Here is a 56313-nt window from a genome sequence, read left to right on the forward strand (position 1 = left end):
GCTTCGTGCTGGGTGGGGTGGGCCTGGACGGCCCGCCCCGGATGCCGGGTTTGGGGTGGTATGTGAATCTGGGCGCGTGACCCAGGGATTCCGTGTGTCCCGCTGGCTCGCCGCAGCCGCGCTCGCCGCCGTGGCGCTCACCCCGGTGACCCCTGTCCGGGCCGCGCACGACGTCCCGGGCGAGAACGAGCTGGCCGGCAGCGCGGCCGGGGCCGGCCGCGAGCACCCCGGGCGGCCGGTGGCCGCCCCCGCGGACCCCGGCGCACGGGTGGTCTCCCGGCCGGTCCCGGTCCACCAGCCGTCCTCGGCGTCCACGTCCTCCTCGTCGTCCTCGGCTTCCTCGGCCTCCTCGCCCGCGGCCACCCCTTCCGGCCCGCTCCCGCCGCCCGTGGTCGCCGCCCCGTCCTCCCCGGTGCCGGTGGCCCTGGGCACCGAACCCAACGAGCGGGCCGCCGACCTGGCCGCCCACATGCTGCCGCTGGGCACCGGCTTCGCCCTGATGGGCCTGGGGCTCGGCTTCCTCGGCGTACGCCTGCGGCGCGACTGAGGCACGACCGGGCTGCGCGCCCGAGACGCGCCCGGGACACTTGCCCCTGAGGACATACTCGGTATACATACTGAGTATGTCCATTCGTCACGGCCTCCTCGCCCTGCTGGAACGGGGGCCCCGATACGGCTCCCAGCTCCGCACCGAATTCGAGTCCCGCACCGGCTCCACCTGGCCGCTCAACGTCGGGCAGGTCTACACGACCCTGGCCCGGCTGGAGCGGGACGGCCTCGTCGCCCCCGGCGGCGAGGACGAGGCCGGGCACACGCTCTACGCCATCACCGACACCGGCCGCACCGAGCTCGCCGCCTGGTACGAGCGCCCGGTGGACCGGACCAACCCGCCGCGCGACGAGCTCTCGATCAAGCTCGCCATGGCCGTGGGCGCCCCCGGGGTGGACGTCCGCGCCGTGATCCAGGCCCAGCGGCACGCCACCGTCCAGGCGATGCAGGACTACACCCGGCTCAAGGCCCAGGCCCTCGCCGCGATCGAGAGCGGCCGCTCCCAGGAGCGCGACGACGTCGCCTGGCTGCTGGTCCTGGAGCAGCTGATCTTCCAGACCGAGGCCGAGGCCCGCTGGCTCGACCACTGCGAGTCCCGGCTGGTCCGGCTCTCCGCCCAGGCCGGCCTGGCCACCGGCGCCTCCGGGACCACCGGCGCCTCCGGGGCCACCGGGACCGCCGGGGCCACCGGGACCGCCGGGACCGCCGGGGCCACCGGCCCCACCTCCGTGCCGCCCCGCGCCCGCACCACGCGCGGCTGACCGACCTCCCAGGGGATCCACATGCCCGACCAGCACCAGCCACCGCACCAGCCCGTGCTGCAACTGAAGCAGCTCACCCGCGTCCACGGCAGCGGCGCCACCGAGGTGCACGCCCTGCGCGGGATCGACCTCGCCGTGCACCCCGGCGAACTCGTCGCCGTCATGGGCCCCTCCGGCTCCGGCAAGTCCACCCTGCTCACCCTTGCCGGCGGCCTCGACACCCCCACCGACGGCCAGGTGATCGTGGAGGGCACCGACATCACCCGGGCGAGCCGCGGACAGCTCGCCGCCCTGCGCCGGCGCAGCATCGGCTACGTCTTCCAGGACTACAACCTCATACCGGCGCTCACCGCCGCCGAGAACGTGGCCCTGCCCCTCGAACTGGACGGCACCTCCGCCCGCCGTGCCCGTACCCAGGCCCTCGCCGCCCTGGAGGAGATGAACCTCCCCCAGCTCGCCGACCGCTTCCCCGACGAGATGTCGGGCGGCCAGCAGCAGCGCGTGGCCATCGCCCGGGCCCTGGTCGGGGACCGTCGCCTGGTGCTGGCCGACGAGCCCACCGGCGCGCTGGACTCCGAGACCGGCGAGTCCGTCCTCGCCCTGCTGCGCGCCCGGTGCGACGCGGGCGCCGCCGGGGTCCTGGTCACCCACGAGCCGCGGTTCGCGGCCTGGGCCGACCGCGTCGTGTTCCTGCGGGACGGCAGCGTCGTCGACGAGACCCTGCGCAGCCACCCCGACTCCCTGCTCTCCGGCCAGGTGGCCGACCGGTGACCTCCTGGTACCACCCCTGGATCGCGGCCCTGCGGATCGCCCGCCGCGACGCCTGGCGCGCCAAGGGCCGCAGCCTCCTCGTCCTCGCCATGATCGCCCTGCCGATCATGGGCGTCAGCGCCGCCGACCTCACGGCGCGCAGCGCCGAGCTCTCCAGCGAGCAGAACGCCCGCCGCCTCCTCGGCGCGGCCGATGCGAAGATCGAGGCGCCCGAGAGCGGCAAGGCGATCCTCCAGACCCCCGACGGCCGCAACTGGAAGCTCGCCGACCCCGCCGCCCGCCCGGGCCGCGGCGGTGACGCCACCGACCAGCAGGTCGTGCAGACCCTCCGGGCGGCCCTGCCGGCCGGCTCGGAGCTGGTCGAGCAGAGCGAGGGCCGGATCCGCGTCCGGACCGGGTACGGCCTGCTGGACGTGTCCGCCCGGGAGCTCGACGTCGCCCATCCGATGGTGCGGGACCTCGTCACGCTCGACCGCGGCGAACTGCCGCGCCGAGCGGGCGAGGTGATCGCCACCCAGGCCTTCCTGGAGGCCTCCGGACTCCACGTCGGCTCCCGCCTCACCCCGCGCGGGACCCAGCTCACGTACAAGATCGTCGGCGCCTACGAGCTGCCGGACGACCTCAAGGCCTCGGAGCTGCTGGCCCCGCCCGGCAGTCTGCTGGGTCCCCTGGACCGGGCCCTGCAGGGCGCCGGGATGCGCGGAGTGGTCGCGAGCGACTCCTGGTACGTCACCGTCGGCCGCGGTGGTTTCACGTGGAACATGGTCCAGCAGGCCAACACCAAGGGCGCCCTCGTGGTGTCCCGCGCCGTCCTGGTCCACCCGCCGGCCGACTCCGAGGTGCCCCTCTACCGCCAGGAGCCGCCGGACCGCTTCGGCACGCCGAAGGTGGAAGCGGTCGAGATGGCGATCCTCGCCACCGTCGTGGGCCTGACCATGCTGGAGATCTGCCTGCTGGCCGGACCCGCCTTCGCGGTCGGTGCCCGCCGCTCGCGCCGCCAGCTCGGCCTGGTCGGCGCCAACGGCGGTGACCGCCGGCACATCCGGGCCGTGGTGCTCTCCGGCGGCATCGTCATCGGTGCCGCGGCGGCCGTCGTCGGCATCGTGCTGGGCCTGGCCCTGACCCTGGGGCTGCAACCGGTGCTGGAGGACCAGCTCGGCAAGCGCTTCGGCCACTTCGAGGTCCGGCCGCTGGAACTGCTGGCCGTCGCGGGCCTGGCCGTCCTCACCGGGCTGCTGGCGGCGATCGCCCCGGCCGTCACCGCCTCCCGGCAGACCGTGCTGGCCGCGCTGACGGGACGTCGCGGTGTGCGCCGGGCCGGCCGGGTGCTGCCGGTGCTGGGCCTGCTCGCCCTGGCCGCGGGCATCGCGGTCGCCCTGTTCGCCTCGGTCTCCGACCAGGGCTTCATGGTCGTCGCCGGGGGCAGCGTCCTGGCCGAGCTGGGCATCGTCGCGCTCACCCCGGTGCTGGTCGGGCTGTTCGGGCGGGCCGGGCGCTGGCTGCCGCTGTCGCCGCGGCTGGCGCTGCGCGACGCGGTGCGCAACCGCGGGCGGACGGCTCCGGCCGTGGCCGCCGTCCTGGCCGCCGTCGCCGGGACCGTGGCGGTGGCGACGTACCAGCACAGCGTGGAAGCCCAGCAGCGGCACCAGTACGAGGCTCAACTGCCCGACGGCGTGGGCCGGCTCACCCTCGACGAGGCCGGCGGCTGGCGGGACATGCCGGCCGTGCGCGAGGCGCTCGGCCGGGACCTTCCGGTCGCGGTACGGGCCGATGTGGAACGGCTGCGGGTCGGGGCGCCGGACTGCGAGCCGTACACGCAGTCGAAGGGCTGCGGCCAGATCGAGGTCCTGGTCCCCAAGGACCAGAAGTGCCCGCTGTGGACCGCGGCCGGGTCGCAGAACCTCAGCCCGGAACGGGCCCGGGAGCTGGGCGCGGACTGGCGCTGCCAGCGCCGGTTCACCATGGGCGCGCTCGACACGGCCGTGGCCGACGACAAGCTGCTGACGGTCCTGGGCATCACCGATCCCGGCACCGTACGCGCGCTGAAGGAGGGGCAGGCCGTGTCCTTCGACCCGACCCAGGTCAAGGACGGCAAGGTCACGCTGCGCGTGGTCACCGACTTCGACAAGGCGGACGAGGCGCGCGAGCGCGACGAGGACCCGCCCGGGCAGGACAAGGTCTTCCCCGTCCACCAGGCCGCGCAGGGCGTCAACGCCTGGGGCATCCAGTTGCTGCTGCCGCCGGGCGCCGTCAAGGCGGCGGGCCTGGAGACCGCGCCGTGGGCCTCGTACTTCAGCCTCGACGGCACGGCGAGCAGCGAAGCGCGGCAGCGGCTGGACGGTGACATCGACCGGATCGGCGTGGCCGCCTCCGTCCACATCGAGGAGGGCTTCGTGCCCACGGACGGGATGATGACGCTGATCCTGTCCGTCTTCGCGGGTCTGGTCACCATCGGCGCGGCCGGTATCGCCACCGGGCTGGCCCAGGCCGACGCCGAGGCCGATCTGCGGACGCTGGCGGCGGTCGGCGCGGCCCCGTGGGTCCGACGGACCCTCAGCGGCTTCCAGTGCGGCGTGGTGGCCGCGATGGGCGTCGTGCTGGGCACGGCGGCCGGGGTGCTGCCCGCGATCGGGCTGCTGCTGGCCGAGCGGCGCATCCAGTGGCAGTTCTACGAGGAGACCCTCGCGCGCGGTTTCCTGATGCGTGACGAGCCGTTCGTCCCGATCGTCGTGCCCTGGGCGGCCCTTGCGGGCCTGCTCGTCCTCGTCCCGCTGGGCGCGGCCCTGCTGGCGGCACTGGTCACCCGTTCCGGCGGGGCCCTGGCCCGCCGGGCGGCGGGCTGAGCCGACCGGGAGCGGTTGGTGCCTCCGGACAGGGTGGATCACGCCTGTCCGGGGGCACACCGTGGAAAAGCAACGGTGTGCGAGAGAATGGCGGCATGGAGATGCCGAGGAGTGAACGGTCGCAGGACAGTCCCCCGCACGTCCTGATCGTGGGACAGGACGGACTGGCCGTCGGCGGCGCAGATGACGAGTCGCGCGAGGTCCCCGTGACGGAGATGGTCGAACAACCCGCGAAGGTCATGCGCATCGGCAGCATGATCAAGCAGCTTCTGGAAGAAGTCCGCGCTGCGCCTCTGGACGAGGCCAGCCGGGTCCGCCTGAAGGACATCCACGCCTCCTCGGTGAAGGAGCTGGAGGACGGCCTCGCCCCGGAGCTCGTCGAGGAACTGGAGCGGCTGTCGCTCCCGTTCACCGACGAGGCCATCCCCTCCGAGGCGGAACTGCGCATCGCGCAGGCACAGTTGGTCGGCTGGCTGGAGGGCCTGTTCCACGGCATCCAGACCGCCCTGTTCGCGCAGCAGATGGCCGCGCGGGCCCAGCTGGAGCAGATGCGCCGGGCCCTGCCGCCCGGTGCTCCGACCGACGACAAGGACGGCTCGCACGGCCCGGTCCGCTCCGGCCCGTACCTGTAGACCCGTCAGGCGGACCACGGCCCGGCCCACCTCACCGAGGTGTGCCGGGCCTTCGCACGTCCGGGCCCGTGGCAGGCCTCACCGCGGGTACCGGCCCGGGGCGGGGTGCGTACGGCACCGGTGCGGAACGCGGTCCCCGCATACTCGTGACCATGACCTACGACGCCATCGTCCTGGCGGGCGGCGCGGCCCAGCGGCTCGGCGGGGCCGACAAACCCGGCCTCAGCGTGGGCGGCCGGACCCTGCTCGACCGGGTGCTCGACTCCTGCGCGGACGCCGACCGGACGGTGGTCGTCGGCGGCCGGCGGGCCACCGCGCGGCCCGTGACCTGGGCGCAGGAGGACCCGCCCGGCGGAGGCCCGCTGGCCGCCCTGCACGCCGGCCTGCGCCGGACCACCGCCGAGCAGGTCGTGGTCCTCTCCGCCGACCTGCCGTTCCTGGACGCGCCGACCGTCCACGCCCTGCTGGCCGGGCCCGGCGCCGAGGGCACCCTGCTGCGCGATCCCGCCGGGCGCGACCAGCCCCTGGTGGCCGCCTACCGCGCCGAACCGCTGCGCCGTGAGCTGGCCCTGCTGGCCACCGAGCACGGCACCCTCTACGGCCTTCCCCTGCGCGCCCTGACCGCCGAGCTGGACCTGGCCCGCCTCGACGCGGCCCCGCTCGCCTCCTTCGACTGCGACACCTGGGACGATGTCGCCGCCGCCCGTGCCCGGATCAGGGAGCATGGGACCGTGCTGGACGAATGGATCACCACCGTCAAGAACGAGCTGGGCATCGACCTCGACGTCGACACCAAGGCCCTGCTCGACCTCGCCCGGGACGCCGCCCACGGCGTTGCCCGGCCCGCCGCGCCGCTGACCACCTTCCTGGTCGGCTATGCCGCGGCCCGCGCCGAGGCCACCGGCGCCGACCCGGCCGAGGCCGTCGCCGAAGCCTGCCGCAAAGCCGCCGGGCTGGCCCTGCGCTGGGCCGCGGAGGCCGAGCCGGGGCCCGGGACCACCTCCGAGGGGCGCCCGGCCGAGGGCGGGGGAGGCTCCGGATGACCGCCGCCTCCGATGCCGAACGGGCCGTCGAGGAAGCCCTCGCCCTCGTCGCCCGCGATCCCGGCGGCCGGGGCCGCGGGCCGTCCGCCGGTGGCGGCGCGGGCAGTGGCGTGGGCGGCCACGGCGGGACCGGGGCGGGGCACCGGGCGACGGCCTGGCCCCGGGCCCGGGAGACCGCGTCCCGCGCCGGGGCGGTCACCCGGCCGCGCACCCACCGGGTCGCCCTGTCCGAGGCCCTCGGCGAGGTGCTGGCCGCGCCCCTGGAGGCCCTGACCGACCTGCCGTCCTTCGACACCTCCGCCATGGACGGCTGGGCCGTCTCCGGGCCCGGTCCCTGGGCCGTCCGGCCCGGCTCCGGGGTGCTGGCCGGCTCCGACCGGCCCGAGCCGCTCACCGACGGCGAGGCGGTACGGATCGCGACCGGGGCCCGGATCCCGGGCGAGACCACCGCCGTGCTGCGCTCGGAGCACTCCCGCGAGGTCGGCGGGCAGCTCTACGCCGACCGGGACGTGCTCACCGGCCAGGACATCCGGCCCCGTGGGCAGGAGTGCCGCTCCGGCGACCTGTTGCTGCCCGCCGGCAGCGCCGTCACCCCCGCCGTGCTGGGCCTGGCCGCCGCCGCGGGCTACGACGAGCTGCTGACCCGGCCCCGCCCGCGTGTGGAGGTCCTGGTCCTGGGCGACGAGCTGCTGACCGAGGGCCGCCCGCACGACGGCCTGATCCGCGACGCGCTCTCCCCGATGCTCGGACCGTGGCTGGAGCGGATCGGCGCCGACGTCACCGCCACCCGGCGGCTCGGTGACGACCCCGACGGGGCCGAGGCCCTGCTGCGGGCCGTCACCGGCTCCGCCGCCGACCTCGTGATCACCACCGGCGGCACCGCCTCCGGCCCGGTCGACCACGTCCACCCCGTGCTGGAACGGGCCGGAGCCGAGCTCCTGGTCGACGGGGTCGCCGTCCGCCCCGGGCACCCGATGCTGCTGGCCCGCCTGGACGGCGGCACCCGGCACGTCGTCGGCCTCCCGGGCAATCCGCTGGCCGCCGTCTCGGGCCTGCTCACCCTCGCCGAGCCCCTGGTGCGCGGCCTGGCCGGACGGGCCCCGCGGCCCCGCTACGTCGCCCCGGTACGGGACACCGTCTCCGGGCACCCCTACGACACCCGGCTGGTGCCGGTGGTGCTCACCGCCGACCACGCCGTTCCGCTGCGCTACCAGGGGCCTGCGATGCTGCGCGGGATCGCCGCCGCCGACGCGCTGGCCGTCGTACCGCCGCACGGGGCGAAGGCCGGGCAGGAGCTGGAAATCCTGGATCTTCCGTGGGTCGCCGGGGGATGTTTCACGTGAAACTCCACGGCCAGGACGCGATGGCACGCCAGGCCGACGAGAAATTGGTCTCCCGCCGCGTCAAGCTGCCCAAGCGGGTGGTCGAGAAGCCGCTGCGGCAGGTCGCCAAGCGCCTGCTGCTGGCCCTGTCCGTGCTGCTGCTGACGGTCCTGATCGTCTGGCTCGACCGCGCGGGCTACCACGACAACGCCAACGAGACCGTCGACCTGCTCGACTGCTTCTACTACGCCACCGTGACCCTGTCGACGACCGGCTACGGCGACATCGTCCCGTACAGCGACAGCGCCCGGCTGGTCAACATCCTGCTGATCACCCCGCTGCGCGTGCTGTTCCTGATCATCCTGGTCGGTACCACGCTGGAGGTCCTGACCGAACGGACCCGCGAGGAGTGGCGGCTGAACCGCTGGAGGAAGAACTTGCGTGACCACACGGTCGTCATCGGCTTCGGCACCAAGGGCCGTTCGGCGCTCCAGACACTGCTGGCGACCGGTGTCGGCAAGGAGTCGGTGGTCATCGTGGACCCCAGCGCCAAGGTGATCGACATCGCCAACGCGGAGGGCTTCACCGGGGTGGTGGGGGATGCGACCCGTACGGACGTGCTGCTGCGCGCCGAACTCCAGAGGGCCCGTCAGATCGTCATCGCCACCCAGCGCGACGACACCGCGGTCCTCGTCACGCTGACGGCGCGCCAGCTCAACCGGGGCGCCAAGATCGTCGCGGCGGTGCGCGAGGAGGAGAACGCGCCGCTGCTGCGCCAGTCCGGTGCGGACGCCGTCATCACCAGCGCCAGCGCCGCCGGGCGGTTGCTGGGCCTGTCCGTGCTCAGCCCGGCGGCGGGCACGGTCATGGAGGACCTGATCCAGCAGGGCAGCGGCCTGGACCTGGTCGAACGCCCCGTCACCCGGGCCGAGGTGGGCAAGGGGGTGCGGGAGACCGAGGACCTGGCGGTGAGCGTGGTCCGCGGGCACCGGCTGCTCGCCTACGACGACCCGCACCTCGGCCCGCTCCAGCTGACGGACCGCCTGATCGTCATCGTCCGAGCGGCTCCTCCGTCCGAACCCGCCCCGACACGCGGCTCCATGGGCTGACCCGGCGTACTACTGTCCGGGCCATGCATGCGATCACCATCCCGCAGCCCGGCGGCCCCGAGGCCCTGGTCTGGGCCGACGTACCCGATCCGGTGCCCGGCGAGGGCGAGGTCCTCGTCGAGGTCACGGCCGCCGCCGTGAACCGTGCCGATGTGCTCCAGCGACAGGGCTTCTACGATCCGCCGCCCGGCACCTCCCCCTACCCGGGGCTGGAGTGCTCCGGGCGGATCGCCGCCGTCGGCCCGGGCGTCCCGGGCTGGGCGGTGGGCGACGAGGTGTGCGCGCTGCTGACCGGCGGCGGGTACGCGCAGAAGGTCGTTGTCCCGGCCGGGCAGGTGCTGCCGGTGCCCAAGGGCATGGACGTGGCGACGGCCGCGGCCCTGCCGGAGGTCGCCTGCACGGTCTGGTCGAACCTGTTCCTGGTGGCCCACGTGCGGCCCGGTGAGACCGTCCTGGTCCACGGCGGCTCCAGCGGCATCGGGACCATGGCGATCCAGCTCGCCAAGGCCGTCGGGGCGCGGGTCGCGGTCACCGCGGGCGGGCCGGAGAAGCTGGCGCGCTGTGCGGAGCTGGGCGCGGACATCCTCATCGACTACCGCGAGCAGGACTTCGTGGCGGAGCTGGGGGCGGCGACGGGCGGCGCGGGCGCGGACGTGATCCTGGACATCATCGGCGCCAAGTACCTGGCCCGGAACATCGAGGCGCTGGCCGTGAACGGACGGCTGGCGATCATCGGCCTCCAGGGCGGGGTCAAGGCCGAGGTGAACCTGGCCGCGCTGCTGGCGAAGCGGGCCGCCATCACGGCGACTACGCTGCGGGCCCGCCCGCTGGAGGAGAAGGCGGCCATCGTGGCGTCCGTGCGCGAGCACGTCTGGCCGCTGATCGAGTCGGGCCAGGTCCGCCCGGTGGTGCACGCCCGCTACCCGATGGCGCGGGCCGCCGACGCCCACCGGGTCATGGAGTCCAGCACCCACATCGGCAAACTCCTCCTGACCCCGGCCTCCTGACCACCACCCCGCCCGGAACCGGCCGCACCCCGGCCGCGACCGCTCCCAGGTGGGGCGGCCGCGGCCGGGGCCGGGTGGCGGCGCTGCGGGCTACAGCGAGCGCAGCAGGACCGCCGGGGACTCCACGCAGTCGGCGACGTAGCGCAGGAAGCCGCCGGCCGTGCCGCCGTCACAGACGCGGTGGTCGAAGGTCAGCGAGAGCTGGACCACCTGGCGGACCGCCAGCTCGCCCTGGTGGACCCACGGCTTGGGGACGATCCGGCCGACACCCAGCATGGCCGCCTCGGGGTGGTTGATGATCGGGGTGGACCCGTCCACCCCGAACACCCCGTAGTTGTTGAGGGTGAACGTGCCCCCGGTCAGATCGGCGGGCGCCAGCTTCCCGGCCCGGGCCACCTCGGTCAGCCGGGCGAACTCGGCGGTCAGCGCCTCCGGGTTCATGGTGTGGGCGTCCCGGACCACCGGGACCACCAGGCCCCGCTCGGTCTGCGCCGCGAAGCCCAGGTGCACCTCGGGCAGCCGGACGATCTCCTTCGCCGCGAGGTCCACGGTGGAGTTGAGCTCCGGGAACCGGGCCAGGGCGGCCGTGCAGATCCGGGCCAACAGCGCCAGCACCGAGATCTTCGGGCCGCCGGCCGCGTTCATCGCGGCCCGGGCCGCCATCAGCTCGGTGGCATCGGCGTCCACCCAGCACGTGGCGTCCGGGATCTCGCGCCGGCTGCGCGAGAGCTTCTCGGCGACGGCCCCGCGCAGTCCCTTGAGCGGGATCCGCTCCCCGGCCACGGCCGGGACGGCGGCCGGCGCGGCCACGGGCGCGGGCGCCCGCAGCGCGGCCTCGACGTCGGCCCGCAGGATCAGCCCGTCGGGCCCGCTGCCGGACAGCGCGCGCAGGTCGAGGCCGTTGTCCTTGGCCAGCTTGCGCACCAGCGGGGAGATCACCGGCACCGGGCCACCGGCCGGCACCGGCCGGGCCGCCGCGGCGGCCACCGGCGCGGGGGCCTGGACGGGCGCGGCCGCGGGCGCGGGGACCGGGGCGACCGGCGCGGCGGCGGGCACGGGGACCGGGGCGACCGGCGCGGCGGCAGGAGCGGCGGCCGGACGGATCCGGCGGCGCCGGGCCGGGCGGGAGTGGTCCGTGCCGTACCCGACCAGGACGTTGCCCGAACCGGACTCCGCCGGCTCGCCGCCACCGGCGGCGTCCCCGTCCCCCTCGGTGGCCGTACCGACCGCCACCGTCAGCAGCGGCGCGCCCACCGGAAGCTCGGTGCCCTCCTCGCCGAACCGGGCGGTGACCACACCGCCGTACGGACAGGGCACCTCCACCATGGCCTTGGCCGTCTCGACCTCGACCACCGGCTGGTCCACGGCGACCACGTCACCGACGGACACCAGCCAGCGCACGATCTCGGCCTCGGTCAGCCCCTCGCCGAGGTCGGGGAGCTTGAACTCCAGTACCTGAGGCATCAGTTCTCCCACTGAAGGCGGGCCACGGTGTCCAGGATCCGGTCCACGCCGGGCAGGTGGTGCTTCTCCAGCATCGGCGGCGGGTACGGGATGTCGAACCCGGTCACCCGCAGCACCGGCGCCTCCAGGTGGTGGAAGCAGCGCTCGGTGACCCGCGCGGCGATCTCCGCGCCCGGTCCGCCGAAGCCGTTGGCCTCGTGGACCACCACGGCGCGCCCGGTGCGGCGTACGGAGGCGATCACGGTCTCCTCGTCGAACGGCACCAGCGAGCGCAGGTCCACGACCTCCAGGTCCCAGCCCTCCTCACGGGCCGCCTCGGCGGCCTCCAGGCACACCGGCAGCGAGGGGCCGTAGGTGATCAGGGTCGCGCTGGTGCCCGCGCGCCGCACCAGGGCCTTGCCGATGCCCGGCACCGCGGCCGGGGCCGCCGCGTTCCACTCGGCCTTCGACCAGTAGAGCCGCTTGGGCTCCAGGAAGACCACCGGGTCGTCCGAGGCGATCGAGGCCCGCAGCAGGCCGTACGCGTCCTCGACCGTGGCCGGGGTCACCACGTGCAGGCCGGGGGTGGCCACGTAGTACGCCTCGGAGGAGTCGCTGTGGTGCTCCACACCGCCGATCCCACCGCCGTAGGGAACCCGGATGGTGATGGGCAGCGGCATCGCGCCCCGGGTGCGGTTGCGCATCCGGGAGACGTGCGAGATGAGCTGCTCGAAGGCCGGGTAGGCGAAGGCGTCGAACTGCATCTCGACGACCGGCCGCAGCCCGTACATCGCCATGCCGACGGCCGCGCCCAGGATGCCGGCCTCGGCCAGCGGGGTGTCCGTGCAGCGCTCCTCGCCGAACTCCTTGACCAGGCCGTCCGTGATCCGGAAGACCCCGCCGAGGGCACCGACGTCCTCGCCCATGACGTGGACCGTGGGGTCCTCGGCCATCGCGTCGCGCAGCGCGCGGCCCAGGGCCTGGGCCATCGTCGCCGGCTTCACCGCCACCGTGGTCATGCCTCCGCCTCCGCGTCCAGCTCGGCGCGCAGCATGGCGGCCTGCTCCCGCAGGCGCCCGGTCTGCTCGCTGTAGACGTGGGCGAACAGGTCCATCGGGTCCAGCACCGGGTCGGCGTTCATCCGCTCGCGCAGGGCCGCCGCCATCGTCTCGGCGGACTCCTTGGCGGCCTCGATGCCGGCCTCGTCCAGGATGCCGCGCGCGGTCAGCTCCCGCTCCAGCAGTTCCACGGGGTCGTGCTCCTTCCAGGCGGCCACCTCGTCGTCCTCCCGGTAGCGCGTGGCGTCGTCGGCGTTGGTGTGGGCGTCGATCCGGTAGGTGATCGCCTCGACCAGGGTCGGGCCGCCCCCCGTACGGGCGCGCTGGACCGCCTCGGCCAGCACCTCGTGGACGGCGGCCACGTCGTTGCCGTCGACCAGGCGGCCCGGCATGCCGTAGCCGACGGCCTTGTGCGCGAGGGTGGGCGCGGCGGTCTGCTTGGCCAGCGGTACGGAGATGGCGAAGCCGTTGTTCTGCACGAGGAAGACGACCGGGGCCTGCCAGACGGCGGCGAAGTTCAGCGCCTCGTGGAAGTCGCCCTCGCTGGTGCCGCCGTCGCCGACCATGGCGAGGGCCACCACGTCGTCCCCGCGCAGCCGGGCGGCGTGCGCCAGGCCCACGGCGTGCGGCAACTGGGTGGCCAGCGGGGTGCTCAGCGGGGCTATGCGGTGCTCGCGCGGGTCGTAGCCGGTGTGCCAGTCGCCCCGCAGCAGGGTCAGGGCCTGCACCGGGTCGAGCCCGCGGGCGACGGCCGCCAGGGTGTCGCGGTAGCTGGGGAAGAGCCAGTCCTGCTCGGCCAGGACCAGGGCCGCCGCCACCTCGCAGGCCTCCTGGCCCACGGTGGACGGGTAGACCGCGAGCCTGCCCTGCCGGGTCAGCGCGGTGGCCTGCGCGTTGTAGCGCCGGCCGCGCACCAGCTCGGCGTAGCACCGCCGCATCAGCTCCGGGTCCAGCTTCTCCGCGGCCGGGGTGCCCAGCACCCGGTGGGGCTCGGGGTCCGGCAGCAGCGGAGCGGCCTGCGTACGGGGCCTCCAGGAGGGAGGCGGGGTGGGACGGTAGGACGCACCGGCACCGGGCAGCTCTTGGACCGTCATGGCGGCGTACACCTCCTCGTGGGAAGCGGGCAGGGCGGGCGGCCGGGGCACCCCCGGCGGTGGCCGGACGGGCGGGACGCCTCACCTACCGATTGTTCGGTCGACCGCACATTTTGGCTACAGGCGGCTCCAGGCTGTGGACAAACTGGCGGCGGGGCCCTGGGATGGGTGCAGGACGTCCAGAAGAGGGAGGCCGGGGGCAATGGCGGATGAACAAATGGCCGGAGCGGGTTCCGCACCGGTCACCCCGGGCACGGCGGCCTGCCCGCCCGGCACCCCCGCGACCTCGGCGCCCCCGCGCCCCCTCGACCCGATCGACCGTTCGATCCTGCGGTTGCTCCAGACGGACGGCCGGGCCTCCATACGGTCGGTCGCCGAGCAGGTGCACGTCAGCCGGGCGAACGCGTACGCCCGGATCAACCGGCTGATCGACGACGGGGTGATCCGCGGCTTCACCGCCCGGGTCAACCACGAGCGCGCCGGCCAGGGCGCGTCCGCGTACATCACCCTGAAGATCGTCCAGAACTCCTGGCGGACCGTGCGCGAGAAGCTGCGCGAGCTGCCCGGCGCCGCGCACATCGCGCTGGTCAGCGGGGACTTCGACGTGCTGCTGCTGGTGCACACGCCCGACAACCGCACCCTGCGCGAGCTGGTCCTCACCCGCCTCCAGGCCATCCCGGAGGTGCTCTCCACCCACACCCTGCTGGTGTTCGAGGAAACGGATCTGCTCGACCCGGACACCCCGGACGGCCCCCGCCTCGCCGAGGACTGAGCCCACGGGCCGCCGCCGCACGCCCCGACAGGCCACCACGCGCCCCGGCGGGCCGCGTACGCCCCGCCGGGTCGCCGTACGCCCTTGCGGGCCGCCGTACGCCCCGCCGGGGCCGCTTCAGCGCGTCGTGCGCAGGCCGTCGAAGGCGAGCCGGACGACGGCCTCCGCGAGCTGGTCCCGGTCGGCCGCCGAGTGCGGCCGGTACCACTCCACCAGCGAGTTCACCATGCCGAACAGCAGCCGCGTGGCGAGCCGGGTGTCCACGTCCGCCCGCAGGTCGCCGTCGGCCGCCGCGGCGCCGAGCAGCTCGGCCACCCGGTGGTCGAACTCGCGGCGGCGCTCCAGCGCCCAGCGCTCGGTGCGCGTGTTGCCGCGCACCCGCAGCAGCAGCGTCACGTAGGGCAGTTCGGTGACCAGCACCTCCACCGTGCGGCGCATGACGTGCTCGACGCGCGCCACCGCGCGCCCCTGCGTGGCACCGGGCTCGTCGAGGATCGCGAACAAGCCGTCCAGAGCGCGGCTGACGGCCCGCTGGAGCAGTTCCTCCTTGCCCGCGACGTGGTGGTAGATCGAGGACTTGGAGATGCCCGCCGCCTTGGAGAGGTGCTCCATGGAGGTGCCGTCGTAGCCGCGCTCGTTGAAGACCTGGACGGCCACCGACAGCAGCGTCTCGGGGGTGTAGGTGTCCCGCCGTGCCGTGGTCATGAGACGCCGTTCTCCTCGTCGTCGCGGTAGCCGAGCCGGTACAGCGCCAGGGAGGGCGCGTAGCGGCCGCCCGGGCACCGCTCGTCGAGGTGGTGCAGGAGGTCGTAGGCCCAGTCGCGGCCGAGCCGCGCGTGCCATTCCGACGGACCGAGGGGGTAGTTCACGCCGAGTTTCATCGCGGTGTCGATGTCCTCGGCGGTGGCCACCCCGCGGGCGACCGCGTCGGCGGTCAGGTCGATCAGCATCGCGACGGTCCGGGCGACGATCATCCCCGGCACGTCACCGATGACGCTGACCTGCTTGCCGAGCTTCTGGAACAGGCCGACGGCCTCGGCCAGGGTGCGCGCGGAGACGTCCTCGGAGGCGGACAGCGCGATCCGGGTGGCGCCGCGGTAGTCCAGGGCCAGGTCGAAGTAGACGACGTCGGTGAACTCCACCGAGGTCCTGCCGTCGACGGGCACGAGCTGGCCCTCGCCCGGCAGCCCGATGTACGGACCGCCGGTCTCGACCTCGGTGACCGCGACCCCGGCCTCCTGCATCAGCTCCACCAGCGCGGCGGCCGGCCCCAGGTCCCCGACGACGGTGACCTTCTCCGGGGCCTCCTCGGGCGCGGCGGTACGCGGCTGCGGAGCGGTGGCGTCCGGGCCGTACGGGTACCAGCCGTGCCCCGACTTGCGGCCGAGCCGGCCCGACTGGACCAGGCGGCGCTGGGCGAGCGAGGGGGTGAACTTGGGGCTGTGGAAGAAGGACTCCCACACCGAGCGGGTGACGGCCTCGTTGACGTCCTGGCCGATCAGGTCGGTCAGCTCGAACGGGCCCATCCGGAAGCCGCCGCACTCGCGCAGCACCGCGTCGATGGTGGCGGGGTCCGCGCCCTGCTCCTCGTGGACCGCGAAGGCCTCGGCGTAGAAGGGGCGGGCGATGCGGTTGACGATGAACCCGGGGGTGTCCGCGCAGCGGACCGGGACCTTGCCCCAGGCCTGCATCGTGGCGTACGCGCGCTCGGCGGCGCCGGGGTCGGTGGCGAAGCCGCTGACCACCTCGACCAGCGGCAGCAGCGGCGCCGGGTTGAAGAAGTGCAGGCCGACGAACCGGCCCGGGTGCGCCAGGGCGCCGGCCAGCTCGGTGACGGAGAGGGAGGAGGTGTTCGTGGCCAGCAGGGCATCGGCCGGAACGACTCCTTCGAGTGCCGTGAACAGCGCGCGCTTGACGGCCACGTCCTCCACGACCGCTTCGATCACCAGCGCGGCCCCGGCGAGGTCGGCCAGCTCCGCGGCGGCGCCGAGCCGGCCCAGGGCGTCGTCCGCGGCCGCGCGGTCCAGGCGGTCCTTGGCGACCAGCCGCTCGATCCGGCCGGCCACCGCCCCGACGGCCTCCTGGGCCCGCCCGGGCAGGGCGTCGTGGAGCAGGACGGGGTGACCGGCGAGCAGGGCGACCTGGGCGATTCCCTGGCCCATGGTCCCGGCACCGACGACCGCCACGGTGCGGGAGCGCTCGATAGCTGTCATGTCCCCGATCCTCCCGCATGGGTTGTCCACAGGCTCGGTCGGCCCTCTTGTCCCGACCGATCGTTCGGTTACTCTAACTCCAGTCTGCTCCGCTTCGCCCGGCTCAACGAGGAGTTGGTCTTGATGGCCGCCGCCGACCTGTCCGCCACCCAGCTTTCCGAGAAGCACCGGCCCACCCTCGACCAGGCGCTGGAGGCCGTCCGCACCCGCGCCTACTGGTCCCCGCACCCCGAGCACCCCAAGGCCTACGGCGAGACCGCCCCGGCCGACGGCCTCGCGGCCTTCCAGGCCCTCAGCGGCACCCGCCTGGACCTCGATCAGCCCGGCACGGACGGCTGGACCGGTGGCGAGGTCTCCCCCTATGGCCCCGAGCTCGGCGTGGAGTACCCGCACGCCGACCCGGACGTGCTGCTGCCCGCCATGAAGGCCGGCATCGCCGCCTGGCGGGACGCCGGGCCCGAGACCCGCGCCCTGGTCTGCATCGAGATCCTGTCCCGGATCAGCGCCCGCACCCACGAGTTCGCGCACGCCGTCATGCACACCAGCGGCCAGGCGTTCATGATGGCGTTCCAGGCGGGCGGACCGCACGCGCAGGACCGCGGTCTGGAGGCCGTGGCCTACGCCTACGCGGAGCAGACCCGGGTCCCCGCCCAGGCGCACTGGTCCAAGCCGCAGGGCAAGAAGGACCCGCTGGAGCTGGGCAAGGCCTTCGTCGCCGCGCCGCGCGGCATCGCCCTGGTCATCGGCTGCAACACCTTCCCCACCTGGAACGGCTACCCGGGCCTGTTCGCCTCCCTCGCCACCGGGAACGCGGTGCTGGTCAAGCCGCACCCGCGGGCCGTGCTGCCGCTCGCCCTGACCGTGCAGGTGGCGCGCGAGGTGCTGGCCGAGACCGGCTTCGACCCCAACCTGGTCGCGCTGGCCACCGAGCGCCCGGGCGAGGGCATCGCCAAGACCCTGGCGGTCCGCCCCGAGATCAGGATCATCGACTACACCGGCTCCACCGAGTTCGGCGACTGGCTGGAGACCAACGCCCGCCAGGCCCAGGTCTACACGGAGAAGGCCGGCGTCAACACGGTCGTCGTGGACTCCACCGACAACTACAAGGGCATGCTGGCGAACCTCGCCTTCTCCCTGTCGCTCTACAGCGGCCAGATGTGCACCACCCCGCAGAACCTGCTGATCCCGCGTGACGGCATCGAGACCGACGCCGGCCACAAGTCGTACGACGAGGTCGTCGCCGACCTCGCCGCCTCGGTCGAGGGCCTGCTGGGCGACGACGCCCGGGCCAACGCCCTGCTGGGCGCGCTGGTCAACCCCGACGTCAAGGCCCGCCTGGAGGCGGCGGCCGCGCTCGGCGAGGTCGCACTGGCCTCGCGCGAAGTGGCCAACCCCGAGTTCCCGGACGCCGTGGTGCGCACCCCGGTCATGGTCAAGCTGGACGGGGCCAAGCCCGACGACTCCGCGCCGTACCTCTCCGAGTGCTTCGGCCCGGTCTCGTTCGCGGTGGCGGTCGACTCCACGGACGACGCACTGGAGCTGCTGCGGCGCACGGTCCGGGAGAAGGGCGCGATGACCGTCGGCGCGTACACCACCTCGGCCGACACCGAGCGGAAGGTCGAGGAGGTCTGCCTGGAGGAGTCCGCGCAGCTCTCGCTCAACCTCACCGGCGGGGTCTACGTGAACCAGACGGCGGCCTTCTCGGACTTCCACGGCTCGGGCGGCAACCCCGCGGCGAACGCGGCGCTGTGCGACGGGGCGTTCGTGGCCAACCGGTTCCGCATGGTGGAGATCCGCCGGCAGGCCTGACGGCCGCTGCCGGGTCGCCTAGGGCGTGGCCGGACCTCCCCAGTGGAAGAGGGTCATGGCCACGCTCGTGGCGAGGTTGTAGCTGGAGACCTGGGGCCGCATGGGCAGCGACACCAGGTGGTCGGCCCGCGCCCGCAGCTCGGCCGAGATGCCGTGCCGCTCGGAGCCGAAGGCGAGCAGGGCGTCGTCCGGGAGGGTGAGGGAGCGGATGTCCTCGCCCTCCGGGTCGAGGGCGTAGAGCGGCCCCGGCGGCAGGGCGTCGTCCTCCAGCCGGTCCACCGTGGTCGCCCAGTGCAGCCCGGCCCCGGCCCGGACCACGTTCGGGTGCCAGGGGTCGAGGTTGCCGCGGGTGACCACGCCGGTGGCGCCGAAGCCTGCGGCGAGGCGGACCACGGCGCCCACGTTGCCCAGGTTGCGGGGGTTGTCCAGGACCACCACGGGCGCGCGGCGGGGGAGCGCGGCCAGTGCCGCACGGGCCGTCCCGCGGTCCGGGCGCACGGCGAGCGCGGCCACCCCGGTGGGGTGGACCCGCGGCAGCAGCGCGCGCAGCTCGGCGGGCCGCAGCAGGCCGGCCACGGCCGGCGCGACGTCCGGCGCCAGCTCGGCGGCCAGGGCGTGCACGGCGGCCGGGTCGTCGGCCACGGCCAGGCGCACGTCGGCGCCGAAGCGGAGCGCGTGCTTGAGCGCGTGGAACCCGTCCAGCAGCACCAGGTCGTCCCGCTCCACGGCCGACCGCCACCGCCGTACCGTGGCATCGCCCGCGTCGCCCCGGTGGTCCCCGTCGGTCTCCCGGGGCCCGTCCGCCCCCCGCACATCGCTCATGCGACGAGCCTACGAGGTGCCTCCCGGCGCCGGCTCCACGGCCGCCGGCCCGCACCCGCCACCCGACGTCCCGGGCCCGCCACCGTCCGGCCCGCACCCGCCACCGTCCGGCCCGGCGCCCGCCGCCGTAGGCCGCTCCGCAGCGCCGTCGCCCGGGCGCCGAGCCACACCAGGAAAGCGGTCGGCAGGAAGACCGCGTCGGCCGCGATCATCGCCAGGGAGAAGAACGGCAGCCCCAGCAGCACCGCGATGCCCGCGTGCTCCAGGATCATCACCGCGAGCAGCGCGTTCTTCACCCGCCGGTTCAGCAGGGTGAACGGGAAGGCGACCTGCACCGCCACCGTCCCGTACGACAGCAGCATCACCAGCGTCCCGCTGCCCGCCAGCAGCGCGGACAGCCCGGGCCACGGCGTGAAGTAGTCCAGCCCCAGCGGGTAGTACAGCGCCGTGCCGTCCTGCCAGCGCGAGCCCTGGATCTTGTACCAGCCGGCCGTCGCGTAGATCAGGCAGACCTCGGCCATGATCACCAGCAGGGCCGCGTTGTGCACCAGGTTGGCCAGCACGTCCAGCAGCGCCCGGCCCGCGCCGTACGGGGCGCGGCGCTGCACCGTCCACCACAGCGCCTGGGCCGCCCACAACGCCCCGAAGGCCGCCGCCCAGCCCCCGCCCAGCTTCCCGGCCACCGCCCCGTACGCCAGGACCAGCCCCAGGACGGCCCACAGCAACGGCCCGGCCGGCCCGTCCGAGCCGGCGGGGCCGCGCCGCGCCGCCCGGCGGGCGTCCAGTGACCAGACCTGCGCGCACCGGGTGAGCACCAGGTAGAGGGCCATCAGGTGGATGACGTTGTCCCCGCCGTCGCCCATGAAGACGCTGCGGTTCTGCAACCCGAGCACGCCCACCATGAACAGCACCGACATGGTCCGCGCGTGCCAGCCCAGCAGCAGCAGCGCGGCGGAGAGCACGGCCACGGCGTGGACGGTCTCGAACCACACCGCCGAGTCCGACCACATCAGCACCGAGAAGGCGTCGTTCGTGGCGGTCAGCCGCCGCCCCAGCTCCCAGCTCCACGGGCCGTCCGGCCCGTACAGCTCGCGCCGGTGCGGGAACTCCCGCAGCAGGAAGAACAGCCAGGTCCCCGCGACCCCGATGCGCAGCACGGCGCTCTGGTACGGCCCCAGCGCCTGCCCGGTGACCCGGGCCAGGGCGCGCCCGACGGCGGCCCTCACACGGTCCACCACGGCAGCTCCCGGTAGTACGGCTGGGTGTCGGTGGTCTCGGTGCTCCACCGGGGCGCCGGCACGGCCCGGGTCACCGAGCGCAGCTGCACCCGTTGCAGGTGGCCGTCCCCGTACGTGCCGGCCAGCCGGGCCACCGCGATCCGCCGCAGGTAGGCCTCCGAGAGCGCGCCGCGCTCGCCGTGGGGCTTGTCGTCCTCGTCGTGCGCGGAGGTGTAGAAGTCCCAGGCCCGGCGCAGCTCGTTCTGCGCGGTGTGGCTGGGCAGCAGGTGGTGGCGGATCCGCTCGGCGTCCTCGGCGGACAGGTCCCGCCAGTCGGTGGTCACGCGCTCCCCGGCCCCCGTGCGGATCTGGGCGCGGACCTCGACGGCGATGTTCTGCTGGAGGGGGTTGGGGGCGAAGAGCTTCCAGTTCTGTTCGAACTCGGGGTAGACCCAGGCGTCGACCGTGGCGCCGTGCCGCTTGCTCAGCGTGTTCGACGGTGCGACGTGCAGGAACACCATCGCCAGGTGCCAGCAGGCGGCGACCGCCACGGCGCCCAGCGCCAGGGCGGCCACCAGGCGGTACGGAGTCGGCAGACCGGCGATGCCGGCCGGTGGCGGCACCGGTCGCGGTCCCGGGACCGGCCCCTCCCGCTCGTTCGAATCCATCCCGTCCCGCTCCTCGGCGTTCCACAGAGGTTGACACCCTACGGGCCGCCGTCTCACCATTGAAGAGTTCGAACCGAACGATCGGTCGGTCGGTCGGGTCGGACGGAGCGGAACCAGGACAGCGAGCCGAACCACTGGCAAGGGGGCCGGGATGGTGGCAGTGACCCCGGAGACGGGGCAGGACAGGGCCCTCGCGGCCGCCTTCGAGGCCGCGGTCGCGGCCGACGAGCGGGTGGAGCCCCGGGACTGGATGCCCGAGGAGTACCGGGCCTCGCTGGTCCGCCAGATGGCCCAGCACGCCCACTCCGAGATCATCGGCATGCAGCCCGAGGCCAACTGGATCACCCGGGCGCCCTCGCTGCGCCGCAAGGCCATCCTGATGGCCAAGGTCCAGGACGAGGCCGGGCACGGCCTGTACCTGTACAGCGCCGCCGAGACCCTCGGCACCAGCCGCGACGAGCTGCTCGACAAGCTCCACGACGGTCGGCAGAAGTACTCCTCGATCTTCAACTACCCCACCCTGACCTGGGCCGACGTCGGCGCCATCGGCTGGCTGGTGGACGGCGCCGCGATCACCAACCAGGTGCCGCTGTGCCGCTGCTCCTACGGGCCCTACGCCCGCGCGATGGTCCGCATCTGCAAGGAGGAGTCCTTCCACCAGCGCCAGGGCTACGAACTGCTGCTCGCCCTGTCCCAGGGCACCGAGGCGCAGCACGCCATGGCGCAGGACGCGGTGGACCGCTGGTGGTGGCCGTCGCTGATGATGTTCGGCCCGCCGGACGACGAGTCGGCGCACTCGGCGAAGTCCATGGCCTGGCGGATCAAGCGGCACAGCAACGACGAGCTGCGCCAGCGGTTCGTCGACATCGCCGTCCCGCAGGCGGAGGCCCTGGGCCTGACCCTGCCGGACCCGGACATCCGGTGGAACGAGGAGCGCGGGCACTACGACTTCGGCGCCATCGACTGGACGGAGTTCTGGGAGGTCCTCAAGGGCAACGGCCCCTGCAACGAGCAGCGGATCACCCAGCGCCGCCGCGCCCACGAGGAGGGCGCCTGGGTGCGCGAGGCGGCCGCCGCGCACGCCGCGAAGCAGACCCGGGCCGCGGCACAGGCCCACGAACAGGCAGAGGCACAGGCGCAGGAACAGGCCGGCGCCGCAGCACAGGCACCGCAGCACGAGGAGGCACGGGTATGACGCAGAACTGGCCCCTGTGGGAGGTGTTCGTGCGCTCGCGCCGCGGCCTCTCGCACACCCACGCCGGCAGCCTGCACGCCCCCGACGCGGAGATGGCCCTGCGCAACGCCCGCGACCTGTACACCCGGCGCAACGAGGGCGTGTCGATCTGGGTCGTGCCCTCGGCACAGATCACCGCGTCCTCGCCGGACGAGCGCGACCCGTTCTTCGCGCCCTCCGCCGACAAGCCCTACCGGCACCCCACGTTCTACGAGATCCCGGAGGGGGTGCGCCACCTGTGAGCACCACGACCGTGCCCGTGACCGCCGCCCTCGCCCTCGGCGACGACGCCCTGGTCCTCTCGCACCGCCTCGGCGAATGGGCGGGCCACGCGCCCGTCCTGGAGGAGGAGGTGGCGCTGGCCAACATCGCCCTGGACCTCCTGGGCCAGGCGCGCGTCCTGCTGTCGATGGTCGGCGACGAGGACGAGCTGGCCTTCCTGCGCGAGGAGCGGGCCTTCCGCAACCTCCAGCTCGTCGAGCAGCCCAACGGCGACTTCGCCCGCACCATCGTGCGTCAGCTGTACTTCTCCCTCCACCAGCACCTGCTGTGGACGGAACTGGCCGCCGGCGACGGCCCGTTCGCGCCCCTCGCGGCCAAGGCCGTCAAGGAGACCGCCTACCACGTCGACCACGCCACCCAGTGGACGCTGCGCCTCGGTGACGGCACCGAGGAGAGCGCCCGCCGCATGCGGGAGGCCCTGGACGCGCTGTGGAAGTACACCGGGGAGATGTTCCTGCCGGTGGAGGGCCTGGACGTGGACGGCGCCGCCCTGGAGCAGCGCTGGCTGGCCGAGCTGACCGCGATCCTGGAGCGGGCCGGCCTGAGCCTGCCCGAGGGGCCGCGCAGCGGCGCCTGGACCGCCGGGGCGGGCCGGCAGGGCCTGCACACCGAACCGTTCGGGCGGATGCTCGCCGAGATGCAGCACCTGCACCGCAGCCACCCGGGGGCGTCATGGTGACCGGCCTGTCCCTGACCGGGACCCGGCTGGAGCAGGAGCTCGCCGCGCTGGCGGGTTCCGTGCCCGACCCCGAGCTGCCCGTGCTCACCCTGGCCGAGCTGGGCGTGCTGCGCGGGGTGCGGATGCGCGAGGACGGCGGCGTGGACGTCGACCTCACCCCCACCTACACCGGCTGCCCCGCGATCGAGGCGATGTCCGCCGACATCGAGCGGGTGCTGACCGGCCACGGCATACCGCGGGTGACCGTGCGTACGGTCCTGTCCCCGGCCTGGTCCACGGACGACATCAGCGCCGAGGGGCGCCGCAAGCTGGCCGAGTTCGGCATCGCCCCGCCCCGGCCGCACGCGGCCGGCGGCCCGGTGCCGGTGGCCCTGTCGGTGCGTTGCCCGCACTGCGGCTCCACCGACACCGAGCTGCTCAGCCGCTTCTCCTCCACCGCCTGCAAGGCGCTGCGCCACTGCGTCGCCTGCCGGGAACCGTTCGACCACTTCAAGGAGCTGTAGATGGCCGCAGCCCGCCACGGCGCGTTCCACCCGCTGACGGTGGCGGCCGTCGACCGGCTCACCGACGACTCGGTCGCGCTCACCCTCGCCGTCCCGCCCGAGCTGCGCGAGCAGTACCGGCACGGCGCCGGCCAGCACCTCACGCTGCGCCGGAGCACCGACGGGGGCACCGAGGTCCGCCGCACCTACTCGATCTGCTCGCCCGCGCCCCGGCCGGACGGCCCCGGCCCGGACCGCCTCCAGGTCGGCGTACGGCTGGTGGAGGGCGGCGAGTTCTCCACCTGGGCCCACAAGGAGATCGCCGTCGGGGACCTCCTCGACGTGATGGTCCCGGCCGGCCGCTTCGTGCTCGACCCCGCCACCGCCGCCCCCGCCGCGCACTACGCCGCGATCGTCGGCGGCAGCGGCATCACCCCGGTGCTGTCCATCGCCGCGACCCTGCTCGGGATGCGTCCCGACGCCCGGTTCTGCCTGGTGCGCAGCGACCGGACGGCGGCCTCCACGATGTTCCTGGAGGAGGTTGCCGACCTCAAGGACCGCTACCCGGACCGGTTCCAGCTCGTCACGGTCCTGTCCCGGGAGGAGCAGGAGGCCGGGCTGCCCTCGGGCCGGCTGGACCAGGAGCGGCTGACGGCCCTGCTGCCCGCGCTGCTGCCGGTCGCGGAGGTGGCCGGCTGGTTCCTGTGCGGGCCGTACGGGCTGGTGCAGGGCGCCGAGCGGGCCCTGCGCGGCCTGGGCGTCGAGCGCGGCCGGATCCACGAGGAGATCTTCCACGTCGAGGACACCGCCGCCCCCGCCCCGGCCCCCGCGGCCCGGCCCGCACCGACGCACAGCCGGGTCACCGCCCGCCTGGACGGCCGCTCGGGCACCTGGCCGGTCCAGGACGGCGAGTCCCTGCTGGACGCGGTGCTCCGCGGCCGCGCCGACGCCCCGTACGCCTGCAAGGGCGGCGTCTGCGGCACCTGCCGGGCCTTCGTGGTCGGCGGCGAGGTGCGCATGGAGCGCAACTTCGCGCTGGAGGCGGAGGAGACGGAGGCCGGCTTCGTCCTGGCCTGCCAGTCCCACCCGGTCACCGAGGAGGTCGAACTCGACTTCGACCGCTAGACCGCCCCTTCCGGAGACGCCCCTTCCGGCCTAGCCCGCCACCCGGGCCACCGCCCCCGCGGCCGCCGGGGCACCCGCGGCGAACGGCGCCCAGCCCTTGATCGCGAAGGCCCCGGCGTCCCGGACGACCTCCAGGGCGCCGTGGGAGCCGAAGTGCGCCGGTACCACCAGCCCGCCGTGGTCGGCGGCCCAACCGAGGACCCGGCGGCGGGTGGCCCGCGCCTGCGCCGCGTCCTCGCAGAAGCAGCTGTTCGCGTCCGGCTCCAGGACCTGCACCGGGCTGTGCAGCAGGTCGCCCACGAACACCGCCCGGTCACCGCCCGAGACCAGGGTGAGCACGCTGGAGCCGGGGGTGTGCCCGGCGGCGAGGTCCAGCCGGAGGTGGGCGTCGATCCGGTGGCCGTCCTCCCACAGGTCGACCAGACCCGCCTCGTGGACGGGAGCCACGCTGTCCTCGAAGACCCCGGCGTTGCCGTCGCCGAGGACCGAGACATGGCCGTTCGCCGGGTTCCAGAAGTCGAATTCGCTGCGGTTGATCAGATAGCGGGCGCGGGGGAAGGTGGGCACCCACGCGTCCCCGTCCAGGCGGGTGTTCCACCCCACGTGGTCCCCGTGCAGATGGGTGTTGACGACGAGGTCGACGTCCTCGGGCCGGACCCCGGCCCGCGCCAGGTCCTCCAGGAACGCCGTCTCCTGCTGGTCCCACGGCATGCCGGGCCGCGCCTTGCGGTTGCCTGCGCCGGTGTCGACGAGGATGACGCGGCCCTCGCTGCGCAGCACCCAGGTCTGCAGCGTGACCCGGGCCAGCGGCGGCTCCCCGTCGACGAACTCGGGCCTGAGCCAGTGCTCCTGCGCCGCCCAGACGTCCTCGCTGCTGCCGGGCACGAAGTCGTGGGGTCCCCGTCCGACCGGCCCCTGGAACTCCCGGACCCGGGTCACGGTGACGTCGCCCCACTCGATGGTGTCGTTGTCCATGGCCCCAGGCTGCGCGGCCCCGCACCGGGCAGCCACACCTTCCGCTGCCTGTCCCCGGCAGGGAGAGGCAAGCCGTCGCAACGCCCGGAGATACTGGCGCACATGGACGGACAGAGCAGCCTCGGCGCGTTCCTGCAGGCCCGCCGGTCGCGGCTGCGCCCGGCGGACATCGGCCTGGCCACGTACGGCGAACGGCGCCGCGTCCCGGGCCTGCGGCGCGAGGAACTCGCGCTCCTCGCCGGGGTCAGCGCCTCGTACTACGCACGCCTCGAACAGGGCCACGCCCACCACGCCTCGCCGGAGGTGCTGGACGCGCTCGCCCGGGCGCTGGACCTCGACGAGGCCGAGCGCCGGCACGTGCACGACCTCGCCGGCCGGGCCGTCCGCCGCCCGGCCGCCCGGCGCCCGCCGGCCGAGCGGGTGGACCCCGCGACCCTGCGGCTGCTGGACTCCATGCCCGGCGTCCCGGCCGTCCTCACCGGCCACCGCGCCGACGTCCTGGCCTGGAACCCCCTGGGCCACGCCCTGTTCGCCGGCCACGTCGACCCGACGGCGCCCGACCGGCCCGCCGACCGCCCCAACATGGCCGCGCTGATCTTCCTGGACCCGTACCTGCGCGAGCTCTACGTCTCCTGGGAGTCCAAGGCCCGGGCCGCCGTGGCCAACCTGCGGTACGCGGCCGGCCGGCATCCGGACGACGCGCTCCTCGGCTCCCTGATCGGTGAGCTCAGCATGCAGAGCACGGAGTTCGCCACCCTGTGGGCCGACCACCGGGCCCGGCCCTGCACCTCCGCCGAGCAGCGGATGTGGCACCCCCTGGTCGGGACCCTGACCGTGACCCAGCAGGCGCTGCGGGTCACCGAGGACCAGACCCTCCTCGTGGCCACGGCCCCGGCCGGCTCCCCGGACCACACGGCCCTCACCCTCCTCGCCCAGGCCACCGCCCACCCCGCGGCCTCGTAGCCCGCGGCGCCGTGGCCCCGGGCCGACCGCGGGCTGTTCAATTTCCAGAACTTGTTCTATCTTGACGCACCGTCAGAACGTCGCCGGTGCGCGCGGAAGGACAGGTCGTGGACTTCACCTTCACCGAGGAGCAGCAGGCCGTCGTCGAGGCGGCCCGGGCCGTCCTCGCGGACGTCGCCCCGGACTCCGTGCCCAGCCCCGCGCTCACCCCGGGCGCCGTGGCCGACGACTTCGACCGCCCGCTGTGGGCCCGGCTCGCCGCGGCCGACCTGCTCGGCCTGGTGCTGGCCGAGCGGTACGGCGGCGCCGGCCTGGACACCGTCGCCCTGTGCCTGCTGCTGCGCGAGTCCGCCAAGGTGCTGGCCCGGGTCCCGCTGCTGGAGCACTGCGCCACCGCGGCGGCCCTCCAGTCCGCCGCCGACCCGCGCCTGGCCGAGGAGCTGCTGCCCGCCGCCGCCCGTGGCGAGCTGGTGCTCACCGTGGCCGCGCACGGCCGGACCGGGCACGACCCGGCCGAACTCGCCGTCACCGCCCGCGCCGACGGCGGGACCTGGGTGCTGGACGGCGTGCAGACCGCGGTCGCCTGGGCGCACGGCGCCGACTGGATCGCCGTGCCGGCGCACACCGGCGAGGGATCGGCCGTGCTGGCCCTGCTGCCCCGCGCCTGCGCCGGGTTGACCCTGGCCGGCCAGTACTCCACCAGCGGCGAGCTGCTGGCCGAACTCACGCTGGACGGCGTACGGGTCCCCGCCGAGCACCTCGTGGCGGACCCGGAGGCCTGGGAGCGGCTGCGCCTGACGCTGGCCACCGGCACCTGTGCGCTCGCGCTGGGCCTGGGCGCGGCCGTGCTCGGCATGACCAGCGCGTACACGGGCAAGCGCGAGCAGTTCGGCCACCCCGTGGCCACCTTCCAGGCCGTCGCCGTCCAGGCCGCCGACCGCTACATCGACCTGCGGGCCATGGAGGTCACCCTCTGGCAGGCCGCCTGGCGGCTGGACAGCCCCGGCTCGGGCGGCCCGCTGCCCTGCGCCGGGGACGTGGCGGTGGCCAAGATCTGGGCCTCGGAGGGCGTACGCCGGGTCGTGCAGACCGCGCAGCACCTGCACGGCGGCTTCGGCGCGGACACCGACTACCCGCTGCACCGCTACCACGCCTGGGCCAAGCAGCTGGAGCTGTCGCTCGGCCCGGCCGCGGCCCACGAGGAGGCGCTGGGCGACCTCCTGGCCGCCCATCCCCTCGGCTGACGGGCGCTGGAACGGGGCCGGGTCCCGGGCCCTCACCCGGGCCGGGCCGGGCTGGCCCTCACCCGGGCCGGGCCGGGCCCGTACGGGTCAGACGACGGTGCCGGGGGCGCCCGAGTCGGTGACCACCGGGCGGCCCGAGGCCTCCCAGTCCTGCATGCCGCCGTCGACGTTCACGGCGTCGAGCCCCTGGCCGACCAGGTAGCGCGCGACCTGCGCCGAACGGCCGCCGACCCGGCACATCACGAACACCCGGCGGCCGTCCTCGGCCGCCTCCGTCAGCTCGCCGAACCGCTCGACGAACTCGCTCATCGGGATGTGCAGCGCGCCCTCGGCGTGCCCGGCGTCCCATTCGTCCTGCTCACGGACGTCGAGGATGAAGCTGTCCGCGTCCAGCGCGTCGACGCCCACCACGGGCACGGTGCCGAAGCTCATGCGTATCGCCTTTCGAAAAGAGAACCCACCGCCAGTGTGCCCCACGGCCACCGCCCGACGGCCCGCACCGGCCCCCACCGGCCCGCAGGACGGAGCAGGACAGGACGGGCCCGACCCGGCCAGGCGCCTAGGCCTGGGCCTGGGCCTGGGCCAGCTCGGCCTCGCGCTGCGCGACCTGGGCCAGGAGCTGTTCGGCGATCTCGTCCAGCAGCCGGTCCGGGTCGTCCGGGGCCATCCGCAGCATCGAGCCGATCGCGCTCTCCTCCAGCTCCCGGGCCACCAGCGCCAGCAGCTCCTTGCGCCGGGACAGCCACTCCAGCCGGGCGTAGAGCTCCTCGCTCCCGGTCGGCCCGGCCGCCTCGGGCAGCGGGCCGGCCGCCCATTCCTCGGCCAGGGCGCGCAGCTGCTGCTCGTCGCCGCGCGCGTACGCCTCGTTCGCCCGGGCGATGAACGCGTCCCGGCGGCCCCGCTCGGCCTCGTCGCGGGCGAGGTCCGGGTGCGCCCGGCGCACCAGGTCGCGGTAGAGCTTGCGCACCTCGTCGGACGGCCGGACCCGCTGCGGGGGCCGGACCGGGCGATCGGTGAGCATCGCCCCGGCGTCGTCGGAGATCCCGTCGGAGTCCATCCAGTCGTGGAACAGCTCGTCCACCCCCGGCATCGGCATGACCAGCGACCGCGCGTCCTGGGCGCGCCGGAGGTCCTCCGGGTCGCCCGAGCGCGCCGCCCGGGCCTCCCAGATGAGCGCGTCCAGCTCGTCGAGGCGGGTGTACATGGGCCCGAGCTTCTGGTGGTGCAGCCGCGAGAAGTTCTCCACCTCGACCCGGAAGGTCTCCACCGCGATCTCGAACTCGATCAGCGCCTGCTCGGCCGCGCGCACGGCCCGCTCCAGTCGCGCCTCGGGCCGCTCGTCGGCAGCGGGCCCGTCCGTGGGGGCCGAGGGCTCCCCGGCAGTCTGCTCACTCACCCGTCCCACCCTACGGCCCACCGGCCGACCGCGGCCCGGACCCCTGCCCCGCAGCGGCCGACCGCGGCCCGGACGCCCTCCGCCACCGGCTAGACGCCCTCCTCCGCCGCGATCCGGCCCGCCTTGATCGCCGCGACCAGGTCCGCGTGGTCGGCCTCGGTGCGGTCGGCGTAGGCCACGGCGAAGTCGGCCACCGCCTCGTCGAGCTCCTCGTTCTTGCCGCAGTACCCGGCCAGCAGCCGCGGGTCCGCGCTGTGCGCGTGCGCCCGGGCCAGCAGCGCGCCGGTCATCCGGCCGTAGTCGTCGATCTGGTCGGCGGACAGCGCCGCCGGGTCCACGCTGCCCTTGCGGTTGCGGAACTGGCGCACCTGGTATGGCCGCCCCTCCACCGTGGTCCAGCCCAGCAGGATGTCGGAGACGACCTGCATCTGCTGCTGCCCGGCCACCACCCGGCGGCCCTCGTGCTCCTCCACCGGCGCCCGGAAGCCCACCGCCGGCAGGTGCGGCAGCAGCACCGACGGGCGGGCCTCCTTGACCTGGAGCACCAGCGCCTCGCCCCGGTGGTCCAGCAGCAGCACCACGTACGAGCGGGTGCCCACGCTGCCGGTGCCCACCACGCGGAACGCCACGTCGTGGATGGCGTACCGGGCCAGCAGCGGGAGCCGGTCGCCCTGGAGGGTGCCCAGGTACGGGCCGAGCGCGGAGGCGACGGCCGCCGCCTCCGCGTCCCCGACCCGCCGCAGCACCGGCAGGGCGTCGACGAAGCGCCGGCCGCCCTCCTCGGTCTGCTCGGTGGACTTCGCCGCGAACCGGGCGCTGGTGTTGTTGCGGGCCTTCTCCGAGACCCGCTCCAGCGTGCCCAGCAGGTCCCGGGCGTCGGTGTGCGAGACGAGTTCCTCGTCGGCGATGGCGTTCCAGGCGTCCAGCGCGGGCAGCTTGGCCAGCAGGCGCACGGTGCGCCGGTAGGCGCCCACCGCGTCCTGGGCGGCCGCCCGGCAGACGTCCTCGGCCGCGCCCGCGACCCGGCCGGCCAGCACCAGCGAGGCGGCCAGCCGCTTGACGTCCCACTCCCAGGGGCCGAAGACGGTCTCGTCGAAGTCGTTGAGGTCGATCACCAGCCGGCCGCGGGCGTCGCCGTACAGGCCGAAGTTCGCCGCGTGCGCATCGCCGCAGATCTGCGCGCCCACGCCGGTGACCGGGGTGCCGGCGAGGTCGTGGGCCATGAGGCCGGCGGACCCGCGCAGGAAGGCGAAGGGGTTGGCGGCCATCCGGCCCACCCGTATCGGGGTCAGCTCCGCGACCCGCCCGGCGTTGGACTCCTCCACCGAACGGACCGCGTCCGGGCGGTCCGGCGCCGGCGTGAACCGCGCGTGCGCGGCGCGCGGGACGCTCCTGCGCAGCGCCTTGCCCGCCTCCTTGGGCGACACCCCGGCCGCCGTGCGCGGCGCGAACCCCGCCACCGCCGGTATCCGCTCCGCTGCCATGTCCGCCGGACCCCCCGTGTCGATCTTCGTTCTCGGTGCCCTGACCGTACCGACCCGCTGCCGGCCGGCGAAACCCGGACCCCACGCCGTACCGACGCCACCGGCACCGCCCCGGTTCCGACCCGCCGCGCCGGTTCCCGCGACGCCCTTGCGCCTCGGCTCCCCCTCCCGCCGCTACAGCCCCGCGTCCCGGGCCAGCAGGGCCGCCTGGACCCGGTTCTCGCACTCCAGCTTCGCCAGGATCCGGCTGACGTACGTCTTCACCGTCGCCTCGCTCATGTGCAGCCGCCGGCCCGCGTCGGCGTTGGACAGGCCCTCCCCGAGCAGCGCCAGCACCCCCCGCTCGCGCTCGCTCAGCTCCGCCACCCGGCGGCGGGCCTCCTCGCCCCGGGCCGCCTCGCGCCCCGACGCGAGCTGGTCCACCACGTGCCGGGTGGCCCCCGGCGAGAGGTACGCGTCCCCGGCCGCGGCCGCCCGCACCGCGCCGATCAGCTCGCCCGGCGCCGAGTCCTTCAGCAGGAAGCCCGCGCCGCCCTCGGACAGGGCGCGCAGGACGTTCTCCCGCTCGCCGAACGTCGTCAGGATCAGCACCCGGGTCTGCGGCACCGCCCGGCCCAACTCCGCCAGGGCGCTCAGCCCGTCCAGCACCGGCATCTGGATGTCCAGCAGCACCACGTCCGGGTGGTGGGCGCGTGCCAGCTCCACCGCCTCGCGCCCGTTCGGCGCCTCCGCGACCACCTCGATCCCCGGGTCCGAGGTCAGGATCATCCTGATGCCCGCCCGGATCAGCGGCTCGTCGTCGGCGATCAGCACCCTGATGGCCTTGCCCGTCACGCCCACGCTCCCACTGCTCCCACCGGGCCCACCGGTGCCCCTGCCACTGGTCCCACTCGTGCCTCGGCCCGCTCAGCCCGCGTCCACTTCGTACGCCTGCTTCTCGACGAGCTTGCCGTCCTTGAAGCAGAACCGGAAAACCCGGTCCTTGGACAGCGCCTCGTCCTCGTCCGAGTCCAGCAGCGCCAGGCACACGCTCCCGGCCGGCTTCGGCGGGCCCTTGCGGTCCAGGCCCGAGGTCATGATCGAGTCGCCGCTGGGCAGGACGCCACGGACCTCCTTCTCGCTCTGCCCCACGTGCACCTGGTCGTACTCGTCCCGGGACACGAACGCCTCGTCGGCCGAGCTGGCCATCAGGGCGATCATCGCCACGCCCACGATCACCAGCAGCACCACGGCCGCGAAGGCGATGCCGCAGCCCAGTGCCAGCCCGCCGCTGGGGGACCGCCGGGTCCCCTCGGCCAGTTCCCGGTCGACCGCCGCCCAGTCCATCGGCGCCGTGGCCCCCGACGGCCGCGCGGCCAGCTGTCCGAAGTCGTCGGGCTGGCGCAGCTTGGCCCCGGCCGGCTCGGTGCCGTACGGCAGCACGCCCGCGACCCGGAAGCCGCCGCCCTCGACCGGGCCCGCGTGCACCATGCCGCCCACCAGCCGGGCCCGCTCGCGCAGCCCCGTCAGGCCCTGCCCGCCGGAGACCACCGCGGCCGGGGACCCGGCCACGGCCGGGCCGTTGGCGATCTCCACGACCAGGGAGTCGTCCTCGTAGCGCAGTTCCACCGAGATCGCCGCGCCCGGCGCGTGCTTGTAGGCGTTGGTGAGCGCCTCCTGCACGATCCGGTACGCCGCGTGGTCGCAGGCCGGTGCCAGCGGCCGGGTCGGCCCGGTCACGGTCAGGCGCGCATCGGTGCCCGCCGCCCGGGCCGCCTCCACCACGCCGCCGATGCCGGCCACCCCGCGGGTGGCCGGCTGTGCGGTGTCCTCCGCCGAGAGCGGTGCCTCCACCCCGTCCCGCAGGATGCCCACGACCTCGCGCAGTTCGTGCATCGCCCCCACCGAGGCCTGCCGCAGCACACCCACCGCCTCGCGCTGACGGTCCGTCAGTGCCGGGTCGACCTCCAGCGCACCGGTGTGCACCGAGATCAGCGCGAGCTGGTGGCCGAGGCTGTCGTGCATGTCCTGGGCGATCCGCTGGCGTTCCCGCAGCCGCGCCTGGCCGGCGATCATCGCCCGCTCCCGCACGAGCTGGGCGTTGCGCTCCTGGAGCGCGTGCAGCAGGGTCCGCCGCTGGTACCAGTACCGGCTGGCCAGACCCGGCATCAGGGTGGTCACGAGGAACACCAGCGTGACGAAGACCGCGGTCCACAGGAGGCGGGTGTTCGACCACTCCGCGATCACCGCGACGCCGACCTCCAGCGCGAACGTCAGCGTGAACGCGACCACGGCCCGGGTGACGCCGACGATCCGGCGGCCCGCCGACCAGGCGAGCAGGATCGTCACCACGAACGCGCCGGGCAGCACCCCGCTGATCACCGCGCCCGCCACCAGCGTCCCCGTCGGCAGCCGGCGCCGCAGCAGTGTGAGGAGCACCACGGCCGTCACGGCCAGCGTGTGCCGCCACCAGGCGCCGTTCTCCAGCTCCTGCAACGGCATGCCGAGCACCGCCAGTACGGCGGCCATCGCGCAGTCCTTGACCAGCGCGGCCCGCGTCCACCGCTCCGGCCCCTGGAGCCAGGTCCAGCCCGCGCGCACCTTCGACGTCACATCCACGCGCCCGACCCTAGGCCGCGCCCCCGCCGCCCGGCTGCACACTTTCGTCGCGCCCCGCCCGACGAAAGTCGCGTGCCGCACAACGGAAGAAGCCCCGCGGATCATTGATCCGCGGGGCTTCCCACAGTGGGCGAGGGGGGATTTGAACCCCCACGTCCCGAAGGACACTGGCACCTGAAGCCAGCGCGTCTGCCGTTCCGCCACTCGCCCGAGCAGCGTCCCAGTGGTTCTTCCCTTTCGGGCCGTTCCCCTGGCGACACCGGAACATTAGCACGTCAGAGCCGGTGGTCTGAAATCGCTTTCCCCGCACGCCCCGCACGACGTCCCGACAGCCCCTCCCGTAGTGCCCTCCGCGTGCGGGACACTGTTCACGGAGCGCCCCTACGATCCCTTGTGAGGACCAACACTCGTCCACACATGGGGCAAGGGGAACCACCCGAATCCCCCACGCGTGGATACGATCAGTAAGCAGTACAGGGCGACAACGACGGAGGAGGTGCCCGATGGGAGTCCTGAAGCGGTTCGAGCAGCGACTCGAAGGTCTGGTGAACGGCACCTTCGCCAAGGTCTTCAAGTCCGAGGTCCAGCCCGTGGAGATCGCCGGCGCCCTGCAGCGCGAGTGCGACAACAACGCCACGATCTGGAACCGCGAGCGCACCGTGGTCCCCAACGACTTCATCGTCGAGCTCTCCACCCCCGACTACGAGCGCCTGAGCCCGTACTCCGGCCAGCTCGGCGACGAGCTCGCGGGCCTCGTCCGCGACTACGCCAAGCAGCAGCGGTACACGTTCATGGGCCCGATCAAGGTCCACCTGGAGAAGGCCGAGGACCTCGACACCGGCCTGTACCGCGTGCGCAGCCGCACCCTCGCCTCCAGCACCTCCCAGGCCCCGGCAGGCCCCGGCCAGCAGCAGGGACAGGGCGGCTACGGCTACCCGCCGGCGGGCGCCCCGCCGATGCCCAGCTCCCCGCCGCCCGGCCCGCCCGGCGGTGCGCGCCGCCCCGCGGGCGGCGGCGGCCACGTGGCCCCGGTGGCCGCCGGCGGCCACGCCGTGCGCCGCTGGATCGAGATCAACGGCACCCGCCACCAGATTTCCCGTCCCACGCTCGTACTCGGCCGCAGCACCGAAGCCGACGTACGGATCGACGACCCCGGCGTCTCGCGCCGGCACTGTGAGATCCGGACCGGAACGCCCTCGACGATCCAGGATCTCGGGTCCACCAACGGCATCGTGGTGGACGGGCAGCACACCACCCGCGCTACGCTCCGCGACGGCTCGCGGATCGTCGTGGGCAGCACGACCATCATTTACCGGCAAGCCGAAGGGTGAAGCGGGGGCAATGTCAGAGCTGACCCTGACGGTCATGCGGCTGGGTTTCCTGGCCGTTCTGTGGCTGTTCGTCATCGTGGCCGTCCAGGTCATCCGCAGTGACCTGTTCGGCACCCGCGTGACCCAGCGCGGCTCGCGCCGCGGCTCGTCCCAGGCGGCCCCGCAGCAGGGCGGCGGGCGACAGGCGGCTCCTCCGCAGCAGCGCCAGCGCCGGGGCGCCCCCACCAAGCTGGTGGTCACCGAGGGCACCCTTACGGGCACGACGGTCGCCCTCCAAGGGCAGACCATCAGCCTGGGCCGGGCACACGACTCCACGATCGTGCTGGACGACGACTACGCCTCCAGCCGGCATGCCAGGATCTACCCCGACCGGGACGGCCAGTGGATCGTCGAGGATCTCGGGTCCACCAACGGCACGTATCTCGACCGGACCCGTCTGACCACCCCGCAGCTCATTCCGCCGGGCGCCCCGATCCGCATCGGTAAGACCGTCATCGAGCTGCGGAAGTAGTACGAGAATGAGCGAGCGGAGCGAGCGAGCCGCAGCGGTCCGTGGCCCTGAGGGCGACGCACCGAGCGCGCTCCCGACCGGAGGGTGGGCAGTGTGGCTCTGTACCCGGATGCCGGATCACCGACAGGGCAGGTGCGCATGAGCCTGTCGCTGAGGTTCGCCGCCGGATCGCACAAGGGCATGATCCGCGAGGGCAACGAGGACTCCGGCTACGCCGGTCCCCGGCTGCTCGCCGTCGCGGACGGCATGGGCGGTCAGGCCGCCGGTGAGGTGGCCAGTTCCGAGGTCATCTCCTCGCTCGTCCAGCTCGACGACGACATCCCGGGCTCCGACGTGCTCACCTCGCTCGGCGTCGCCGTGCAGCGCGCCAACGACCAGTTGCGCGGCATGGTCGAGGAGGACGCGCAGCTGGAGGGCATGGGCACCACGCTCACCGCCCTGCTGTGGACCGGCGCCCGGCTGGGTCTGGTGCACGTCGGCGACTCGCGCGCCTACCTGCTGCGCGACGGCGTCCTCACCCAGATCACCCAGGACCACACCTGGGTGCAGCGGCTGGTGGACGAGGGCCGCATCACCGAGGAAGAGGCCACCACCCACCCGCAGCGGTCCCTGCTGATGCGCGCACTGGGCAGCAGCGAGCACGTCGAGCCCGACCTGTCGATCCGTGAGGTCCGGGTCGGCGACCGCTACCTGGTCTGCTCCGACGGCCTCTCCGGCGTCGTCTCCCACCAGACGCTGGAGGAGACCCTCGCCGACTACCACGGCCCCCACGACACCGTGCAGGCGCTGATCCAGCTCGCCCTGCGCGGCGGCGGCCCCGACAACATCACCTGCATCGTCGCCGACGTCCTCGACACCGACAGCGGCGACACCCTCGCCGCCCAGCTCAGCGACACCCCGGTGGTCGTCGGCGCGGTCGCCGAGAACCAGCACCAGCTGTTCGACCACGGCGGCGCCATGCAGACCCCCGCCGGCCGGGCCGCCGGCCTGGGCCGGCAGACCCCGCCGCCCGGCGCCTTCGGCCCGCCCGGCAGCGGCGAGGTCCCCGGCTACGGCGCCGCACCCGACCCCGGGTACGGCGGCCCCTACGGCTCGTTCGGCGAGGCCGAGCCGTACGACGCCGAGGACCGCGGGGCCGACGACCACTACGACCACCCGCGCCGGCGCCGCAGCAAAGGGCGCAGGTGGACCACCCGCACCCTGCTCCTGCTGGTCGTCGCCGGGGTCATCGGCGGAGGCGTCTACGCGGCGCACCGCTGGACCCAGACGCAGTTCTTCGTCGGGAAGAACGGCGACCACGTCGCCCTCTACCGTGGTCTCAGCCAGGACCTCGGCCCGATCAAGCTGTCGAAGGTGGAGACGGACCGCCCCGACATCGAGCTGAAGTACCTGCCGTCCTTCAAGCGCAAGCAGGTCGAGGGCGCCATCACCGAGGACTCCGTCGAGCGCGCCCGTCAGAAGGTCGACGAGCTCGCCCTCCAGGTCACCGCCTGCAAGAAGGACGAGGCCCGCCGCAGCGCCGAGGCGAACAACCAGACACCGCCCGCGGACACCGCCCTGACACCCGAGGAGCAGAAGCTCGTCGGCCTGTGCGAGAAGCAGTAGCGGTACCAGCAGTCACCTGCGGGCACAGGGGGCCCGTCACACCATGAGCGTTGTCACCAACACGACCACGATCGGCGCCATCGAGCTGCCGAGCAGGCGGAACACCGAGCTGATGCTGCTCGGCTTCGCCGTGGTCATCCCGATCTTCGCCTACGCCAACGTCGGCCTCGCCATCCACGGCAAGCTGCCCCCTGGCATGCTCGTCTACGGCCTGGGCCTGGCCGTGCTGGCGGGCGTCGCCCACCTCGTCGTACGCCGCTTCGCCAAGTACGCCGACCCGCTGCTGCTGCCCCTGGGCATCCTCCTCAACGGCCTGGGCCTGGTGCTGATCTGGCGGCTGGACCAGTCCGAGCGGCTGCAGAACCTCGCCAAGCGGGCGTTCGGCGGCTTCTCCGAGTCCACCCCGAACCAGATGCTGTACACGGCCCTGGGCATCGTGCTGTTCTCCGCCGTGCTGCTGGTCCTCAAGGACCACCGCACGCTCCAGCGGTTCACGTACATCTCGATGGCCGCGGCGCTCGTCCTGCTGATCCTGCCCGTCATCCCGGGCCTGGGCGCGGACGTGTTCGGCGCCAAGATCTGGATCCGGGTGGCCGGTTTCTCCATCCAGCCCGGTGAGTTCGCCAAGATCGTCATCGCGATCTTCTTCTCCGGCTACCTGATGGTCAAGCGGGACGCCCTGGCCCTGGCCAGCCGCCGGTTCATGGGCCTCTACCTGCCGCGCGGCCGCGACCTCGGCCCGATCCTGATGATCTGGGCGATGAGCCTGCTCATCCTCGTCTTCGAGAACGACCTGGGCACGTCGCTGCTGTTCTTCGGCATGTTCGTGATCATGCTGTACGTGGCCACCGAGCGGACCAGCTGGATCGTGATCGGTCTGCTGATGTCGGTCGCCGGCGCCGTGGTCGTCGGCACCACCGCCAGCCACGTCAAGGCCCGTGTCACCGCCTGGCTCGACCCCTTCGCCTGCTACAGCACCTCCGGCGCCTGTGAGCAGGTCGGCCAGTCGATCATGAGCTTCGGCTCGGGCGGGGTCCTGGGCGCGGGCTGGGGCCAGGGCAACTCCGACCTCATCGGCTTCGCCGCCAACTCCGACTTCATCTTCTCCACCGTCGGCGAGGAGCTCGGGCTCACCGGCGTCATGGCGTTCCTGCTGCTCTACGGCCTGATCATCGAGCGGGGCGCGCGTACCGCGCTGGCCGCCCGGGACCCGTTCGGCAAGCTGTTCGCGATCGGCCTGTCCGGCGCCTTCGCCATCCAGATCTTCGTCGTCGCCGGTGGCGTGATGGGCCTCATCCCCCTCACCGGTATGACCATGCCGTTCCTCGCGTCCGGTGGTTCGTCCGTCCTCGCGAACTGGGCCCTGATCGGCATCCTCATCCGGATCAGCGACACCGCACGCCGCCCCGCACCGGCTCCCGCCCAGTCCCCCGACTCCGAGATGACCCAGGTGGTCCGCCCGTCATGAACAAGCCCCTGCGCAGAATCGCGATCTTCTGCGGGCTGCTCATCCTCGCCCTGCTGGTGCGCACGAACTGGCTGCAGTACGTGCAGGCCGAGGAGCTGGCCACCCGCAAGGAGAACCGCCGGGTCCAGATCGCCCAGTACGGCACCGAACGCGGCAACATCATCGTCGAGGGCCAGCCCATCACCGGCTCCCAGGCCGTGGACGGCAGCGACTACAAGTACAAGCGGACCTACCTCGACGGCCGCCTGTGGGCGCCCGTCACCGGCTTCGCCTCCCAGGCGTTCGGCTCCACCCAGCTGGAGTCCCTGGAGGACGGCATCCTCACCGGCAACGACGACCGGCTGTTCTTCGACCGCACCATCGGCATGTTCACCGGGGAGAAGAAGCAGGGCGGCAACGTCGTCACCACCCTCAAGGCCGCCGCGCAGAAGGCCGCCTACGAGGGCCTCGGCGACAAGAAGGGCGCCGTCGCCGCGATCGACCCGCGCACCGGCGCCATCCTCGCGCTGGTCAGCACCCCCTCGTACGACCCGTCCGCCTTCGCCGGCAACTCCAAGACCGACGAGAAGGCCTGGGTCGAGCTGAAGGACAGCCCGGACAAGAACCTCGTCAACCGCGCACTGCGCGAGACCTACCCGCCCGGTTCCACGTTCAAGGTGGTCACCGCCGCGGCCGCCCTGGAGCACGGGGTCGTTTCCGACATCAACGCGCCGACCGACACCCCCGAGCCGTACCTCCTCCCCAAGACCAGGACGCCGCTGCCCAACCAGCACGGCGGCTGCGAGAAGGCGAGCCTGAACGAGGCCCTGAAGGTCTCCTGCAACACCGTCTTCGCCAACATCGCCGACAAGGTCACCCGCGACAAGATGGTGGAGACGGCGGAGAAGTTCGGCTTCAACAACGGCAAGATCGACACCCCGGTCCGCGCGTTCGCCAGCGTCTACGACAAGAACATGGACGCGCCCGGCAACGCCCTCTCGGGCATCGGCCAGTTCAACACCGCCGCCACCCCGCTCCAGATGGCCATGGTCGCCGCCGCGATCGCCAACGACGGCAAGCTGATGAAGCCGTACATGGTCGACCAGCTCACGGCCCCCAACCTCGACGTCATCGAGAAGACCGAGCCGCAGGAGATGAGCCGGCCCCTCTCCGCCGCCAACGCGCAGAAGGTCCAGCAGATGATGGTCAACGTCGTCGAGACCGGCACCGGCACCAAGGCCAAGATCCCCGGGGTGACGGTCGGCGGCAAGACCGGTACCGCCCAGCACGGTGAGAAGAACAAGAAGAACCCGTACGCCTGGTTCATCTCGTACGCCAAGACCGACAAGGGCTCCCCCGTCGCCGTCGCCGTGGTCATCGAGGACTCCGACGCCGACCGCGAGGACATCAGCGGTGGCGGCCTGGCCGCCCCGGTGGCCAAGAAGGTCATGCAGGCCGTACTGCAGAACCAGGGCTGACCGTGGGGGCCGCAGCGCACGGTACCGGTCCGGTATCAGCCTGTGGCCGCCACCCGATCACCGACGATCGGCCGGTAGCCTTTGCGCGAGCAGCGCACCGCCGGACCACACACGGGTGCGGTCGGGACTGACGGAGAGGGCTGGAAGTTATGGAAGAGCCGCGTCGCCTCGGCGGCCGGTACGAGCTGAGCCACGTGCTCGGCCGCGGTGGCATGGCCGAGGTCTACCTCGCACAGGACACCCGGCTCGGCCGTACCGTCGCCGTCAAGACCCTGCGCGCCGATCTCGCTCGCGACCCGTCCTTCCAGGCCCGTTTCCGCCGCGAGGCGCAGTCGGCCGCGTCGCTCAACCACCCGGCGATCGTCGCGGTCTACGACACCGGCGAGGACTACGTCGACAACATCTCCATCCCCTACATCGTGATGGAGTACGTCGACGGGTCCACCCTGCGCGAGCTGCTGCACTCCGGCCGCAAGCTGCTGCCCGAGCGCACGCTGGAGATGACCATCGGCATCCTCCAGGCGCTGGAGTACTCCCACCGCGCGGGCATCGTCCACCGTGACATCAAGCCCGCCAACGTCATGCTCACCCGGACCGGCCAGGTCAAGGTCATGGACTTCGGCATCGCCCGCGCGATGGGCGACGCCGGCATGACCATGACCCAGACCGCGGCCGTGATCGGCACCGCCCAGTACCTCTCCCCGGAGCAGGCCAAGGGCGAGACCGTCGACGCCCGCTCCGACCTGTACTCCACCGGCTGCCTGCTCTACGAGCTGCTGACCGTCCGGCCGCCGTTCATCGGCGACTCCCCCGTGGCCGTCGCCTACCAGCACGTCCGCGAAGAGCCGCAGCCGCCGTCGAACTTCGACCCCGAGATCACGCCCGAGATGGACGCCATCGTCCTGAAGGCGCTGGTCAAGGACCCGGACTACCGCTACCAGAGCGCCGACGAGATGCGGGCCGACATCGAGGCCTGCCTGGAGGGCCAGCCCGTCGCCGCCGCGGCCGCCATGGGCGCCCCCGGCTACGGCTACCCGGACCAGGGCGGCTACGGCCACCCGGGCTACGACCAGCCCACCACGGCGATGCGTCCCGCCGACCCCGGCCAGACCTCGATGATGCCGCCCACGCCGCCCGGCGGCGACGGCTACTACCCCGACCAGGGCGGCTACGACCAGGGCGGCTCGCGCCGCCGGCAGCCGCAGAAGAAGAGCCGGGCCTCGACGGTCCTGCTCATCGCCGCCGGTGTCCTCGTCCTGGTCGGCGCCATCCTGATCGGCCGTTCCCTCTCGGGCGGCGGCGCCGACAACCGGCCGTCCGTGCCCAAGCTGGTCGGCAGCACGCTGGAAGAGGCGCAGAAGAGCGGCGAGAACGTCGGTCTGAAGGTCGAGAAGGCCGGCGACGAGGAGTGCAACGACCAGCCCAAGGGCAAGGTCTGCTCCCAGGACCCGGCGGCCGGCACCAAGGCCGACCGGGAGTCGGTGGTCAAGGTCAAGATCTCCTCGGGCGCGCCCAAGGTGGCCATGCCCAACCTGGAGGGCCTGACCTACGAGGAGGCCGAGACCAAGCTGCGCGGCCTGGGCTTCCAGACCATCGAGCGCAAGAACGTCGAGTCGGACCGCAAGGCCGGCACCGTGATCGGCCAGGACCCCAAGCGGGACACCCAGGTCGAGAAGGGCACCGCGGTCACCCTCCAGGTGGCCAAGGAGGTCACCAAGTCGCTCGTGCCGAACCTGATCGGGCAGACCAAGGACCAGGCCCGGCAGCTCCTGACGGACGCCAAGCTGAAGCTGGGCAGCGTCACGGAGGTGGACTCTCCGGGCGCGACGCCGGGCACGGTCGTGGACCAGCAGTTCCCGCCGAACACCCAGCTCGCCCCGAACTCCGCGGTGAACATCACGATCACCAAGGCCACGTCCAACCCGCCGGCGACGACCATGCCGCAGCTGGTGGGCCGTACCCTCGCCCAGGCCAAGGCGGAGCTCGCCCGTAACGGGCTCGCGTTCGGCCAGGTGATCTCGGGTCCGACGGACGACAACTCGACCGTCGTGATCAGCGACCCGCCCGCGGGCGCCCCGGTGGCGGCCGGCCAGGTGGTCAACGTCCGCACGATCGCGGGGATCCAGCAGCAGGACAACCGCAACGGCAGCAACTCCGGCGGCGGTTGGTTCGACTTCGGCCGCAACTGACGCCGGCCCGACGACGACGGCGAAGGCCGGGCACTCCTCGTACGGAGTGCCCGGCCTTCGCCGTGTGCGCCGGCCCGTGCGCCGGGTCAGCGGAGCTCGGCCGGGAGCGTCCGCCGGGCGTCGACCTTCTCGGTGCGCACCAGCTCGCCCCACACGATGTAGCGGTACTTGGAGGTGTAGACGGGCGTGCAGGTGGTCAGCGTGATGTACCGGCCCGGCGCGGTGCGGCCGGAGGCCTTCGGGACCGGGTTGATCACGTCCACGTCGTACTTCGAGGTCTGCGGCAGCACGGCGAACGCCTTGTAGACGTACCAGGTGTCGCGGGTCTCGAAGACGATCGCGTCGCCGGTGCGGAGCTTGTCGATGTTGTGGAACTTCGCCCCGTGCCCGTCCCGGTGCGCGGCGAGGGTGAAGTTCCCCTTCGGGTCCCACGGCAGCGCCGACTTCACCGGGTCCGTGTAGTAGCCGGCCACGCCGTCGTTGAGGACCTCCGGGGAGGTGCCCCGCTTGACGAGCACCTCGCCGTTCTTCATCGCCGGCACGTGCAGGAAGCCGATCCCGCCCCGGGTGTCCAGCGCCCCGGGCTGTGCGGCCGACGGCGCGCTCTGCCACTGCTGGCGCACCTCGTCCCCGCGGGCCGAGGCCTGGCGGTCGGCGACCACGTTGGTCCACCACAGCGAGTACCAGACGAACAGGGCCAGGACGACCCCCACCGTGATCAGCAGTTCGCCGAGCAGGCTCAGGGATCCTGCGACCCAGTTGCGGCTGCGCGGGGTCGCGCGACGGGCACGTGACACGGGTGACTCATCCTCTGAGAGCGGGCGGCGCGCCCTGGCTGCGGGGACGCTCGTCGACCATCCTGCCCCATACGATCATCCGGTAGGTGCTGGTGAACTCCGGGGTGCAGGTCGTCAGCGTGAGGTACCGGCCCGGCGAAGTGAAGCCCGAACCCTCCGGGACGGGCTTGAGGACGGCCACGTTCGTCGGGGAGGTCTGCGGCAGGATGCCGGTCATCTCGTACGTGTAGTACGCGTCGCGGGTCTCGACCACGATCGGGTCCCCGGGGGTCAGCCGGTTGATGAAGCGGAACGGTTCGCCATGGGTGTTGCGGTGGCCGGCCACCGCGAAGTTGCCCGTACGGTCGCCCGGCATCGCCGTCTTCAGGGCGCCTTCCGCGTAGTGCCCGACCATGCCCCGGTCCAGCACCTTGGGCTTGCTGATCCCCTCGGCCACCGGCACCTTCACGTCCAGCTTCGGGATGTGGAGGATCGCGAAGCCCTGCCCGGGCTCGAAGGCGGTCACCGGGGGCGCATCGGCGCCGCCGGTCTCCCAGTCCTGGCGCAGCGAGCCGGCCGCGCCGCTGGCCTGCCGTTCGGCGAGCACATTGGTGTACCAGAGCTGGTAGGCCACGAAGAGCAGCATGACCAGGCCGACGGTGATGAACAGCTCCCCCACCAGCCGGCTGAGGACCACCACCGGTCCGCCCCTGCGCCGCCGTCGCGCCCGCTTCGCGGCCTCCTGCGCCGCCCTGCGCCGCGCGGCCCGGCCCCCGGTGGGCGCGGACGGCGCGAGCGCGGTCACGCGACGGCCTTGCCCACCACCGGGGCGAGCCCCACCGAGCGCTCGACCGCGCCCGTGTCACCGCACCGCACCAGCCAGTTGGCGAGCATCCGGTGGCCCCACTCGGTCAGCACCGACTCGGGGTGGAACTGCACGCCCTCGACGTCGTGGACCCGGTGCCGCAGGCCCATGATGATCCCGTCCTCGGTGCGGGCCGTGACCTCCAGCTCGTCGGGCAGGGTGCCCGGCTCGGCCGCCAGCGAGTGGTAGCGGGTGGCGGTGAAGGGGGAGGGCAGACCGGCGAAGACGCCCCGGCCCTCGTGCACCACCGGGGAGGTCTTGCCGTGCAGCAGCTCCGGGGCCCGGTCCACCACGCCGCCGTACGCGACCGCCATGGACTGCATGCCCAGGCACACGCCGAAGACGGGGACGCCCGTGGCGGCGCAGTGCCGGACCATGTCCACGCACACCCCGGCCTCCTCGGGGGTGCCGGGGCCCGGGGAGAGCAGGACACCGTCGAAGCCGTCCTGGGCGTGGGCGAGCTCCACCTCGTCGTTGCGGAGCACCTCGCACTCGGCCCCCAGCTGGTACAGGTACTGGACCAGGTTGAAGACAAAGCTGTCGTAGTTGTCCACCACCAGAATGCGCGCGCTCACCCGCTGGCTCCCGCTCCCTCGTCGACCGTGACATCGTTGAACGGGAGCAGGGGCTCGGCCCACGGGAAGACGTACTGGAACAGCACGAACACCACCGCGAGCACCAGCACGAGCGAGATCAGCGTGCGGACCCACGTGTTGCCCGGCAGATGCCGCCAGATCCAGCCGTACATGCCGTCCCTTCCACTACCTGTTCCGCACCAGACTAAGGGCTGCCCCGCTCCACGGGCCGGGTCTCGGTGAGTTCCGCCCAGACGATGAGACGGTGGCTGTGTCCCCACTCCGGGTCGCAGGTCGTCAGGGTCAGGTAGCGGCCGGGCCCGGTGAAGGGAGAGCGCTGCGGCACGGGCGCCACCACGCCGACCTCGGTGGGCAGGACGCGCAGCGGGGCGGCGCGCACCGTGTACGTGTACCGGGTCGTCGCGTCCTGCACGATCACCGGGTCCCCGGGGCGCAGCTCGTCGGCGTCCTTGAACGGGTCCCCGTAGGTGCGGCGGTGCCCGGCCACGGCGAAGTTGCCGGTGGCGCCGGGGCGGGCGGTGCCCGCGTAGTGGCCGACGCCCTTCTTGAGCAGCTCGGCGCCCGTGCCCTCCAGCACCGGCTTGACCCAGTCCGCGCCGAAGCGGGGGACGTACAGCTCCGCGAAGGCCTCGCCGGGGCGGTACGCGGCCGTGGGCGGGGGCGTCGGCGCGGGACCGGGCGTGCGGGCCGGGGCGGGCGCGGCGGCGGGCCCTGCGGCCGCCCAGCGGTCGCGCAGCCGGTCCCGCTCGCCGTCCGTCGCCCGGTCCGCCCGGACCCCGGTCCACAGCAGCAGGTAGGCCACGAAGAGCACGATCAGGGTGCCGGCCGTCAGGCACGCCTCGCTGACGGTCCGCACCGCCAGCCGGACGGCGCGGGCCCGCCGGTCAGGGGCTCGGGCTGGTGCTCTCCAGGGGCTTCGCATGGTGGAGGTCCACTGTGCCCGAGTACCCCGGCAGAGTCACCGCCTTGTGCTCGTCGACTTTCCAGCCGAGGCCGTAGGCATTGACGTAGAGCTGGTAGTTCTGGATCGCCGGGGAGGCCGCCAGGGCCTTCTTCAGTGCCGCCGGGTCGCCGACCGCCGTCACCTTGTACGGGGGCGAGTAGACGCGGCCCTGGAGGATCAGGGTGTTGCCCACGCAGCGCACGGCGCTGGTGGAGATCAGCCGCTGGTCCATGACCTGGATCCCGCGGGCCCCGCCCTGCCACAGGGCGTTCACCACGGCCTGGAGGTCCTGCTGGTGGATCACCAGGTCGTTGGGCTGGGGCTCGGGCACGTTGGGGATGCGGGCGGTGGCGTTCGGCGGGGCGTCGTTGAGCGTGACCGTCAGGCCCTTGCCCGCGAGCTGCTCGGTGCCGGCCAGCTCGCGCAGCGCGGCCAGCTTGGCGTCCTCGGCCCGGGTGCTGCCGTCGTCCCGGTCGGCCAGGGCGTCGACCTGGTGGCGGACGGTGGCGGTGCTGCGCTCCAGCTCGGCGTTGTTCTGGCTGCGCTCGTGGATCAGGTCCGACAACTTCAGCAAGGAAGTGTCCGTCCTGATGTTCGTACCCTTGGAGGTGTTGAAGCTGGTCACGAAGATGAGTCCGGCCAGCGCGAACACGCCCGCGGTCAGCAGTCGGGCCGGCCGCAGTCGGGGGCCCCGGCGACGGGGACCCACGGAGGAGTCGTCGGAATTGCTCAACGTACCCTTCTCCTTCGGCGCCACTGAACCACTACGCTAACGGACGCCCGGGGGAGGCAAGGTCCCCAGCGCATCGACAGGAGAGACCCCTCGTGCCGAAGTCACGCATCCGCAAGAAGGACGACTACACCCCGCCGCCGTCCAGGCAGGCACAGGCGATCAAGCTGACGAACCGCAGCTGGGTCGCCCCGGTGATGCTGGCGTTCTTCTTCATCGGGCTTGCCTGGATCGTCATGTTCTACGTGACGGACACCCAGATGCCGATCGAATCGCTCGGGAACTGGAACATCGTGGTCGGTTTCGGCTTCATCGCGGCCGGCTTCGGCGTCTCCACCCAGTGGAAGTAGCACGCTCCGGAACACTCCGTGCCACTCTGCGCACAGTTCTGCACATACTTATCCACAGCCCTGTCCACAGCTGAGGACAAAACTCAGACCATCTGTGGATAAGTATGTGGGCGGCGTCGGGTTGACGCCGGTGTGGTGATCAGGTGAGCTCGGCCGTACGGACCAGTACGGCCGCCACCACCAGCACGAACGCGACGCCGCAGGCGCCCCAGGCGGCGACCGCGCCGGTCCGGCCCGGTCCGGGCCGGACCCCGAACATCCCCACGCCGATCAGGACACCGGTGACCAGGCCACCCACATGGGCCTCCCAGGACACCGTCCACCGCTCCTCGCCGCCGGCCCCGCCGCCCAGCGGGACGAAGCTCAGCAGCAACAGCACCGCCACCAGCGCGGCCACCGGCCGCAGGTCCTCCCGCGCCGCCCGCATCTGCACCACCGACGCGCCCAGCAGCCCGAAGACGGCGCCCGAGGCCCCCAGGGTCGGCACGTTCGGCTCGGTCACCGCATAGGCCAGGGCGCTGCCCCCCAGCCCCGAGAGCACATAGAGGGCCAGGAACCGGGCCCGGCCCAGCGCGGCCTCCAGCGGGCCACCCAGGAACCACAGGCCCAGCAGGTTGCCCAGCAGGTGCCACCACTGCTCGTGCAGGAACACCGCCGTCAGCAGCCGGTGGTACTCCCCCGCCGCCACCCCGTGCACCGGACCGCCGAGCCGGTCGACGTACGCACCCACCAGCTGCCCCGGCAGCAGCACCCCGGGGTCCGCCCGCACCAGGAGGAAGACCACCGCGTTCACCGCGACCAGGATCTTGGTGACCAGGTGGGGGTCCCGCGCCGGGCGGGGCATCATCAGCGCTGCTCGACGACCACGGAACGGATGACCACGTCCTCCAGGGGACGCTCGGTGCGCGGATTGGTCGGCAGCCCGGCGATCCGGTCGACGACCGCCTGGCTCGCCTTGTCCGTGACCTCGCCGAAGATGGTGTGCTTGCGGGTCAGCCAGGCCGTCGGCGCCACGGTGATGAAGAACTGGGAGCCGTTGGTGCCCGGGCCCGCGTTGGCCATCGCCACCAGGTAGGGCTTGGTGAAGGCGAGGTCCGGGTGGAACTCGTCGGCGAAGGCGTAGCCGGGACCGCCGGTGCCGTTGCCCAGCGGGTCACCGCCCTGGATCATGAACCCGCTGATGACCCGGTGGAAGATCGTCCCGTCGTAGAGCGGGTCGGTGGTCTTCTGGCCGTCCGTGGGACGGGTCCACTCGCGCTCGCCCGTGGCCAGCTCGACGAAGTTGCGGACCGTCTTCGGCGCGTGGAACGGCAGGAGCGCGATCTCGATGTCGCCGTGATCGGTCCTCAAAGTGGCGTAAAGCTTCCCGGCCACGGAATCTGCCTTCCCTCGTCACCTGGTCATCACTGTCGGTCCCAGATCCTCGCACGATGTGCTGCACCCCGGAGAAGTCCGGGGAAAAAGGGCCACCCGTATGCCCTGTCACGCATGCCGCCCGGCCCTGCACCGGGCATGATCCGACAAAGGGTGGAAAGGTGAACTCTGTCCGCCAGCGAGAAGGAGGATCCTGTGAGCGGCAAGGACAGCGTGCGCGCGGCGACGGAGAGTGCGAAGGACGCGGTGCGGTACGCGGCGGAGGCGGTGGTGCCCTACGCGGAGACGGCGAGGGACACCGCCGCGCACTACGCGCACGAGGCGAACGAACGGCTGGTCCCGATGGTCTCCCAGATGGCCACCGACGCGTCCCGCCAGGCCCGTAGCGCCTACGACACCCACCTCCATCCCCGGATGAGGGCGGCGCGCGCCCACGTACCGCCGAACGTCGACCGCGCGGCGACCCGGGCCGTGCACGAGACCCGCCGGGCGGCCCGGCAGGCCGCCGACTACACCACCCCCCGACTGGAGAGCGCGCTCGCCGCCGCCCACCCCGTGGCGGAGGAGGCCGCGTCCCGTTCCGCGGCGGCCCTGGCGGCCCTGCGCGGCCAGGTCTCCGCCCGCGAGGTCCAGCACCTGGTGCGCCGGCGCGAGTACCGCCGCAAGGCCGGCAAGGTGGTCAAGGGCCTGGCCATCCTCGGGGCCCTGGTCGGCGGCGCGTACCTGGCCTGGCGCTGGTGGGACGAGCAGTCCAACCCCGACTGGCTGGTGGAGCCCCCGGCGGCCACGGAGGTCCCGGCCCGCGACGCGGCCCAGACCACCTTCGACGACGAACTCGCCGCGAAGGAACGCGAGGCCTCCCGCCCGGACGACGAGCAGAACTAGCCCGCCCCCGCGCCCCGTTCGGACACGAAAGAACCCCTCCCGTCCTGCGTCACCGCAGGTCAGGAGGGGTTCTTGACGTGGAGCTTAGGGGAGTCGAACCCCTGACATCTGCCATGCAAAGACAGCGCTCTACCAACTGAGCTAAAGCCCCGAGAACTGGACGCGACCGGTCCTCCCGAAGAGGCGGCCACTTCCGCAGACCAGAGTACCGGGTAGACCCCCTCATCGAGCAAAATGATAGGGACTCCCGCCGTGCGACCACTCTCCGTAAGATGCTCGCGAGGTTCGCACCAGCGAAGGGGAGTACCAAGAGTGGACGCAGTTCAGCAAGAGGCCACGGCCAGAGCCAGAGAGCTTCAGCGGAGCTGGTACGGGGAGCCTCTCGGGGCCCTCTTCCGCCGGCTCATAGATGATCTCGGCCTGAACCAGGCCCGCCTTGCTGCCGTCCTCGGCCTGTCGGCGCCCATGCTGTCCCAGCTGATGAGCGGCCAGCGCGCCAAGATCGGCAATCCGGCCGTGGTCCAGCGGGTCCAGGCCCTCCAGGAGCTCGCGAGCCAGGTCGCCGACGGCAGCGTCAGCGCCGTGGAGGCCACCGACCGGATGGACGAGATCAAGAAGACCCAGGGGGGTTCCGTCCTCAGCAACAGCGGTCAGACCGCCACCGGTTCGGGCGCGCCCACGGTCAAGCGCGTGGTGCGCGAGATCCAGTCGCTGCTGCGCTCGGTCGCCGCGGCCGGCGACATCATCGACGCGGCGGACACGCTCGCCCCCACCCATCCGGAACTGGCAGAGTTCCTCAGGGTCTACGGGGCCGGGCGGACCGCCGAGGCGGTGGCGCACTACGAGGCCCACCAGAACTGATCACGCATCCGGGGGACGGGGGAGCGGGCGCAGCCATGGGTGAGGTGTTCGCCGGGCGGTACGAGCTGGTCGACCCGATCGGCCGGGGCGGTTCGGGGGCCGTGTGGCGGGCCTGGGACCACCGCCGCCGCCGTTATGTCGCGGCCAAGGTCCTCCAGCAGAGCGACGCCCACACCCTGCTGCGCTTCGTACGGGAACAGGCCCTTCGGATCGACCACCCGCACGTGCTGGCCCCGGCCAGCTGGGCGGCGGACGACGACCAGGTCCTGTTCACCATGGACCTGGTCGCCGGGGGCTCGCTGGCCCACGTCATCGGCGACTACGGACCCCTGCCGGCACGCTTCGTGTGCACCGTGCTCGACCAGCTCCTGTCGGGGCTGGCGGCGGTGCACGCGGAGGGAGTGGTCCACCGGGACATCAAGCCGGCCAACCTCCTGATGGAGGCGACCGGAACGGGCCGGCCGCACCTGCGGCTGTCCGACTTCGGGATCGCCGTGCGCAAGGGCGAGCCCCGGCTCACCGAGACCAACTACGTGCTGGGCACGCCCGGTTATTTCGCCCCCGAGCAACTGATGGGCGCCGAGCCGGACTTCCCCGCCGACCTCTTCGCCGTCGGGCTGGTCGCCCTGTACCTCCTCCAGGGCCGCAGGCCCGATTCCCGGGCCCTGGTCGAGCACTTCCGGGCCCACGGCGTGCCCGGCGCCCCCGAGGGCCTCCCCGCGCCCCTGTGGGACGTCGTGGCGAATCTGCTGCACCCCGACCCCGCCGCCCGCTTCCGTACGGCCACGGGGGCGCGCAAGGCCCTTGCCGAGGCCGTGGAGCTCCTGCCGCCGGCCGGACCGGACCAGGAACCGGTCGAGGTCTTCGACCAACTCGGCCCGCTCCCCGCGGGTTTCGGCCCTCAGGGCCCCCTGACGACCACCGCGGTCACCCCGGAGTCCCCCACGACCCCGGTGGCCGCGACGGTGCCCGCCCCCACCCCTACCGTCACCCACGCCTCCGCAGACCGCCGCGCCTCCGCCGACCCCCGCGCCACGGCCGGACCGGGTGCGGCGGCCGGACCGGGTGCGGCGGCCGGACCGGGGTCTTCGGGGACCGGCAGCTTCCACCTCGCCCCACCGGCGCCGCAGCCGGCCGTGCCACAGCCCGCCGGGGCGGGGTCCGGGTCCGGGCCCGTACCGGAGCCGACGGCCCAGCCGCAGGCCGGGCCGCGGCCGCGGGCGGGGATCCGGCCGCCCGGCCGGGTGGTCACGGCCGGGGTGCTGCTGGCCTCGCTGATCTGCTTCGCGGTCGGGATCTGGGCCCTCACCCAGCAGTAGGGCCCCGCCCCGCCGAGGCGGCGGCAGCGGCCGCGGCGGCCGCGCGCCGGGCCAGCAGCAGCCACCCGCCGAGCCCGAGCAGCAGTGCCGTACCGGTGCCGAAGCCGCCCGCGGCCACCAGCCCCATCCGCGCGCTCCGGTCGGCCGCCGCCACCGCCTCCGGCGCCGTCAGCCCGTCCCGGGCGGCGGCCCGGTCCGCCTCGGCCACCCCGAGGCCGCCGGCCGCCAGGTCCTCCACGTACGGCGGGGCGGCCACGGGCCGGCCCTCCACCGTCAGCCGCAGCGTCAGCGGCACCGGCGTGGCGTCCTCGGTGAACTCGCCGACCTTGTGGCCCATGGTCACGGCCAGGTAGTACCAGCCGGCCACCCGCATCGCGCGGGTCCGGGTGTCCGACGCGAACCGGTTCGGGTACGCCACCGGGGCCGTCAGCGGCAGCTTCACGGCCGCCTGCCTGCCGTCGTACGAGGTGTCCTCGGCCCCGGCCAGGGCGCGGTACGGGGTGTAGAGGTCCACGAACAGCCCGCCCGAGGCCGAGCCGTAGCTCTTGGTCATCTTCGCCCCGGCCAGTTCGGCGGTGACCGCCATCTGCTGGCCCCAGTCCAGCGGGACCCGGTAGAAGCGGGTCTGCCCGGGCCGCAGGTCGTCCCGCCACACCCCGGCCCGCAGGGCCCGGGCGTCGTTGAAGCCGGTGCCGCCCTCGCGGGTCACCGCCTGCGCGGCCGGCTCCTGGGCCGGAGCCGTGGGCGAGTAGCTGGGCGCGGGGGCGGGGGCGTTCCCGGTGCGCAGCCCGGGTTCGCGCTGCACCCGCAGCTCCACCGGGTACGGGCGCTGGTCCTCGTCCTTGCCCGCGGTGCGGGTGAGCTTCACGTAGTACACCCCGGCCTGCTGGCAGTCGGCGTCCTCCTCCAGCCGCCGCACCCCGGCCGCGGCCGCCGGCACCGGCTCGTACGCGAAGTCGGCCCGGCCCGGGTTGCCGGGGCAGCGGCGCCCGGCGGTGGTCAATACCTCGACCTCGATGCCGTCGGAGTAGCCGAGCTTCGCGCCCGCGGCGGGCCGGATCACGGCGGAGACGTACACGGAGGAGCGGTCGTCCAGGACCAGCTTGTAGTAGCGCTCGCCGGGCGCCACGGTGTCCTCGTAGGTCCGGCCCGCCTCGACCAGGGGCGCGTCCGCCGTACTGGGGGCGCCCGCGATCTTCTTCGAGCCCTCCGCGGTCCGGTACGCCGGCAGCGGCGCCGGCTCCGCGTACGCCGCTGCGGTCGTGGCGGCCACCAGGCCCAGGGCGAGCGCTGCCGCCGCTGCCGCCCCCACCGGCCCGACCGGCCGGCCCCCCGCCCGACCGCGTGCCCGACCTTGCACCCGACCGCGTACCCGACCCCTCACGTCCGCCCCCGAATCCGTATTTTTCGTGCCGGCACAGCACGAAGCCCCGGCCGCCTGGGCAGCCGGGGCTTCATGACATCAGTTTGTGCGGTCTCACACACCGGAACCCGAGGGCACGGAGTCGGTGGCCTCCGTCCACAGGTCCTGCTCGGCGCGGTCCGCCTGGATCTGGCGGTACACGAGGAGCCCGCCGATGGCGGCCAGTGCGACCAGGAGAAGCTTCTTCACCGCGCGACCTCGTCTTTCGTTGACGTAGGGGACTTCTGGGGCCCAACAATACACACCGATCGATACCGTTCGGTTATCTGGGATCGACCTGTAGGGACCAACGGAAACGGCCCGGCGGAAGTTCCTCCGCCGGGCCGTGACCTTACTGTGGGGCTAACAGGATTTGAACCTGTGGCCTCATCCTTATCAGGGATGCGCTCTAACCAACTGAGCTATAGCCCCTCCGCGCTGCGCGCTGACTCCTGAAGATTAGCGCACAGACCCGGGAGTTCCCAAATCGCAGGTCACAGGGCTACTCGTCCTCGGCGAGGGTGAGCTCCACACCGCCGACGAAACCCGCCGACAGGTTGTAGATGAACGCCCCGAGGGTGGCCAGCGCGGTCGCCAGGACCACGTCGATCACCGCGATCACCGAGGTGAAGATCAGCACCCGCGGCAGCGACAGGAACGACTGCAGGTCGAAGCCGTTGGACTCGTTGGAGCCCGTGGCCTCGCTGATGGTGCCGCCGACGGTGTCGAAGACCCCCATGGCGTCCATGACCATCCACAGCACCGCCGCCGCCACGATGGTGCAGATGCCCAGCGCGATGGACAGCAGGAAGCTGACCTTCATCACCGACCACGGGTCGGCCTTGGCCACCCGCAGTCGTGCCTTGCGGGTCCGGGGCGCCGTCCGCGCCGCGGGACGCGGCTGACGCTGCGCCCCCGGGCCGGACGGCGCCGCGTACGCCTGCGGCGGGTGGTACGGCTGCGCCGGCCGGTCCTGACTCTCGTCGGTCTCCGGCTGCTGCGCGCCTCGGGTGTCCGTCACGGTTGTCGTCGCCCCCTGGGAGTCCGCGGCGGGACCACGGGCACCCTTCGCTCCACTCTTTGCCGATCCGGCGCCCGTGGCTCCACTCACGCTGTGCTCCTACTGCTCCCCGGCCGAGGACTCCGTGTCCTCGGCGGCCTGTCCCTCGACCTGCCCCTCGGCCGTCTCGGGCTCGTCGCCCTCCTCGGCCTCCTGACCGGCTTCGGCATTGCGGGCGATGCCCACGACGGCATCCCGCTTGCCCAGGTTGATCAGCTGGACGCCCATGGTGTCACGGCCGGTCTCCCTGACTTCGTTGACTCGCGTACGGATCACACCACCGCCGAGGGTGATGGCGAGAATCTCGTCGCCCTCGTCCACGACCAGCGCACCGACCAGCGAGCCCCGGTCCTCCACGATCTTGGCGGCCTTGATTCCCAGACCGCCGCGGCCCTGGACCCGGTACTCGTCGACCGGCGTGCGCTTGGCGTAGCCGCCGTCGGTCGCGGTGAAGACGAACGTACCCGGCCGGACAACGCTCATCGACAGCAGTTCGTCACCCTCGCGGAAACTCATGCCCTTCACGCCGGAGGTGGCGCGGCCCATCGGGCGCAGGGCGTCGTCGGTCGCCGTGAAGCGGATCGACTGCGCCTTGCGGCTGATCAGCAGCAGGTCGTCCTCGGCGGACACCAGCTCGGCGCCGATCAGCTCGTCGTCGCTGCCGTCCTCCCGCTCGCGCAGGTTGATGGCGATGACGCCGCCCGAGCGGGGCGAGTCGTAGTCCTTGAGCGCGGTCTTCTTCACCAGGCCCGCCTTGGTGGCCAGGATCAGGTAGGGCGCCGCCTCGTAGTCGCGGATCGCCAGGATCTCGGCGATCTGCTCGTCCGGCTGGAAGGCCAGCAGGTTGGCCACGTGCTGACCGCGGGCGTCCCGGCCGGCGTCGGGCAGCTCGTAGGCCTTGGCCCGGTAGACCCGGCCCTTGTTGGTGAAGAACAGCAGCCAGTGGTGCGTGGTGGAGACGAAGAAGTGGTCGACGATGTCGTCCTCGCGCAGCTTCGTACCGCGCACGCCCTTGCCGCCGCGCCGCTGGGAGCGGTAGTCGTCGGTCTTGGTGCGCTTGACGTAGCCGCCGCGGGTGATCGTGACGACGATGTCCTCCTCGGCGATCAGGTCCTCGATGGACATGTCGCCGTCGAACGGCACCAGCATCGTGCGGCGGTCGTCGCCGTACTTCTCGACGATCGCGGCCAGCTCCTCGCTGACGATCGCGCGCTGCTTCTCCGGCGAGGCCAGGATCGCGTTGTACTCGTTGATCTTGGCCTGGAGCTCGTCGTGCTCGGCGACGATCTTCTGCCGTTCCAGGGCCGCCAGGCGGCGCAGCTGCATCTCCAGGATCGCGTTGGCCTGGATCTCGTCGATCTCCAGCAGGCCCATCAGGCCCTCACGCGCGATCTCGACGGTCTGGCTGCGCCGGATGAGGGCGATGACCTCGTCGATCGCGTCCAGCGCCTTGAGCAGACCGCGCAGGATGTGGGCGCGCTCCTCGGCCTTGCGCAGACGGAACTTCGTCCGGCGGACGATGACCTCGATCTGGTGGTGCACCCAGTGGCGGATGAACGCGTCCAGCGAGAGCGTGCGCGGCACGCCGTCCACCAGCGCGAGCATGTTCGCGCCGAAGTTCGTCTGGAGGTCGGTGTGCTTGAACAGGTTGTTCAGCACGACCTTGGCGACGGCGTCCCGCTTGAGGACGATCACCAGGCGCTGGCCCGTGCGCGAGGAGGTCTCGTCGCGGACGTCGGCGATGCCGCCGATCTTGCCGTCCTTGACCAGGTCGGCGATCTTCTGGGCGAGGTTGTCCGGGTTGACCTGGTACGGAAGCTCCGTGACCACCAGGCACTGGCGGTTCTGGATCTCCTCGACCTCGACCACCGCGCGCATGGTGATGGAGCCGCGGCCGGTGCGGTAGGCCTCCTCGATGCCCTTCTTGCCCACGACCAGCGCGCCGGTCGGGAAGTCCGGGCCCTTGATGCGCTCGATCAGCGCGTCGAGCAGCTCCTCGTGCGAGGCGTCCGGGTTGGCCAGGTACCACTGCGCACCCTCGGCGACCTCGCGGAGGTTGTGCGGCGGGATGTTGGTGGCCATACCGACGGCGATACCGGCGGAGCCGTTGACGAGCAGGTTCGGGAACCGGGCCGGCAGGACCGTGGGCTCCTGGTTGCGGCCGTCGTAGTTGTCCTGGAAGTCGACGGTCTCCTCGTCGATGTCCCGGACGATCTCCATCGACAGCGGCGCCATCTTGCACTCGGTGTAGCGCATGGCGGCGGCCGGGTCGTTGCCCGGGGAGCCGAAGTTGCCGTTGGAGTCCACCAGCGGCATCCGCATCGACCACGGCTGGGCCAGGCGGACCAGGGCGTCGTAGATCGAGGTGTCGCCGTGCGGGTGGTACGTACCCATGACGTCACCGACGACGCGGGCGCACTTGTAGAAGCCCTTCTCGGGCCGGTAGCCGCCGTCGTACATCGCGTACAGCACACGGCGGTGGACCGGCTTGAGGCCGTCCCGTACGTCGGGCAGCGCGCGGGACACGATGACGGACATCGCGTAGTCGAGGTAGGAGCGCTGCATCTCCGTCTCGAGCCCGACGGGCTCGATCCGCATCTGCGGTTCCTCTTCGGTGGCTTCGGTGGTGGGAGTGTTCTCGTCGGCCATTGCTGGTCTTCAAGTCCTTTCAGGCGGTCAGCGACGGACCGACTCAGATGTCGAGGAAGCGGACGTCCTTGGCGTTGCGCTGGATGAAGGAGCGCCGGGCCTCGACGTCCTCACCCATCAGCACCGAGAACAGGTCGTCGGCCTGGGCCGCGTCGTCGAGCGTGACCTGGCCGAGCACGCGGTGGTCCACGTCCATGGTGGTGACGCGCAGCTCCTCGGCATTCATCTCGCCCAGACCCTTGAAGCGCTGGATCGAGTCATCCTTGATCCGCTTGCCGTTCTGCTTGCCGAGCTCCACGAGCGCGTCGCGCTCCCGGTCGGAGTAGGCGTACTCGAAGTCGTCGCGA

54 protein-coding genes, 3 tRNA genes and 1 pseudogene (1 of these 58 only partly in view) are annotated in these 56313 nt (G+C 73.1%); 28 read left to right on the forward strand and 30 right to left on the reverse strand.

Going from position 1 to position 56313, the window contains the following annotated elements; all coding sequences use genetic code 11:
- Positions 1-76: 76 nt before the first annotated feature.
- The 9 genes from EF918_RS00005 to EF918_RS00045 all read left to right on the forward strand — a co-directional run bounded on the left by EF918_RS00005 (position 77) and on the right by EF918_RS00045 (position 10037).
- On the forward strand, positions 77-547 hold the full coding sequence (locus tag EF918_RS00005; protein WP_125638442.1) for a hypothetical protein: 471 nt from the start codon (positions 77-79) through the stop codon (positions 545-547).
- A 76-nt stretch (positions 548-623) separates the two neighbouring features.
- Complete coding sequence (locus EF918_RS00010; protein WP_125638445.1) at positions 624-1310, forward strand: PadR family transcriptional regulator; 687 nt, start codon at positions 624-626, stop codon at positions 1308-1310.
- 21 nt (positions 1311-1331) lie between these two features.
- Positions 1332-2081, forward strand: coding sequence for an ABC transporter ATP-binding protein (locus tag EF918_RS00015; RefSeq protein ID WP_125638448.1), 750 nt, complete (start codon positions 1332-1334; stop codon positions 2079-2081).
- Entirely contained in the window at positions 2078-4924 is a 2847-nt protein-coding gene (locus tag EF918_RS00020; RefSeq protein WP_125638451.1) for an FtsX-like permease family protein, read from the forward strand. Before EF918_RS00015 ends, EF918_RS00020 begins: the two co-directional genes overlap by 4 nt.
- A gap of 95 nt (positions 4925-5019) precedes the next feature.
- Positions 5020-5556, forward strand: a complete 537-nt coding sequence (locus EF918_RS00025) for a bacterial proteasome activator family protein (RefSeq protein ID WP_125638454.1) — start codon at positions 5020-5022, stop codon at positions 5554-5556.
- Between the two features lie 152 nt (positions 5557-5708).
- Positions 5709-6599, forward strand: coding sequence for an NTP transferase domain-containing protein (locus EF918_RS00030; RefSeq protein WP_125638457.1), 891 nt, complete (start codon positions 5709-5711; stop codon positions 6597-6599).
- Positions 6596-7942 carry a molybdopterin molybdotransferase MoeA gene (locus EF918_RS00035; RefSeq protein WP_125638460.1) on the forward strand — a complete coding sequence of 449 codons (1347 nt, stop codon included), beginning with the start codon at positions 6596-6598 and terminating at the stop codon, positions 7940-7942. The genes EF918_RS00030 and EF918_RS00035 overlap by 4 nt, the downstream gene beginning before the upstream one ends.
- Positions 7930-9030 (forward strand): TrkA family potassium uptake protein, encoded by a 1101-nt coding sequence (locus EF918_RS00040; protein WP_125638464.1) that lies wholly within the window; start codon positions 7930-7932, stop codon positions 9028-9030. The genes EF918_RS00035 and EF918_RS00040 overlap by 13 nt, the downstream gene beginning before the upstream one ends.
- A gap of 23 nt (positions 9031-9053) precedes the next feature.
- Positions 9054-10037: an NAD(P)H-quinone oxidoreductase gene (locus tag EF918_RS00045; RefSeq protein WP_125638467.1), complete on the forward strand. Its 984-nt coding sequence runs from the start codon at positions 9054-9056 to the stop codon at positions 10035-10037.
- Positions 10038-10127: 90 nt separating this feature from the next.
- Here the strand turns inward: EF918_RS00045 and EF918_RS00050 are convergent, their stop codons facing one another.
- Genes EF918_RS00050 through pdhA form a run of 3 tightly spaced genes read right to left on the reverse strand, consistent with a single transcriptional unit; the run spans position 10128 to position 13632 of the window.
- Positions 10128-11501: a dihydrolipoamide acetyltransferase family protein gene (locus EF918_RS00050; RefSeq protein WP_125638470.1), complete on the reverse strand. Its 1374-nt coding sequence runs from the start codon at positions 11499-11501 to the stop codon at positions 10128-10130.
- The gene (locus EF918_RS00055) at positions 11501-12499 is read right to left on the reverse strand and encodes an alpha-ketoacid dehydrogenase subunit beta (protein WP_125638473.1); all 999 of its coding nucleotides are present in this window, start codon (positions 12497-12499) and stop codon (positions 11501-11503) included. Before EF918_RS00055 ends, EF918_RS00050 begins: the two co-directional genes overlap by 1 nt.
- Entirely contained in the window at positions 12496-13632 is a 1137-nt protein-coding gene (gene pdhA / locus EF918_RS00060) for a pyruvate dehydrogenase (acetyl-transferring) E1 component subunit alpha (protein WP_125638476.1), read from the reverse strand. The genes EF918_RS00055 and pdhA overlap by 4 nt, the downstream gene beginning before the upstream one ends.
- Positions 13633-13834: 202 nt before the next feature.
- Between pdhA and EF918_RS00065 the strand changes: the two genes are divergently transcribed.
- Complete coding sequence (locus tag EF918_RS00065) at positions 13835-14404, forward strand: Lrp/AsnC family transcriptional regulator (protein WP_125638479.1); 570 nt, start codon at positions 13835-13837, stop codon at positions 14402-14404.
- A 117-nt stretch (positions 14405-14521) separates the two neighbouring features.
- On the opposite strand, the gene EF918_RS00070 is transcribed toward EF918_RS00065, so the two are convergent.
- Both EF918_RS00070 and EF918_RS00075 read right to left on the reverse strand, forming a co-directional pair.
- Positions 14522-15109 carry a TetR/AcrR family transcriptional regulator gene (locus EF918_RS00070; protein ID WP_125638482.1) on the reverse strand — a complete coding sequence of 196 codons (588 nt, stop codon included), beginning with the start codon at positions 15107-15109 and terminating at the stop codon, positions 14522-14524.
- Positions 15106-16617 (reverse strand): 3-hydroxyacyl-CoA dehydrogenase, encoded by a 1512-nt coding sequence (locus tag EF918_RS00075; protein WP_125638485.1) that lies wholly within the window; start codon positions 16615-16617, stop codon positions 15106-15108. Before EF918_RS00075 ends, EF918_RS00070 begins: the two co-directional genes overlap by 4 nt.
- A 123-nt stretch (positions 16618-16740) precedes the next feature.
- Between EF918_RS00075 and paaN the strand changes: the two genes are divergently transcribed.
- Positions 16741-18426 (forward strand): phenylacetic acid degradation protein PaaN, encoded by a 1686-nt coding sequence (gene paaN / locus EF918_RS00080; protein ID WP_125638488.1) that lies wholly within the window; start codon positions 16741-16743, stop codon positions 18424-18426.
- Positions 18427-18444: 18 nt separating this feature from the next.
- Here the strand turns inward: paaN and EF918_RS00085 are convergent, their stop codons facing one another.
- From EF918_RS00085 to EF918_RS00095, 3 genes are read right to left on the reverse strand one after another with little or no spacing between them, the layout of a single operon-like run.
- Positions 18445-19248: an RNA methyltransferase gene (locus EF918_RS00085; RefSeq protein WP_125638491.1), complete on the reverse strand. Its 804-nt coding sequence runs from the start codon at positions 19246-19248 to the stop codon at positions 18445-18447.
- Entirely contained in the window at positions 19245-20483 is a 1239-nt protein-coding gene (locus EF918_RS00090) for an HTTM domain-containing protein (RefSeq protein ID WP_260609659.1), read from the reverse strand. The genes EF918_RS00085 and EF918_RS00090 overlap by 4 nt, the downstream gene beginning before the upstream one ends.
- Positions 20471-21133: a DUF5819 family protein gene (locus EF918_RS00095; protein WP_260609660.1), complete on the reverse strand. Its 663-nt coding sequence runs from the start codon at positions 21131-21133 to the stop codon at positions 20471-20473. Before EF918_RS00095 ends, EF918_RS00090 begins: the two co-directional genes overlap by 13 nt.
- Positions 21134-21284: 151 nt before the next feature.
- Between EF918_RS00095 and paaA the strand changes: the two genes are divergently transcribed.
- From paaA to EF918_RS00120, 5 genes are read left to right on the forward strand one after another with little or no spacing between them, the layout of a single operon-like run.
- Positions 21285-22328, forward strand: coding sequence for a 1,2-phenylacetyl-CoA epoxidase subunit PaaA (gene paaA, locus EF918_RS00100; protein ID WP_125638497.1), 1044 nt, complete (start codon positions 21285-21287; stop codon positions 22326-22328).
- Positions 22325-22609, forward strand: a complete 285-nt coding sequence (gene paaB, locus EF918_RS00105) for a 1,2-phenylacetyl-CoA epoxidase subunit PaaB (protein ID WP_079428543.1) — start codon at positions 22325-22327, stop codon at positions 22607-22609. The genes paaA and paaB overlap by 4 nt, the downstream gene beginning before the upstream one ends.
- Positions 22606-23328: a 1,2-phenylacetyl-CoA epoxidase subunit PaaC gene (gene paaC, locus EF918_RS00110; protein ID WP_125638500.1), complete on the forward strand. Its 723-nt coding sequence runs from the start codon at positions 22606-22608 to the stop codon at positions 23326-23328. Before paaB ends, paaC begins: the two co-directional genes overlap by 4 nt.
- Positions 23322-23831, forward strand: a complete 510-nt coding sequence (paaD, locus tag EF918_RS00115) for a 1,2-phenylacetyl-CoA epoxidase subunit PaaD (protein ID WP_125638503.1) — start codon at positions 23322-23324, stop codon at positions 23829-23831. Before paaC ends, paaD begins: the two co-directional genes overlap by 7 nt.
- A complete protein-coding gene (locus tag EF918_RS00120; RefSeq protein ID WP_125638506.1) occupies positions 23832-24935 on the forward strand; it encodes a 2Fe-2S iron-sulfur cluster-binding protein in 1104 nt (367 codons plus the stop codon).
- A 30-nt stretch (positions 24936-24965) separates the two neighbouring features.
- On the opposite strand, the gene EF918_RS00125 is transcribed toward EF918_RS00120, so the two are convergent.
- Positions 24966-25910, reverse strand: a complete 945-nt coding sequence (locus tag EF918_RS00125; protein WP_125638509.1) for an MBL fold metallo-hydrolase — start codon at positions 25908-25910, stop codon at positions 24966-24968.
- 102 nt (positions 25911-26012) lie between these two features.
- On the opposite strand from EF918_RS00125, the gene EF918_RS00130 reads away from it, so the two are divergent.
- Both EF918_RS00130 and EF918_RS00135 read left to right on the forward strand, forming a co-directional pair.
- Positions 26013-26873: a helix-turn-helix domain-containing protein gene (locus tag EF918_RS00130; RefSeq protein WP_125638512.1), complete on the forward strand. Its 861-nt coding sequence runs from the start codon at positions 26013-26015 to the stop codon at positions 26871-26873.
- A 107-nt stretch (positions 26874-26980) separates the two neighbouring features.
- Positions 26981-28117, forward strand: coding sequence for an acyl-CoA dehydrogenase family protein (locus EF918_RS00135; RefSeq protein WP_125638515.1), 1137 nt, complete (start codon positions 26981-26983; stop codon positions 28115-28117).
- Positions 28118-28204: 87 nt separating this feature from the next.
- On the opposite strand, the gene EF918_RS00140 is transcribed toward EF918_RS00135, so the two are convergent.
- The 6 genes from EF918_RS00140 to EF918_RS00165 all read right to left on the reverse strand — a co-directional run bounded on the left by EF918_RS00140 (position 28205) and on the right by EF918_RS00165 (position 33805).
- A complete protein-coding gene (locus tag EF918_RS00140) occupies positions 28205-28549 on the reverse strand; it encodes a rhodanese-like domain-containing protein (protein WP_125638518.1) in 345 nt (114 codons plus the stop codon).
- Positions 28550-28676: 127 nt separating this feature from the next.
- Positions 28677-29513 (reverse strand): hypothetical protein, encoded by an 837-nt coding sequence (locus EF918_RS00145; protein WP_125638522.1) that lies wholly within the window; start codon positions 29511-29513, stop codon positions 28677-28679.
- An 89-nt stretch (positions 29514-29602) separates the two neighbouring features.
- Complete coding sequence (locus EF918_RS00150; RefSeq protein ID WP_125638526.1) at positions 29603-30997, reverse strand: DUF2252 domain-containing protein; 1395 nt, start codon at positions 30995-30997, stop codon at positions 29603-29605.
- Between the two features lie 174 nt (positions 30998-31171).
- Entirely contained in the window at positions 31172-31831 is a 660-nt protein-coding gene (locus EF918_RS00155; RefSeq protein WP_125638529.1) for a response regulator transcription factor, read from the reverse strand.
- A gap of 72 nt (positions 31832-31903) precedes the next feature.
- The gene (locus EF918_RS00160) at positions 31904-33595 is read right to left on the reverse strand and encodes a sensor histidine kinase (RefSeq protein ID WP_260609661.1); all 1692 of its coding nucleotides are present in this window, start codon (positions 33593-33595) and stop codon (positions 31904-31906) included.
- A 127-nt stretch (positions 33596-33722) separates the two neighbouring features.
- Positions 33723-33805: transfer RNA gene (locus EF918_RS00165), tRNA-Leu, on the reverse strand.
- A 293-nt stretch (positions 33806-34098) separates the two neighbouring features.
- On the opposite strand from EF918_RS00165, the gene EF918_RS00170 reads away from it, so the two are divergent.
- The 6 genes from EF918_RS00170 to pknB all read left to right on the forward strand — a co-directional run bounded on the left by EF918_RS00170 (position 34099) and on the right by pknB (position 42156).
- Entirely contained in the window at positions 34099-34926 is an 828-nt protein-coding gene (locus tag EF918_RS00170) for a DUF3662 and FHA domain-containing protein (RefSeq protein WP_125638532.1), read from the forward strand.
- Positions 34927-34936: 10 nt separating this feature from the next.
- The gene (locus EF918_RS00175; RefSeq protein ID WP_125638535.1) at positions 34937-35437 is read left to right on the forward strand and encodes an FHA domain-containing protein; all 501 of its coding nucleotides are present in this window, start codon (positions 34937-34939) and stop codon (positions 35435-35437) included.
- Between the two features lie 138 nt (positions 35438-35575).
- Positions 35576-37042, forward strand: a complete 1467-nt coding sequence (locus EF918_RS00180; protein ID WP_125638539.1) for a PP2C family serine/threonine-protein phosphatase — start codon at positions 35576-35578, stop codon at positions 37040-37042.
- A 43-nt stretch (positions 37043-37085) separates the two neighbouring features.
- Positions 37086-38510: an FtsW/RodA/SpoVE family cell cycle protein gene (locus EF918_RS00185; RefSeq protein WP_125638542.1), complete on the forward strand. Its 1425-nt coding sequence runs from the start codon at positions 37086-37088 to the stop codon at positions 38508-38510.
- A complete protein-coding gene (locus EF918_RS00190) occupies positions 38507-39967 on the forward strand; it encodes a penicillin-binding protein 2 (protein WP_125638545.1) in 1461 nt (486 codons plus the stop codon). Before EF918_RS00185 ends, EF918_RS00190 begins: the two co-directional genes overlap by 4 nt.
- 149 nt (positions 39968-40116) lie before the next feature.
- Complete coding sequence (gene pknB, locus EF918_RS00195) at positions 40117-42156, forward strand: Stk1 family PASTA domain-containing Ser/Thr kinase (protein WP_125638548.1); 2040 nt, start codon at positions 40117-40119, stop codon at positions 42154-42156.
- Positions 42157-42242: 86 nt separating this feature from the next.
- Here the strand turns inward: pknB and EF918_RS00200 are convergent, their stop codons facing one another.
- The 6 genes and pseudogenes from EF918_RS00200 to EF918_RS00225 all read right to left on the reverse strand — a co-directional run bounded on the left by EF918_RS00200 (position 42243) and on the right by EF918_RS00225 (position 46069).
- Entirely contained in the window at positions 42243-42953 is a 711-nt protein-coding gene (locus EF918_RS00200; protein WP_125638551.1) for a class E sortase, read from the reverse strand.
- 7 nt (positions 42954-42960) lie between these two features.
- Positions 42961-43680: pseudogene (locus tag EF918_RS00205) on the reverse strand (class E sortase); the annotation flags it as partial.
- Positions 43681-43733: 53 nt separating this feature from the next.
- The gene (locus tag EF918_RS00210; protein WP_125638558.1) at positions 43734-44372 is read right to left on the reverse strand and encodes an aminodeoxychorismate/anthranilate synthase component II; all 639 of its coding nucleotides are present in this window, start codon (positions 44370-44372) and stop codon (positions 43734-43736) included.
- Positions 44369-44545: a hypothetical protein gene (locus EF918_RS00215; RefSeq protein ID WP_125638561.1), complete on the reverse strand. Its 177-nt coding sequence runs from the start codon at positions 44543-44545 to the stop codon at positions 44369-44371. The genes EF918_RS00210 and EF918_RS00215 overlap by 4 nt, the downstream gene beginning before the upstream one ends.
- 32 nt (positions 44546-44577) lie before the next feature.
- Positions 44578-45315 (reverse strand): class E sortase, encoded by a 738-nt coding sequence (locus tag EF918_RS00220; protein WP_125638564.1) that lies wholly within the window; start codon positions 45313-45315, stop codon positions 44578-44580.
- A complete protein-coding gene (locus EF918_RS00225) occupies positions 45278-46069 on the reverse strand; it encodes a DUF881 domain-containing protein (protein ID WP_125638567.1) in 792 nt (263 codons plus the stop codon). The genes EF918_RS00220 and EF918_RS00225 overlap by 38 nt, the downstream gene beginning before the upstream one ends.
- Before the next feature lie 92 nt (positions 46070-46161).
- Between EF918_RS00225 and crgA the strand changes: the two genes are divergently transcribed.
- Positions 46162-46416 (forward strand): cell division protein CrgA, encoded by a 255-nt coding sequence (gene crgA, locus EF918_RS00230; protein ID WP_125638570.1) that lies wholly within the window; start codon positions 46162-46164, stop codon positions 46414-46416.
- A 139-nt stretch (positions 46417-46555) separates the two neighbouring features.
- On the opposite strand, the gene EF918_RS00235 is transcribed toward crgA, so the two are convergent.
- Positions 46556-47263, reverse strand: a complete 708-nt coding sequence (locus EF918_RS00235) for a rhomboid family intramembrane serine protease (protein WP_125638573.1) — start codon at positions 47261-47263, stop codon at positions 46556-46558.
- Positions 47263-47790, reverse strand: a complete 528-nt coding sequence (locus EF918_RS00240; protein WP_125638576.1) for a peptidylprolyl isomerase — start codon at positions 47788-47790, stop codon at positions 47263-47265. Before EF918_RS00240 ends, EF918_RS00235 begins: the two co-directional genes overlap by 1 nt.
- Before the next feature lie 195 nt (positions 47791-47985).
- Here EF918_RS00240 and EF918_RS00245 point away from each other — a divergent pair, with 195 nt between their 5' ends.
- Complete coding sequence (locus EF918_RS00245; RefSeq protein WP_185921539.1) at positions 47986-48675, forward strand: DUF5324 family protein; 690 nt, start codon at positions 47986-47988, stop codon at positions 48673-48675.
- Positions 48676-48753: 78 nt separating this feature from the next.
- Here the strand turns inward: EF918_RS00245 and EF918_RS00250 are convergent.
- Positions 48754-48826, reverse strand: a tRNA-Ala gene (locus EF918_RS00250).
- A gap of 161 nt (positions 48827-48987) precedes the next feature.
- Here EF918_RS00250 and EF918_RS00255 point away from each other — a divergent pair.
- The gene (locus EF918_RS00255; protein WP_125638582.1) at positions 48988-49536 is read left to right on the forward strand and encodes a DNA-binding protein; all 549 of its coding nucleotides are present in this window, start codon (positions 48988-48990) and stop codon (positions 49534-49536) included.
- 35 nt (positions 49537-49571) lie between these two features.
- Positions 49572-50855: a serine/threonine-protein kinase gene (locus EF918_RS00260; protein ID WP_125638585.1), complete on the forward strand. Its 1284-nt coding sequence runs from the start codon at positions 49572-49574 to the stop codon at positions 50853-50855.
- Here EF918_RS00260 and EF918_RS00265 read toward each other — a convergent pair.
- The 6 genes from EF918_RS00265 to gyrB all read right to left on the reverse strand — a co-directional run.
- Entirely contained in the window at positions 50842-52167 is a 1326-nt protein-coding gene (locus tag EF918_RS00265) for a hypothetical protein (protein ID WP_125638588.1), read from the reverse strand. The genes EF918_RS00260 and EF918_RS00265 overlap by 14 nt on opposite strands.
- Before the next feature lie 165 nt (positions 52168-52332).
- Positions 52333-52467 carry a DLW-39 family protein gene (locus tag EF918_RS37625; RefSeq protein WP_208809277.1) on the reverse strand — a complete coding sequence of 45 codons (135 nt, stop codon included), beginning with the start codon at positions 52465-52467 and terminating at the stop codon, positions 52333-52335.
- Positions 52468-52615: 148 nt separating this feature from the next.
- A tRNA-Ile gene (locus EF918_RS00275) sits at positions 52616-52689 on the reverse strand.
- Positions 52690-52759: 70 nt separating this feature from the next.
- Positions 52760-53368, reverse strand: coding sequence for a DUF3566 domain-containing protein (locus EF918_RS00280; RefSeq protein ID WP_125638595.1), 609 nt, complete (start codon positions 53366-53368; stop codon positions 52760-52762).
- A gap of 9 nt (positions 53369-53377) precedes the next feature.
- Positions 53378-55966, reverse strand: coding sequence for a DNA gyrase subunit A (gyrA, locus tag EF918_RS00285; protein ID WP_125638598.1), 2589 nt, complete (start codon positions 55964-55966; stop codon positions 53378-53380).
- Between the two features lie 43 nt (positions 55967-56009).
- Positions 56010-56313 carry the 3' end of a DNA topoisomerase (ATP-hydrolyzing) subunit B gene (gene gyrB, locus EF918_RS00290; RefSeq protein ID WP_125638655.1) on the reverse strand. The gene runs 1718 nt beyond the window's last position, so only the last 304 of its 2022 coding nucleotides appear in the window; its start codon lies off the right edge, out of view; its stop codon occupies positions 56010-56012.

Origin of the sequence: Streptomyces sp. WAC06614 (genome assembly GCF_003949795.1) — a bacterium.
Taxonomy (GTDB): Bacteria; Actinomycetota; Actinomycetes; order Streptomycetales; family Streptomycetaceae; genus Streptomyces.

Coding starts and splice junctions, on each gene's coding strand:
- EF918_RS00010 (WP_125638445.1), top strand. CDS start 624: ATGTCCATTCGTCACGGCCTCCTCGCCCTGCTGGAACGGGGGCCCCGA.
- EF918_RS00015 (WP_125638448.1), top strand. CDS start 1,332: ATGCCCGACCAGCACCAGCCACCGCACCAGCCCGTGCTGCAACTGAAG.
- EF918_RS00025 (WP_125638454.1), top strand. CDS start 5,020: ATGGAGATGCCGAGGAGTGAACGGTCGCAGGACAGTCCCCCGCACGTC.
- EF918_RS00030 (WP_125638457.1), top strand. CDS start 5,709: ATGACCTACGACGCCATCGTCCTGGCGGGCGGCGCGGCCCAGCGGCTC.
- EF918_RS00035 (WP_125638460.1), top strand. CDS start 6,596: ATGACCGCCGCCTCCGATGCCGAACGGGCCGTCGAGGAAGCCCTCGCC.
- EF918_RS00040 (WP_125638464.1), top strand. CDS start 7,930: ATGTTTCACGTGAAACTCCACGGCCAGGACGCGATGGCACGCCAGGCC.
- EF918_RS00045 (WP_125638467.1), top strand. CDS start 9,054: ATGCATGCGATCACCATCCCGCAGCCCGGCGGCCCCGAGGCCCTGGTC.
- EF918_RS00050 (WP_125638470.1), bottom strand. CDS start 11,501: ATGCCTCAGGTACTGGAGTTCAAGCTCCCCGACCTCGGCGAGGGGCTG.
- EF918_RS00055 (WP_125638473.1), bottom strand. CDS start 12,499: ATGACCACGGTGGCGGTGAAGCCGGCGACGATGGCCCAGGCCCTGGGC.
- pdhA (WP_125638476.1), bottom strand. CDS start 13,632: ATGACGGTCCAAGAGCTGCCCGGTGCCGGTGCGTCCTACCGTCCCACC.
- EF918_RS00065 (WP_125638479.1), top strand. CDS start 13,835: ATGGCGGATGAACAAATGGCCGGAGCGGGTTCCGCACCGGTCACCCCG.
- EF918_RS00070 (WP_125638482.1), bottom strand. CDS start 15,109: ATGACCACGGCACGGCGGGACACCTACACCCCCGAGACGCTGCTGTCG.
- EF918_RS00075 (WP_125638485.1), bottom strand. CDS start 16,617: ATGACAGCTATCGAGCGCTCCCGCACCGTGGCGGTCGTCGGTGCCGGG.
- paaN (WP_125638488.1), top strand. CDS start 16,741: ATGGCCGCCGCCGACCTGTCCGCCACCCAGCTTTCCGAGAAGCACCGG.
- EF918_RS00085 (WP_125638491.1), bottom strand. CDS start 19,248: ATGAGCGATGTGCGGGGGGCGGACGGGCCCCGGGAGACCGACGGGGAC.
- EF918_RS00095 (WP_260609660.1), bottom strand. CDS start 21,133: ATGGATTCGAACGAGCGGGAGGGGCCGGTCCCGGGACCGCGACCGGTG.
- paaA (WP_125638497.1), top strand. CDS start 21,285: ATGGTGGCAGTGACCCCGGAGACGGGGCAGGACAGGGCCCTCGCGGCC.
- paaB (WP_079428543.1), top strand. CDS start 22,325: ATGACGCAGAACTGGCCCCTGTGGGAGGTGTTCGTGCGCTCGCGCCGC.
- paaD (WP_125638503.1), top strand. CDS start 23,322: ATGGTGACCGGCCTGTCCCTGACCGGGACCCGGCTGGAGCAGGAGCTC.
- EF918_RS00120 (WP_125638506.1), top strand. CDS start 23,832: ATGGCCGCAGCCCGCCACGGCGCGTTCCACCCGCTGACGGTGGCGGCC.
- EF918_RS00125 (WP_125638509.1), bottom strand. CDS start 25,910: ATGGACAACGACACCATCGAGTGGGGCGACGTCACCGTGACCCGGGTC.
- EF918_RS00130 (WP_125638512.1), top strand. CDS start 26,013: ATGGACGGACAGAGCAGCCTCGGCGCGTTCCTGCAGGCCCGCCGGTCG.
- EF918_RS00140 (WP_125638518.1), bottom strand. CDS start 28,549: ATGAGCTTCGGCACCGTGCCCGTGGTGGGCGTCGACGCGCTGGACGCG.
- EF918_RS00150 (WP_125638526.1), bottom strand. CDS start 30,997: ATGGCAGCGGAGCGGATACCGGCGGTGGCGGGGTTCGCGCCGCGCACG.
- EF918_RS00170 (WP_125638532.1), top strand. CDS start 34,099: ATGGGAGTCCTGAAGCGGTTCGAGCAGCGACTCGAAGGTCTGGTGAAC.
- EF918_RS00175 (WP_125638535.1), top strand. CDS start 34,937: ATGTCAGAGCTGACCCTGACGGTCATGCGGCTGGGTTTCCTGGCCGTT.
- EF918_RS00180 (WP_125638539.1), top strand. CDS start 35,576: ATGAGCCTGTCGCTGAGGTTCGCCGCCGGATCGCACAAGGGCATGATC.
- EF918_RS00185 (WP_125638542.1), top strand. CDS start 37,086: ATGAGCGTTGTCACCAACACGACCACGATCGGCGCCATCGAGCTGCCG.
- EF918_RS00190 (WP_125638545.1), top strand. CDS start 38,507: ATGAACAAGCCCCTGCGCAGAATCGCGATCTTCTGCGGGCTGCTCATC.
- pknB (WP_125638548.1), top strand. CDS start 40,117: ATGGAAGAGCCGCGTCGCCTCGGCGGCCGGTACGAGCTGAGCCACGTG.
- EF918_RS00215 (WP_125638561.1), bottom strand. CDS start 44,545: ATGTACGGCTGGATCTGGCGGCATCTGCCGGGCAACACGTGGGTCCGC.
- EF918_RS00220 (WP_125638564.1), bottom strand. CDS start 45,315: ATGCGAAGCCCCTGGAGAGCACCAGCCCGAGCCCCTGACCGGCGGGCC.
- EF918_RS00235 (WP_125638573.1), bottom strand. CDS start 47,263: ATGATGCCCCGCCCGGCGCGGGACCCCCACCTGGTCACCAAGATCCTG.
- EF918_RS00260 (WP_125638585.1), top strand. CDS start 49,572: ATGGGTGAGGTGTTCGCCGGGCGGTACGAGCTGGTCGACCCGATCGGC.
- gyrA (WP_125638598.1), bottom strand. CDS start 55,966: ATGGCCGACGAGAACACTCCCACCACCGAAGCCACCGAAGAGGAACCG.